Origin of the sequence: Streptomyces shaanxiensis (genome assembly GCF_039537145.1) — a bacterium.
GTDB classification, from domain to species: domain Bacteria; phylum Actinomycetota; class Actinomycetes; order Streptomycetales; family Streptomycetaceae; genus Streptomyces; species Streptomyces shaanxiensis.
The window spans coordinates 1-57,177 of sequence record NZ_BAAAZY010000015.1 but is presented as its reverse complement, the minus strand read 5'-3'; the positions used below and the strand labels follow the sequence as shown (position 1 = coordinate 57,177).

The following is a 57,177-nucleotide window of genomic DNA, read 5'->3' as shown; positions in this document are numbered from 1 at the left end:
CGCCGTACGCCGAGGGCCTGCCCGGCATCCACGGCTTCCTCGGCGAGAACTGGGCCGTCGACCTCGCGGGACCGCTCTGGTACATCCGCGCCTACCTCTGGTACGTCCTGCTCTCGCCGTTCCTGCTGAAGGCGCTGCGCGCGATGCCGCTGGTGACGCTCCTGGCGCCGCTCGCGCTGTCGGCGGCGTTCAACTTCGGCTACCTCACCCTCCCCGGCGAGCGCATCCCGTCCGCGCTCACCGACTTCAGCACCTTCGGCGCCTGCTGGATCCTCGGCATGGCGCACCAGGAGGGCATCCTGCGCCGCATCCCGCGCTACGTCGTCCCCTCCGTGGCCCCGATCTTCGCCGCGGTCGGCCTCTGGTACGCCCTGAACCACGACTTCGGCGAGGGCAACGACCTCGACAGCATGCCCATGGCCCAGGCCCTCTGGTCCTTCGGCACGGTCATGTTGCTGCTGCACCTCAGCCCCTCCTGGTCGGAGTGGCCGCGCCGCCTGCGCCGCTGGGACCGCGTGATCACCCTGCTCAACTCCCGTGCGGTGACGATCTACCTGTGGCACAACACCTGCATCCTCATCGCCGCGACGATGTGGGACCAGCTGTGGGGCATCGACGTGATGTGGATGCACTTCTCCTGGCTGCTGGAGAGCCCGTGGCCGGTACTGGCCTTCACCTGGGTGCTCATCGGCAGCTGCATCGTGTGGTTCGGGTGGGCGGAGGACCTGGCGGCGAAGAGGCGGCCGCAGGTGTGGCCGGACGGGTCGAAGAAGGGGGCCAAGAAGGGCGCGAAGAGGGGGACGAGGCAGCAGACGGGCCGTAGGGCACGGCGGTCCAGGGGCTGAACCACCAAGATCCTGTGAACCCCGCCGACCGAGGTTCCGCACTGTCAGACCCGCGTGTGACACTGACCGGGTTGCGCAAGTGAACGGGGTGGCCCGAGGGGCCGAGCGGCCCGGCGGTCGGTGGGGAGCGGACGGCGATGAGCAAGCGGCAAGTGCAGAAGATGCTGCGGTTGATGGCGAGCGGGGAGCCCGTCGAGCTCACCAGCCCCTTGGCCTCCGTGAAGAAGCTCGCCAGGCTGGCCTTCATCGCCCAGCAGTTCGGGTACGAGTACGTGGACGTACGGCAGAGCGCCGGGCGCAACAACGCGCTCGTCATGCTGATCGCGCCCGACCCCAGCCCCCAGGCCCGCGCCCGCGCCGGCCAGAACTGGGCGCAGTACCCGAACGCGAGCGACGGGGTGTCCGTACCGCCCCTCGTGCCCGACGCCTTCGAGCTCCTCAAGGCCCGTATCAACTTCGACCTCACCGGTAAGAGCGCCGAGAAGCGGATGGGCTACGCGGCCATCGGCCTCACCGTCGGCGCCGGGGTCCTCGGAGTGCGGCTCGGTGCGGACGCCGCCGCCTGGATCACCGCGTTCATCGTGTGGGTGATCTTCATGGCGATCATCGGCATCGGCTTCGCCGTCAACCGCAAGCGCAACGCCAAGTTCGCGGCCAGGCTGCAGGCCGCCGGGTTCGCGCCGATCACCGACGAGACCGGGCGGGTGCGCTATCTGCCGCCCGGCGGACAGCTGCCGGGGCACGGCAACCCGTTCGCGGCCGGGCCCTACGGCAACCAGGCCCCCGCCCCGGGCACGCCGGGCGGTTACGGGCAGCAGGCGCCCGGGCCGTACGGCCAGCCCGCGGCGCCGGGCGGGTACCCTGCTCAGCCTGCCGCGCCGGGTGCGTATCCCGCGCAGCCCGCCGCGCCCGGCCCGTACAGCAACCAGCCCGCCCCGGGTCCCTACGGCGCTCCCCAGCCCCAGGGCCCGTACGGCACACCGCAGCAGCCGCAGCCGCAGCCGCAGCCCCAGCCGCCGTACAGCCAGCCGCAAGCGCAGCCGCCGTACGGCCAGCCCCAGCCCTACCCCCAACAGCAGAGCCCCCAGCCGCCTCAGCCGCCCCACCCGCAGCAGAACCCCCACTGGCAACCCCCGCAGCGCTGACCGGGCGGCGTTTCCTTCGCCCCCTATACCCTCTATATCCACACCCCGGTGTGGCCGTGCCCCCCGTCCCCGTCCCGCCCCCATATCTCGCCCTTATATAGGGACGACCAACACAACCTCTCATCCGCCCTCCCCGCCGGGTGAGAGCAAAGTTCCTTTCCGGTCACCCGGTGCCACAGACCGGAAACGCGCCCTCCCTACCTTCGGGACCAGTCACTCAAAGCGCGACCGAGCCCCGAAGACCGTGGAGGCGTCATGACAGCCCCTAGCACAGCCCCCGCCGCAAGCAGGGGAGGCCGCTGGATCGACCACTGGGACCCCGAGAACGAGACGTTCTGGAACGAGACCGGTGAGAAGATCGCACGCCGGAACCTCTTCTTCTCCGTCCTCTCCGAGCACATCGGGTTCTCGATCTGGACCCTGTGGTCCGTGATGGTGCTCTTCATGGGGCCGGAGTACGGGCTCACCCCCGCCGACAAGTTCTTCATCGTCTCGATGGCCACGCTGGTCGGCGCCATAGTCCGGGTGCCCTACACCTTCGCCGTCGCCGTCTTCGGTGGCCGGATGTGGACGGTCGTCTCGGCGAGCCTGCTGCTCCTTCCGACGGTCGCCGCGTTCGCCGTGATGGAGCCGGGAACGTCGCTCACCACCTTCCTGCTGTGCGCGATGCTGGCCGGTGTCGGCGGCGGAAACTTCGCCTCCAGCATGACCAACATCAACGCCTTCTTCCCCCTGCGTAAGAAGGGGTGGGCGCTCGGTCTGAACGCCGGCGGCGGCAACATCGGCGTACCAGTGGTGCAGCTCGTCGGTCTCGCGGTCATCGGCGCCAGCGGGGGCCCGCGCCTGCTGCTCGGGATCTACATCCCGTTCATCGTGATCGCCGCCGTCCTCGCGTGGCTGAAGATGGACAGCATCTCGTCCGTGAAGAACGACACCGGCGCCGCCAAGGACGCCGTGAAGGACGCCCACACCTGGATCATGTCCTTCCTCTACATCGGTACCTTCGGCTCCTTCATCGGGTACAGCTTCGCCTTCGGCCTCGTCCTCCAGACGCAGTTCGGCCGTACGCCGCTGCAGGCCGCCTACGTCACCTTCATCGGCCCGCTGCTCGGCTCCCTGATCCGGCCCGTGGGCGGCTGGCTCGCCGACCGGTACGGCGGCGCGAAGATCACGCTGTACAACTTCATCGCCATGGCCGCCGCGACCTCGATCATCATCGTGGCCTCGATGCAGAAGTCGCTGCCTCTGTTCACCACCGCGTTCATCGCCCTGTTCGTGCTGACCGGCCTCGGCAACGGCTCGACGTACAAGATGATCCCCGGCATCTTCCAGGCGAAGGCCGCCGCCAAGGGACTCACCGGTGAGGAGGCCGCGTCCTACGGCCGCCGGCTCTCCGGTGCCTCCATGGGCCTCATCGGCGCGGTCGGCGCGCTCGGCGGACTCGGCATCAACCTCGCCTTCCGCCAGTCCTTCCTCTCCGTGGGCTCCGGGACCGGCGCCTTCGTCGCCTTCCTCGCCTTCTACGGCGTCTGTTTCGTGGTCACCTGGGCCGTATACCTTCGCCGCCCGGCCGCCTCCGAGACCCACGCCACATCGGCGACCGAGGCAAAGCCGCAGCTCAGCTACGCCGAGGTGTGACGTAACACTGCCGACATGAAGCCGAACCGAGCCTGTCACGCACCGTTGACAGGCTCGATCGGCATGCAGGTGCAACCACCCTGGGTGAAGTCAGGAACTCCCTCGGTGCGACCACCTGACGCAAGGCACCACAACTCGAGTGCGGGACGAGAGTTATGTACGACGAACAGCAGCAACCGGAACACGGCCCGCTCGCGGGTTTCACCGTGGGCGTCACCGCCGCACGCCGTGCCGACGAACTCGGGGCCTTGCTCCAGCGGCGCGGAGCCGCAGTCCTGCACGCACCTGCCCTGCGCATCGTGCCGCTCGCCGACGACAGCGAACTGCTCGCCGCCACCAAGGAGATCATCCAGCGGACCCCGGACATCGTGGTCGCCACGACCGCGATCGGCTTCCGGGGCTGGATCGAGGCCGCCGACGGGTGGGGACTGGGCGAGGACCTGCTGGCACGGCTGCGCGAGGTCGAGCTGCTCGCGCGCGGGCCGAAGGTCAAGGGCGCGGTACGGGCCGCCGGGCTGACCGAGGAGTGGTCGCCGTCCAGCGAGTCCATGGCCGAGGTGCTGGACCGGCTGCTGGAGGAGGGCGTCGACGGACGCCGTATCGCCCTCCAGCTGCACGGTGAGCCGCTGCCCGGGTTCGTGGAGGCGTTGCGGGCCGGGGGAGCGGAGGTGCTCGGTGTGCCGGTGTACCGGTGGCTGCCGCCGGAGGACATCGGACCGGTCGACCGTCTGCTGGACGCCACGGTCTCCCGTGGCCTGGACGCGCTCACCTTCACCAGCGCCCCGGCCGCGGCGTCCCTGCTGTCGCGGGCCGAGGAGCGCGGGCTGCTCCCCGAGGTGCTCGCCGCCCTCAACCACGACGTCCTTCCGGCCTGCGTCGGTCCGGTCACCGCGCTGCCGTTGCAGGCCCGCGGGATCGACACGGTGCAGCCCCAGAGGTACCGGCTCGGTCCGCTGGTCCAGCTGCTGTGCCAGGAGCTGCCCGCCCGGGCCCGGTCGCTGCCGATCGCCGGGCACCAGGTGGAGATCCGCGGCCATGCGGTGCTGGTCGACGGGGCGCTGCGGCCCGTACCGCCGGCGGGTATGTCCCTGCTGCGGGCTCTGTCCCGGCGGCCCGGGTGGGTGGTGGCCCGGTCCGATCTGCTGCGGGCGCTGCCGGGCGCCGGCCGCGATGAGCATGCGGTGGAGACGGCGATGGCTCGGCTGCGGACGGCTCTTGGGGCGCCGAAGCTGATCCAGACGGTGGTGAAGCGGGGGTATCGGCTGGCCTTGGATCCCGCCGCCGACGCGAAGTACGCGGACGTGTGAGCTGTTTTCGCCCCCGCCGCCCCTACCCGTCCCGTCCCCAGGGGCTCCGCCCCTTCGACCCCCCCCAGGGGGCTCTGCCCCCTGGACCCCCGTCGGCCCTGAACGGGCCTCGTCCTCAAACTCCCCCAGAGGGGGGACCCCCAGACGGGCTGGATTGCGCTGACCGGCGCCGAAAGCTGCCGTATCCCACCAGCGCCCGACCCAAGCACCCCAACGCCACCGTCGACAACCCGGCCCGCACCACGTTCCACGCCACCCACGGCCCCTCGAACTCCTCCCGCAGTGCGGCCGGATCACCACCCGCCTCCAGCCCGTCGTTCAGCGGGATGTTGAAGGCGACCGTGACGAGGAAGGCGAGGGCATACGCCGCCAGTGCCGCCCGCACCCACCACCGGTACGGCTCCCCGCGCAGCTGCCACGCCGACACCCCCGTCACCACCAGCGCCCCGAGGAAGCTCAGGAAGAACACCGGGTTCTGGATCACCTCGTTGATGTCGCGCATGACCTCGACGTAGACCCGGTCGTCACTGCGCGCCAGCCCCGGCATCACCGCGCACGCGAAGACGTAGAAGCTTCCGGCTATCAGGCCCATCGCGACCGTGGCCGCGCCCAGTACGGTTCCGGCGATCGTGTCGTTTCGAGTCATGTCCTTCAGTCAACGGGCCCGAATGCCCCCCGAACATGGCCGTCACGCGCAGCTCCATACGCGGTCGTCCAGCGCCAACCGCCGGTACGAGGGGTTCCGGCTCCGCGAGCGGGCAGGCACTGTTAGAGGGAACGGTTTCCCCAGCTCTCCTCACGGCATCTCACCGACCCCTTCTGACCGGGGTGACCCTAGGCGGTGACAGGCACATGGCACTGGGTACGGTCACGGACGCGTACGAGCTGCGGTTCGACGCCGGACGGATCTGTCTGGACCTCCTCGCGACCACGCACCCCGAGGAACGGTTCGACTCCGTCGAGGTGTTGTGCGCCTGGATCGCCGGGGCGGGGCTCGTCCCACCGGGCACGCCGCTCGCCCACGCCGACGCCTCCTGGCTCGTGGCCTTCCGCGAACTGCGCGGACGTATCGGGCAGTTGGTGCGAGGTGGTCCTCACCCCGAGCCTTGGCCGTCGTACGACATCGCGCTCGCGCAGGTGAACGACATCGCTCTCGCCGCGCCCCCGGCACCCCGCGCCGTACGGAGCGAAGACGGAACCCTCGTGCGGGAGTTGGATCATCCGCCCGAGTGCGCCGCCCTGCTCGGGGCCGTCGCCCGGGACGTGCTGGAGCTGCTCACCGATCCTGTCGCGCAGGCCGGGCTGAGGGAGTGCGAGGGCGACAACTGTCCGATCGTTTATGTCGATACGTCCCGGGGGCGCAGGAGGCGCTGGTGTTCCAGTGAGGTCTGCGGGAACCGCGAAAGGGTCGCCCGGCACCGCCGTCGCGCCGCTCTCACCCGAGCCTGACAGTCCGTTATGCGGCTTGTGCGAGTGGGCTGTCGAAGTGATTTCGATTACACCTTGTTTACCTACGCACCCGTAGGGAAGCGCGCGCTCGATCTTGCCGATGTGGTGGAAATGTAAAGATCGCACGGTGGGAATGTGCTGCCATGTCCAGCTCGTCACGTCACTCCACAGAAAACTGTCGCCTCGCTTTGAACGCTCAACGGGCCGCTTCCGTACGGGTGGTCGAGCGACCGACTGGGGGAACCCCCGGACATCGGAGGTGGGCGTGCGCAAGGATTCCGTCGTGGCCAATGAACGTGGATCGAGGGCCCGACATCGCATGTCCCAGCCCTCGGAACCTGATGAGGAGCTGATGCGTGCGCTGTACAGAGAGCACGCCGGACCCCTCCTTGCGTATGTCCTTCGACTGGTCGCCGGTGATCGGCAACGAGCAGAGGACGTCGTGCAGGAGACGCTCATCCGTGCCTGGAAGAACGCCGGACAGCTCAATCGAGCGACCGGATCGGTACGCCCCTGGCTGGTGACGGTCGCGAGGCGCATCGTCATCGACGGCCACCGCAGCCGGCAGGCCCGGCCGCAGGAGGTCGATCCGTCGCCGCTGGAGGTCATCCCCGCGGAGGACGAGATCGACAAGGCGCTGTGGCTGATGACGCTGTCGGACGCACTCGACGACCTGACTCCTGCCCACCGGGAGGTGCTGGTCGAGACGTACTTCAAGGGACGTACCGTCAATGAGGCGGCCGAGACGCTGGGCATACCCAGCGGCACCGTCCGCTCCAGGGTCTTCTATGCCCTGCGGTCGATGAAGCTGGCTCTGGAGGAGCGGGGGGTGACGGCGTGATGAGTGTTTACGGGGGAAACCAGGGATTCGGGATGGGCGGTTCGGGTATGTCTGGACCCATGCAGGGACATCCGGTTCCGAGCGAGCACGAGACCGTCGGCGCCTACGCCCTCGGGATCCTCGACGACGCTGAGGCAACCGCTTTCGAAGCACACCTCGCGACCTGCGAATGGTGCGCCCAGCAGCTGGACGAGCTCGCCGGGATGGAGCCGATGCTGGCCGCGCTCGCGGACCTGCCCGGTTCCGGCACGCCCGCCATCGGCGAGTCCCTGTCGGCGAAGCCCAGCCCGCGGCTGGTCAACAAGCTCGTCGACGAGGTCGCCGAGCGCCGCGCCCAGAAGCGCCGGCGCAGCTTCTACATGGTGGCCGCGGCGGCCGCGCTGATCGTCGGCGGCCCGTTCGTGGCCGTGGCGACGAACGGCAGCGACGGCGGCGACGGCGGGAACAGGGTCGTGACGGCGGCCAACCCCGCCAAGGACCTGTTCACCGACATCGAGAACAAGGTCTCCGGGAGCGACTCGACGACCGGCGTCAGCGCGACCGTCGCCCTGCAGGAGAAGCTCTGGGGCACCGAGACGGCCCTCGAACTCAAGGGCGTCAAGGGTCCGCTCAAGTGCTCCCTGATCTTCGTCAGCAAGGACGGCGAGCGTGAGACGGCCGCCTCCTGGTCCGTCCCGAAGTGGGGCTACGGCATCCCGGACGCCAAGACCGAGCAGGCCAGGAACCCGCTCTACGTCAGCGGCGGCGTGTCCATGGCCCCCGACGAGGTCGACCACATCGAGGTCATGACCTTCGACGGAAAGAAGCTGGCCCAGGTCGACGTGTAGTCGACGTAGCTTTTCGGGGCCCCCTTCGCGTACGGTTGACGGCTGCCCAGCACGTCAGAAGGGGGCCCGGTGGCCGCTCAGGCTCAACAGGAAACCGCGCTCGAAGACTCCCGGAGAGACCGAGAGATCGGCGTCGAACAGGAACACCTGGACCGGGTGTACCAGCGCCTCGAGGAGAAGATCCACGAGGCCGAGTTCCTGATGAACGACGCGGCCAAGCGCGGCCAGGTCGGTACGCCCGGCGCGCTCGCCGAGCGGGACGCGCAGGTCTTCCGGGCGGGCGTCCACCTCAACCGGCTCAACAACGAGTTCGAGGACTTCCTCTTCGGCCGTATCGACCTGCTGCTCGGCAAGGACGGCAAGAAGGGGCCCGACGGCGCCTACACCGCGGTCGAGCCCGCCGAGGGCGCCGTCCGCGACGACAACACCGCCGACATCGCCGAGACCCTGCACATCGGCCGTATCGGTGTGCTCGACCAGGACTACGCCCCGCTGGTCATCGACTGGCGGGCCCCGGCCGCGGCGCCCTTCTACCGCTCCACCCCGGTCGATCCGGGGCGGGTCGTACGGCGCCGGGTGATCCGTTCCAAGGGGCGCCGCGTGCTGGGTGTCGAGGACGACCTCATGCGCCCCGAGCTCAAGGCGTTCCTCGGTGGGAACGAGCTGCCCGTCATCGGCGACGGCGCCCTCATGGCCGCCCTCGGACAGGCCCGCAGCCACACCATGCGGGACATCGTGGCGTCCATCCAGGCCGAGCAGGACCTGGTCATCCGCGCCCCCGCCGCCTCGGTGACGTACGTCGAGGGCGGCCCCGGCACCGGCAAGACCGCCGTCGCCCTGCACCGCGCCGCCTACCTGCTCTACCAGGACCGGCGCCGGTACGCGGGCGGCATCCTGATCGTCTCGCCGACCCCGCTGCTGGTGGCGTACACCGAGGGCGTGCTCCCCTCCCTGGGCGAGGAGGGCCAGGTCGCCATCCGCGCGATCGGCTCGCTGGTCGACGGCGCCGAGGCCACGCTGTACGACTCCCCGGCCGTGGCCCGCGCCAAGGGTTCGTACCGCATGCTCAAGGTGCTGCGGAAGGCGGCGCGGGGCGCGCTGGAGCTGGGGCCGGGAGGCGCGGCCGCTCCCGGCCGGCCCGCCGCCGGTGCCGCGGGGGCGAACGGCACGGGGCAGCTCGCCTTCGGCGGCGACGACGCCGCCGACTCACCCGCGCAGCCCCCCGCCGGACCTCCCACCCGTCTGCGCGTGGTCGCCTTCGGGCGCCGGCTCGAGCTGGAGGCCGATGCGCTGGAACGTATCCGCCACAGCGCCCTCGGCGGCACCGCCCCCGTGAACCTGCTGCGCCCGCGCGCCCGCAAGCTGCTGCTCGACGCCCTGTGGGCGAAGTCCGGCGGCGCATCCCGGCACACCGACCCGGAGCTGGCCGCCGAGCTGCGCTCGTCCTTCGACGAGGACGTGATGACGGAGGACAGCTTCATCGCCTTCCTCGACGCCTGGTGGCCCGAGCTCACCCCGAAGGCCGTCCTGGAGGCGATGGCCGACGAGCGCCGGCTCGGCCGCTGGGCCCGCCGGATCCTCAACCCCGGCGAGATCCGCAAGGTGGCCCGCTCGCTGAAGCGGGACGGCCACTCCGTGCACGACATCGCCATGCTCGACGAGCTCCAGGCGATCCTCGGCACCCCGGCCCGCCCGAAGAAGAAGCGCGAGCTGGACCCGCTCGACCAGCTCAGCGGCCTGGAGGAGCTGATGCCGGTGCGCGAGGAGTCGCAGCGCGAGCGCGCCGAGCGGCTGGCGGCCGAGCGCACCGAGTACGCCCACGTCATCGTCGACGAGGCCCAGGACCTCACGCCGATGCAGTGGCGGATGGTGGGGCGCCGGGGCCGGCACGCCACGTGGACGGTCGTCGGCGACCCGGCCCAGTCGTCCTGGTCCGACGTGGACGAGGCGGCCGAGGCGCGCGACGAGGCCCTCGGCACCCGCCCGCGCCGCCGCTTCCAGCTCACCGTGAACTACCGCAACCCGGCCGAGATCGCCGAGCTCGCGGCGAAGGTGCTGGCGCTCGCCATGCCGGGCTCCACGTCGCCCTCGGCGGTGCGCTCCACGGGCGTCGAGCCGCGTTTTGTGACAACGAACATCGGACGCGGCACCGGCGTACGGGAATCACTCGCTCAGACGGTCCGGCACGAGGCCGCACGGCTGCTGGACCAGGTCGACGGAACGGTCGGCGTGGTCGTCGCCATGCAGCGGCGCGAGGAGGCGGCCAAGTGGCTGGCCGGGCTCGGCGACCGGGTCGTGGCGCTCGGCAGCCTGGAGGCGAAAGGCCTGGAGTACGACGCGACGATCGTCGTCTCCCCGGCGGAGATCGCGGACGAGTCGCCGGCCGGACTGCGCGTGCTGTACGTCGCGCTGACCCGGGCCACCCAGCAGCTGACGGTGGTGTCGGGGGAGCGGGACGAGCCGGACGCGACCGGGGTGCCGGACCTGCTCCGAGATTGATCCGGATGAACCACCGGTACGGGAATGGCCTTACGGGATCCGTTTGTTAGCCTGGGTGTGGCACCGGCTCGATCCAAGCCCCCGGGCCCAACCTTCGTCGCTACGAGCGACCACTTGCCGCGAGGCGAGCATGGCGGGTCGGTGTCATGAACGTAGAGAAGAGACCCACGTCACCATGTGACGTGGGTCTCTTTTCATGAGAAGGCGTGGCGAACAATACGTTCGCAATTCAAGCCCGGCTAACTCCTACTCAGCGGTAGGTGCGACGATCGGACGGCGTACCCAGCGTCACACGGTGAAAGCAGAGGAAGTCGGCCATGGCAACGGCGCCCAGCGTCTCCTACTCGATGACGGTCCGGCTGGAGGTGCCCGCGAGCGGAACCGCGGTCTCCCAGCTCACCGGAGCCGTCGAGTCCCACGGAGGCTCGGTGACCGGCCTCGACGTGACCGCGTCCGGCCACGAGAAGCTCCGCATCGACGTCACCATCGCCGCGACCTCCACGGCGCACGCCGACGAGATCGTCGAGCAGCTCCGTGGCATCGAGGGCGTCACACTCGGCAAGGTCTCGGACCGTACGTTCCTCATGCACCTCGGCGGCAAGATCGAGATGCAGTCCAAGCACCCCATCCGTAACCGTGACGACCTGTCCATGATCTACACGCCGGGTGTGGCCCGCGTCTGCATGGCCATCGCCGAGAACCCCGAGGACGCCCGCCGCCTCACCATCAAGCGCAACTCCGTTGCGGTCGTGACGGACGGCTCGGCGGTGCTGGGCCTCGGCAACATCGGCCCGAAGGCCGCGCTGCCCGTGATGGAGGGCAAGGCGGCCCTGTTCAAGCGGTTCGCCGGCATCGACGCCTGGCCGATCTGCCTCGACACCCAGGACACCGACGCGATCGTCGAGATCGTCAAGGCGATCGCCCCCGGGTTCGCCGGCATCAACCTCGAGGACATCTCCGCCCCCCGCTGCTTCGAGATCGAGGCACGGCTGCGCGAGGCCCTCGACATCCCCGTCTTCCACGACGACCAGCACGGCACGGCGATCGTCGTCCTGGCCGCCCTGACCAACGCACTTCGTGTCGCGGGCAAGGCGATCGAGAACATCCGCGTCGTCATGTCCGGCGCCGGCGCGGCCGGTACGGCCATTCTCAAGCTGCTCATCGCCGCGGGCGTGAAGAACGCCGTCGTCGCCGACATCCACGGTGTCGTGCACGCCGGCCGCGAGGACCTGGTGGACGCCGCGGCCGACTCGCCGCTGCGCTGGATCGCCGACAACACCAACCCCGAGGGCCTGACCGGCACGCTGAAGGAGGCCGTGCGCGGCGCGGACGTCTTCATCGGCGTCTCCGCCCCGAACGTGCTCGACGGTGACGACGTGGCCGCCATGGCCGACGACGCCATCGTGTTCGCGCTCGCGAACCCGGACCCCGAGGTCGACCCCGCAATCGCCCGTCAGACGGCCGCAGTTGTGGCCACGGGCCGCTCCGACTTCCCGAACCAGATCAACAACGTGCTGGTCTTCCCGGGTGTCTTCCGCGGTCTGCTGGACGCTCAGTCCCGCACGGTCAACACCGACATGATGCTCGCGGCCGCGAAGGCGCTCGCGGATGTGGTGACCGAGGACGAGCTGAACCCGAACTACATCATCCCGAGCGTGTTCAACGACAAGGTCGCGGGCGCGGTCGCCGGGGCGGTGCGGGAGGCTGCGAAGGCGGCGTCCGCGGTGACGTCGGCCGAGTAATCACCTGGGTTCGGCGCCTCACAGCCCCGAAAAGTGTGCGTGGGCTGTGAGGATCGCCACGGCAAGCCCTTGTAACGGCGCGTCGTGGAACCAAGGGCCTTGAAACGCCGTTTATCGTGACGGCCAAGCTCAGGCCCTCTCTTCGTGTGACTCCCACGGGTGTTCTCACGACTCCTCCGGGCGCCGGATTGGCTTTCCCGCCGCAGGTAGGGGCAGGATGCGTCTCTGGGCGCGAGGGTCTGACGACGGACCCGGGTCCGGGGACTGTCCCAGGGCCCTGGCAGCATCGACTTCGCTGTGCCCGATATGCGGCTCCGCCGCGTGGCACGCCTCAACGGCAAAAAGAACACGGGAGTAACAACATGAACCGCAGTGAGCTGGTGGCCGCGCTGGCCGACCGCGCCGAGGTGACCCGCAAGGACGCCGACGCCGTGCTGGCCGCTTTCGCCGAGGTCGTCGGCGACATCGTCTCCAAGGGCGACGAGAAGGTCACCATCCCCGGCTTCCTGACCTTCGAGCGCACCCACCGTGCCGCTCGCACCGCCCGCAACCCGCAGACCGGCGACCCGATCCAGATCCCGGCCGGCTACAGCGTGAAGGTCTCCGCGGGCAGCAAGCTCAAGGAAGCCGCCAAGGGCAAGTGACCTTGCCGTCTGTACACCACGGGACGGTGTGCGGCTTGTAGAACGCTGATGGGGCGGCGCCCGGTTCTCGGGTGCCGCCCCATCGTGGTTTTCGCTTTCCAGTGGCCTCAAAACGCCGGCCGGGCTGGATTTGGCCGGACTTAGCCGAGCGCCTTACCCGGCAACTCCACCTTCGCGCCCAGCTCCACGAGCTTCTCCATGCTGTGCCTTCCCGGGGGATAACCCCCGGACCCCCAGCCGCAGACCGGCGTGTTCCGCGTCCGTGTCAGGAGACCACCGTCAGCCGAGTGCCTTGCCCGGCAGTTCGACCTTGGCGCCCAGCTCCACGAGCTTCTCCATGAAGTTCTCGTAGCCGCGGTTGATCAGGTCGATGCCGTGCACTCGTGAAGTCCCCTGGGCCGCCAGGGCCGCGATGAGGTACGAGAAGCCGCCGCGGAGGTCGGGGATGACGAGGTCGGCGCCCTGGAGCTTGGTGGGGCCCGAGACGACCGCGGAGTGCAGGAAGTTGCGCTGGCCGAAGCGGCAGTCGGAGCCGCCGAGGCACTCGCGGTACAGCTGGATGTGGGCGCCCATCTGGTTCAGCGCGGAGGTGAAGCCGAGGCGGGACTCGTAGACCGTCTCGTGGATGATCGACAGGCCGGTCGCCTGCGTCAGGGCCACCACCAGCGGCTGCTGCCAGTCCGTCTGGAAGCCCGGGTGCACGTCCGTTTCGAGCGCGATGGACTTCAACTGGCCACCGGGGTGCCAGAAACGGATGCCCTCGTCGTCGATCTCGAAGGCACCGCCCACCTTCCGGTAGGTGTTGAGGAACGTCATCATCGAGCGCTGCTGCGCGCCGCGAACGTAGATGTTGCCCTCGGTCGCGAGCGCCGCGGACGCCCAGGAGGCGGCCTCCAGACGGTCCGGGAGGGCCTTGTGGTTGTAGCCGCCGAGCGAGTCCACACCGGTGATGCGGATCGTGCGGTCGGTGTCCACGCCGATGATGGCGCCCATCTTCTGCAGGACGCAGATGAGGTCCTCGATCTCCGGCTCCACGGCCGCGTTCGAGAGCTCGGTGACGCCCTCCGCGAGCACCGCCGTCAGCAGCACCTGCTCGGTCGCGCCCACGGACGGGTACGGCAGCCGGATCTTCGTGCCGCGCAGCCGCTGCGGAGCCTCCAGGTACTGCCCGTCCGCCCGCTTCTCGATGCGCGCCCCGAACTGCCGCAGCACCTCGAAGTGGAAGTCGATGGGCCGGCCGCCGATGTCGCAGCCGCCGAGGCCGGGGATGAAGGCGTGGCCGAGGCGGTGGAGCAGGGGGCCGCAGAACAGGATCGGGATGCGGCTCGAACCAGCGTGGGCATCGATGTCAGCGACGTTCGCGCTCTCCACGTGGGACGGGTCCATCACCAACTCGCCCGGTTCCTCACCCGGACGGACCGTGACCCCGTGCAGTTGCAGCAGGCCTCGTACGACACGCACGTCACGGATGTCCGGCACGTTGCGCAGTCGACTTGGCGCGCTGCCCAGCAGGGCGGCGACCATGGCCTTCGGTACGAGGTTCTTCGCACCGCGGACACGGATCTCGCCCTCCAGCGGGGTTCCGCCGTGGACAAGCAGGACATCGTCGTTGACGGTCATGTATCTCGCGTTCCGATGAGTTGGGCAGGGGCCAGAAGGGAAAGGGTAATCGCCGCCGACCCCCCTTCTGTAAGCCCGAGTACGGCTCAGGAACGTCATAGCTCTGTCACAACACGAACCGTTCGCCGTCGGGCACAAGCGGTCACCATCGCCGCCGTGCGCCCGATCCTGCTTCTTTCCGCCCTGAGCTGCATTCACTCCCGAACCCGCATTGCCTCCCCACGCGAAGGGAAGATGCGGGATCATGTCTGGCATGACCGAGGTGTCCTCGCTCACAGGGCGGCTGCTCGTGGCAACGCCCGCCCTGGCGGACCCGAACTTCGACCGCGCGGTGGTGCTCCTTCTCGACCACGACGAGGAGGGCTCCCTCGGTGTCGTCCTCAACCGTCCGACCCCCGTGGACGTGGGCGACATCCTGGAGGGCTGGGCGGACCTCGCCGGCGAACCCGGTGTCGTCTTCCAGGGCGGCCCGGTGTCCCTGGACTCGGCCCTCGGTGTCGCCGTCATCCCCGGTGACGCGAACGGCGAGAGCGCCCCGCTGGGCTGGCGCCGGGTGCACGGGGCGATCGGGCTCGTGGACCTGGAGGCCCCGCCGGAGCTGCTCGCCTCGGCCGTCGGGTCCTTGAGGATCTTCGCCGGGTACGCCGGCTGGGGACCCGGCCAGCTGGAGGACGAGCTGGTGGAGGGCGCCTGGTACGTCGTCGAGTCCGAGCCCGGCGACGTCTCCTCGCCGTCCCCGGAACGACTGTGGCGCGAGGTGCTGCGCCGCCAGCGCAACGAGCTCGCGATGGTGGCGACGTACCCGGACGACCCTTCGCTCAACTGAAACATGTGAGCTTCAGTACTCTTGGCGTTATGAGCACTCTCGAGCCCGAGCGCGGGACTGGTACGGGGACCCTCGTAGAGCCGACGCCACAGGTGTCCCACGGCGACGGCGACCACGAGCGCTTCGCCCACTACGTCCAGAAGGACAAGATCATGGCGAGCGCCCTCGACGGCACCCCCGTCGTGGCGCTCTGCGGCAAGGTCTGGGTGCCCGGCCGCGACCCGAAGAAGTACCCGGTGTGTCCCATGTGCAAGGAGATCTACGAGTCCATGGGAGCCGGCGGGGACGACAAGGGCAAGGGCGGCGACAAGAAGTAACCCTGCCTTCGGCCTGAGCTTTGCGAGGCCCCCGGGGCGCTGTTCGGCGCACCCCGGGGGCTTTTGCGTGTCACGAAGTGGTTGAGACCTCTTGTGGACATGTTCATGTAGTCCCTAGGCTCCGATGCGTTGTACAGGGTGAAATAGCCATTGCATATGCTGCAACGCAACGCTCGGAGGATCACTCCATGAAGCTTCCCTCGCGACTCGCCGCACTCCTGGCGGCGGCAGCGGTCGTCACCGCCTGCGCCCCCCAGACTTCCAGCAACTCCTCCTCCGACAAGGACGAGAAGACCGGCACGCTGCGGGTCTGGCTCTTCCAGGAAGTCGGCAACAAGCCGAAGGAGAAGGTCGTCGACTCCGTCGTCACCGCCTTCGAGAAGGAGCACGAGGGCACGAAGGTCGACGTCGAGTACATCCCGGTCGAGACCCGCGCCCAGCGCGTCAAGGCCGCCTTCAACGACCCGAAGTCCGCGCCCGACGTGATGGAGTACGGCAACACCGACACCGCCGGCTATGTGAAGGACGGCGGACTCCTCGACGTCACCGAGGAGTTCGGTGCCTGGAGCGAGACGAAGGACACCGACCCCACGGCCAGGCAGTCCGTCACCGTGGGCGGCAAGATCTACGGCGCTCCCTTCTACGTCGGGGTCCGCGCCCTGTACTACCGGACCGACGTCTTCGAGGAACTCGGCCTGGAAGTCCCGAGGACCATGGACGAGTTGGCGACGACGGCCCGAAAGATCCGCGCCGCCGAGCCCGAGCTGTACGGCCTCGTGGTGGGCGGCGCCTACACGTACGGCGCGATGCCCTTCGTCTGGGCCAACGGCGGGGAGATAGCCGAGGGCAAGGGCGGCAGCTACGCCTCGGCGATCGACAGCGCGGCGGCCCAGAAGGGCATCAAGGCGTACACGTCCCTGTTCAGCGACGACAACTGTCCCGCCGCCAAGTGCGCCGGCATGGGCGGCAACGACACGGTGACCGCGTTCGCGGCCGGCAAGGCGGGCATGGCGATCGGCGGCGACTTCAGCCACACCGCGGTGGAGGCCGGGAAGGTGAAGGGCAAGTACGCGGTCGTGCCGCTGCCGGGCGTGAAGGCGGGGTCCGTCGCGCCGGCGTTCGCCGGGGGCAACAACATCGGTGTGCTGAAGAGCACGTCGCATCGGACGCTGGCGGTCGAGCTGATGGAACAGCTCACCTCGAAGAAGACACAGGCTTCGATGTTCGAGGCGATGGGGTTCCTGCCCACCTTCTCCGACGTACGGCAGCAGGTCGCGGCCGAGGAACCGTACGTCAAGCCGTTCGCGCAGACGCTCTCCGCGGGCACCAGGTTCGTCCCCGCGTCGCCCGCGTGGGCGCAGATCGACTCCTCGCTCGTTCTGCCGACGATGTTCCAGGAGGTCATCAGCGGCAAGAAGGACGTGGCGGCGGCCTCGGCGGACGCGGCCAAGAAGATGAACGACGCGTTCGGCTCCGTGGGTTGAGCCTGTGAGTCCTCGTACGAAGCCCTCCTGGACCCCCTGGCTCTATCTCGCCCCAGCCCTCGTCGTCCTCGGCGGGCTGCTCGCCTACCCCATCTACCAGCTCGGGCTGATCTCGTTCTTCCAGTACACCCAGGCGCAGGTCAGCGGTGGGGAGCCGACGAGCTTCCAGGGGCTGGGGAACTACGCGGAGCTGTTCGGCGACGACCAGTTCTGGCAGGTGCTGGGGGCGACCGTCGTCTTCGCGGCGGCCTGCGTGGTGTCGACGCTCGCCGTCGGCTGTGCGCTCGCCGTGCTGCTCACGCGCGTGCGTGCCGTGCCGCGGCTGGTGCTGATGCTGGCCGCGCTGGGGGCGTGGGCGACGCCCGCCATCACCGGGTCGACGGTGTGGCTGTTCCTGTTCGACCCGGACTTCGGCCCGGTGAACCGGGTGCTGGGACTCGGTGACCACTCGTGGACGTACGGGCGGTTCAGCGCCTTCTTCCTCGTCCTGCTCGAAGTGGTGTGGTGCTCCTTCCCGTTCGTGATGGTGACGGTGTACGCCGGCATCCGCGCCGTACCGGCCGAGGTGCTGGAGGCCGCCGAACTGGACGGCGCCTCGCAGTGGCGGGTCTGGCGGTCGGTGCTGGCGCCGATGCTGCGGCCGATCCTGGTGGTCGTCACCATCCAGTCGGTGATCTGGGACTTCAAGGTCTTCACACAGATCTACGTCATGACGAACGGCGGCGGCATCGCGGGCCAGAACCTGGTGCTGAACGTGTACGCCTACCAGAAGGCGTTCGCGTCCTCGCAGTACAGCCTGGGCTCGGCGATCGGCGTGGTGATGCTGCTGATCCTGCTGGCAGTGACGCTCGGGTACCTGCGGCTGCTGCGCAGGCAGGGGGAGGAGCTGTGAGGTTCGTGAGGTCCGTGACTTCCCTGAGTTTCGTACGGCGTCCCTGGCGGCTGCTCGCGGAGGCGTCCGCGCTGCTGATCGCCGCGGTGGTCGCGTTTCCGCTGTACTGGATGGTGCTCAGCGCCTTCAAACCGGCCGGGGAGATCGAGTCGAGCGAGCCGCGGCCGTGGACGCTCGCGCCTTCCCTGGATTCCTTCCGGCGGGTCTTCGAGCAGAACGAATTCGGCCGTTACTTCCTCAACAGCCTTGTCGTCGCGTGCAGTGTCGTGATCGTCTCGGCGTTGATCGCGTTTCTCGCGGCGACCGCGGTGACCCGATTCCGGTTCCGCCTCCGGACCACCTTGCTGATCATGTTTCTGGTGGCCCAGATGGTCCCGGTGGAGGCCCTCACCATCCCCTTGTTCTTCCTCATGCGGGACTTCGGCCAACTGAACACGCTCGGCTCGCTGATCCTGCCGCACATCGCCTTCTCGCTGCCGTTCGCGATCTGGATGCTGCGGGGGTTTGTGAAGGCCGTTCCTCAGGCCCTGGAGGAGGCCGCGTACATCGACGGGGCGAGCCGGTCGCGATTCCTGTGGCAGATCCTTTTTCCGCTGGTCTTCCCGGGGCTCGTGGCCACGAGCGTGTTTTCCTTCATCTCGGCCTGGAACGACTTCCTGTTCGCCAAGTCCTTCATCATCAGCGACACCTCCCAGTCGACCCTCCCGATGGCCCTGCTCGTCTTCTACAAGCCGGACGAGCCGGACTGGGGCGGGGTGATGGCGGCCTCTACCGTGATGACCATTCCGGTACTGGTCTTCTTCGTACTCGTACAGCGGCGCCTGGTGTCCGGGCTCGGCGGCGCGGTCAAGGACTGAAGGGTCTGATCATTCATGGATCTCATTCCGGCACCTCGCCAGATGGAGCGGGCCACGGGCTTCTACGAACTCGGCGACGGCTTCGGGATCGAGGCCGGGCCGGGCACCGAGGACACCGCGCGCTGGCTGCGCACGACGCTCGGCGCGGCGACCGGGCTCGCGCTGCCGCCCAAGAAGGGGGATGAGTACGACGTCCTCCATCTGTCCGTCCGGCCAGGCCTCGACGCCGAGGAATACCGCCTCGCCATCGCCCCCCATGGCCTCCACATCCAGGGCGGCTCGCCCGCCGGTGTCTTCTGGGGCGCCCAGACGCTGCGCCAGCTCCTCGGCCCCGACGCCTTCCGGCGCGCACCCCTTTCCGACCGTACGTGGCGGCTGCCCCTGACGGAGATCCGGGACGCCCCCCGATTCCGCTGGCGCGGCCTCATGCTCGACGTGGCCCGGCACTTCATGCCCAAGGACGGAGTCCTGCGTTACCTCGACCTGCTGGCCGCCCACAAACTCAACGTCTTCCACTTCCATCTGACGGACGACCAGGGCTGGCGCATCGAGATCAAGAGGTACCCCCGGCTCACCGAGGTCGGCTCCTGGCGGGCGCGCACGAAATTCGGCCATCGGGCCTCGCCGCTCTGGGACGACAAGCCGCACGGTGGCTTCTACACCCAGGACGACATCCGCGAGATCGTCGCGTACGCCGCCGAGCGGCATATCACCGTCGTCCCCGAAATCGACGTACCGGGACACTCGCAGGCGGCCATCGCCGCGTATCCGGAACTCGGCAACTCCGACGTCATCACTGCATCCATTGAGGGGGGCGCCACCCTCTCCGTCTGGGACACCTGGGGGATCAATCCGAACGTACTCGCCCCCACCGACAACACCCTGCGCTTCTACGAGGGGGTCTTCGAGGAAGTCCTGGAGCTGTTCCCCTCGGAGTTCATTCACGTCGGGGGCGACGAATGCCTCAAGGACCAGTGGCGCCGGTCGCCCACCGCGCAGGCGCGCATCAGGGAACTCGGGCTGAAGGACGAGGACGAGCTCCAGGCGTGGTTCATCGGCCACTTCGACACCTGGCTCTCCGCGCGCGGGCGTCGGCTCATCGGCTGGGACGAGATCCTGGAGGGCGGCCTCGCGCAGGGGGCGACGGTGTCGTCCTGGCGCGGGTACGCCGGCGGCATCGCGGCGGCCCGCGCGGGCCACGACGTCGTCATGTGTCCCGAGCAGCAGGTGTACCTGGACCACCGTCAGGACGCGGGCGCCGACGAGCCGGTGCCGATCGGGTACGTGCGCACTCTGGAGGATGTCTATCGGTTCGAGCCCGTGCCCGCGGAGTTGACGCCGGACGAGGCCCGGCACGTGCTCGGTACGCAGGCCAACGTGTGGACCGAGGTGATGGAGGACCAGGCGCGCGTGGACTACCAGACGTTTCCGCGTCTCGCCGCCTTCGCCGAGGTGGCGTGGAGCCCGCTGCCCGCCCCGGCGGAACGGGACTTCGCCGAATTCGAGCGGCGGATGGCCGCCCATTACGGGCGACTTGACGCCCTCGGGGTGGCCTACCGGCCCCCGGCCGGACCGCGGCCGTGGCAGCGGCGCCCCGGTGTGCTCGGGCGACCGATCGACGGCCCGCCCCCGAACAGGTAATGGAAAAAACCGGCAAGGTGTCACCGAAGAGTGTCAATCGGCACGCACCGGTGATGCCGCACGAAAACGGACCATCTCCCCGATGAGGTGGGCGAATGCCTCCTAGCGGACCCCTGTCCTCGGGTCCTGCGAAGATGTGCCAGAGTTGCCACGTCCGCCCTGTCAGCACGTACCGTACGGCAACACAGGTGGGACCAGGTGGGGCAGCGGGAAGGGGCAGCCGGTTTGACCACGAGCGCACCGCAGGCGGCGCAGGCCGTCACGCTGCCCACGACGCTGGACGAAGCCGTGGCGGCGCTCACCGCCATGCCCGCCGCCGTGCCGGTGGCGGGCGGCACCGACCTCATGGCCGCCGTCAACTCCGGACAGCTCAGGCCCGCCGCGCTGGTCGGCCTCGGCCGGATCAGCGAGATCCGCGGCTGGCAGTACCAGGACGGTCACGCTCTGCTCGGCGCCGGCCTCACACACGCGCGTATGGGCCGCCCCGACTTCGCCGCCCTGATCCCGGCGCTCGCGGCCGCCGCGCGCGCCGCGGGCCCGCCGCAGATCCGCAACGCGGGCACCCTCGGCGGCAACATCGCCTCGGCGTCGCCGAACGGTGACGCGCTGCCGGTCCTCGCCGCCCTCGAAGCGACCCTGATCATCGCGGGCCCGGGCGGAGCCCGCCGGGAGATCCCGGTGTCGCACCTGCTGGCCGGCATGGAGATGCTGCGCGCCGGCGAACTCATCGGCTACGTGCGCGTGCCGCTGCTGCACGCCCCGCAGGTCTTCCTCAAGGCCACCGGCCGCACCGGCCCGGGGCGTTCGATGGCGTCCGTCGCGGTCGTGCTCGACCCCGCCCGGCGCGGAGTCAGGTGCGCCGTGGGCGCCATAGCGCCGATGCCGCTCAGGCCCCTGGAGGCCGAGCACTGGGTCGCCCAGCTGATCGACTGGGACAACAACCGCGCGATCGTCCCGGAGGCACTGCACGCCTTCGGGGAGTACGTCGCCGCGGCCTGCATCCCCGACCCGACCCCCGCCGAGGACGGGACCGTGACTCAGCATCCACCCGCCGTACTGCACCTGCGGCGCACCGTCGCCGCACTGGCCCGACGAGCACTGGGGAGGGCGCTGTCGTGACCGACGACCAGCACGGAGAGAGCGCACCCCAGGGCGCGGGCCGCTGGGACCCGCTGCCCCAGGGCGAGTACGACGACGGCGCCACCGCCTTCGTCAAGCTCCCCGAAGGGGGCATCGACGCCCTCCTGGCCTCCTCCGACAGCCCGCTCGCCGCGCCCGGCCACGGGTACGTGCCGCCGCAGATAACGTTCGCGCCGGGCTCGGCCCCGGGTGCCGACCCCGCGGCCACCGGTGGCTGGCCGGTCGCGGGCACGCCGGCTGAGAGTGCCCAGTGGCCCGACCCGAACGCCGCCCCGCAGGACACGGGCGGCGACCGGTTCACGTACAACCCCGGGGCCACCCAGCAGTGGAACTTCTCGGAGACCGCGGCAGGTCAGGCAGGCCAGGAGGCCGCCGCGGCGCCCGGTCACGACGTCACCGGACAGTGGTCGATTCCCGTCGCCGACGGTGACCTTCCGGACGAATCGGGCGAGTTCACCACGTCGTCGCTGGTCGAGCAGTGGGGCGGAACCCCTCCGGCCACGCTGCCGGGCGGCGCGCCCGCACCGTGGGCGACGCAGCCGACCGGCGAGCCGTGGGGGCAGCAGGCGCAGGCCGCTGCCGTGACCGGGGAAGCGGTGGGAACCGCGCCCGGACGGCCGACCGATGCCGGGCACGTTCCCGGAGAGCCCGGACAGCCGGGACGGCCCGGACCGCACACCGGTGACGAGCACGCCGGACACCACGGTGGCCGACCCGGCGAGCGGCTCGCCCCGAACTCGCACGAGCAGCCGCTCGCCTCGGCCGGGTTCGGCCCGGACGGGAACCAGCCCGCGGCGCCGGGTGCGGACGGGCACGCGCGCGTGGAGCCCGGTTCCGCCGAGGACTCCGCCGAAAGCGCTGCAGAGGCCGCACAGGCCGCTCCCGGGGCCGGTGAGGCCGTCACGGACGCCCAGAGCGCCACAGAGGCCGCTCAGGGCCCGGCAGAGGCTTCCGCGGAGAGCGCCCCCGCCGAGGGTGCTGACTCCGCCGCGGAGGCCACCGAGGAAGCCACGCAGGCCGCCTCCGACGACGTACCGGCGCCTCCCGGCGAGGAACACCCCCTCGCCTCCTACGTCCTGCGCGTCAACGGCGTCGACCGGCCCGTCTCGGACGCCTGGATCGGCGAGTCGCTGCTCTACGTGCTGCGCGAGCGGCTCGGGCTCGCGGGCGCCAAGGACGGCTGCTCGCAGGGCGAGTGCGGGGCCTGCAACGTGCAGGTCGACGGACGGCTCGTCGCGTCCTGCCTGGTGCCCGCCGTGACCGCCGCCGGCAGCGAGGTCCGCACCGTCGAGGGCCTGGCCGCCGACGGGCAGCCCTCCGACGTGCAGCGCGCGCTCGCGCGATGCGGCGCCGTGCAGTGCGGCTTCTGCGTGCCGGGCATGGCGATGACCGTGCACGACCTGCTGGAGGGCAACCCGGCGCCGAGCGAGCTGGAGACCCGCCAGGCGCTGTGCGGCAACCTGTGCCGCTGCTCCGGCTACCGGGGCGTGGTGGAGGCCGTCAAGGAGGTCGTCGCCGAACGCGAGGCACAGTCGGCGTCCGACGAGCCCGAACAGGACGGCGACGAGCCGCGTATCCCTCATCAGGCGGGCCCGGGAGCCGGCGGGGTCAACCCGTCGGCGTTCGAGCCACGCGGTGCCAGGGGACCGCATGACCAGGCGTACGGACAGGACGGAGGCCAGGCGTGAGCAACGAAGCCGCCACCGCGACCACAGCCGCGGAGGCAGCCCCCGCCCCCGATCAGATCCCGCACGGCCTCGGCGCCTCCCTGCCGGCCGCCGACGCGCGCGCCAAGACAGAGGGCACCTTCCCGTACGCGGCCGACCTGTGGGCCGAGGGCCTGCTGTGGGCGGCCGTGCTGCGCTCGCCGCACCCGCACGCACGCATCACGTCCATCGACACCTCCCACGCGCGCGAGATGCCCGGCGTACGGGCCGTCGTCACGCACGAGGACGTGCCGGGCAGCCCGCTGCTCGGCCGCGGCAAGGCCGACCGCCCCGTCTTCGCCTCCGAGGTCGTACGCCACCACGGCGAGCCCATCGCCGCGGTCGCCGCCGACCACCCCGACACCGCGCGCCTGGCCGCCGCGGCCGTCATCGTCGAGTACGAGGTACTCGACCCGGTGACCGACCCCGAGCAGGCCTTCGAGGCCGAGCCGCTGCACCCCGACGGCAACCTGATCCGCCACATCCCGCTGCGCCACGGCGACCCAGACGCGGCCGGCGACATCGTGGTCGAGGGCCTGTACCGCATCGGCCGCCAGGACCCGGCCCCCATCGGCGCCGAGGCAGGCCTCGCCGTACCGCGCCCCGACGGCGGCGTGGAGCTCTACCTGGCCTCGACCGACCCGCACACCGACCGCGACCGGGCCGCCGCCTGCTACGGCCTGGAACCCGAGCGCGTCAAGGTCGTCGTCACCGGCGTCCCCGGCGCCACCGCCGACCGCGAGGACCAGGGCTTCCAGCTCCCGCTCGGCCTGCTCGCGCTGAAGACCGGCTGCCCGGTGAAGCTGACGGCCACGCGCGAGGAGTCCTTCCTGGGCCACACGCACCGGCACCCCACCCTGCTCCGGTACCGCCACCACGCGGACGCCGAGGGCAAGCTGGTCAAGGTCGAGGCGCAGATCCTGCTGGACGCGGGCGCCTACGCCGACACGTCCTCCGACGCCCTGGCCGCCGCGGTCGCCTTCGCCTGCGGCCCGTACGTCGTCCCGAACGCCTTCATCGAGGGCTGGGCCGTACGCACCAACAACCCTCCCTCCGGGCACGTGCGCGGTGAGGGCGCCATGCAGGTGTGCGCCGCGTACGAGGCGCAGATGGACAAGCTGGCCAAGAAGCTCGGCGTGGACCCGGCGGAGCTGCGCCTGCGCAACGCCCTGGCCACCGGCGACGTACTCCCGACGGGGCAGACCGTGACCTGCCCGGCCCCCGTGGCGGAACTGCTCCAGGCCGTACGGGACTACCCGCTCCCCGCCCTCCCCAAGGACACGCCCGAGGACGAGTGGCTGCTGCCCGGCGGCCCCGAGGGTGCGGGCGAACCGGGTGCCGTGCGGCGCGGCGTGGGCTACGGCCTCGGCATGGTGCACATGCTCGGCGCCGAGGGCGCGGACGAGGTCTCCACGGCGACCGTGAAGGTCCACGACGGTGTCGCGACCGTGCTGTGCGCTGCGGTGGAGACCGGCCAGGGCTTCACCACGCTGGCCCGGCAGATCGTCCAGGAGACCCTCGGCATCGACGAGGTGCACGTGGCGCCCGTCGACACCGACCAGCCCCCGGCGGGCGCGGGCTGTCGCGGCCGTCACACCTGGGTGTCGGGCGGTGCGGTGGAGCGGGCGGCCAAGATGGTCCGTACGCAGCTGCTGCAGCCCCTGGCGCACAAATTCGGCATGTCCACCGAGCTGCTCCAGATCACCGACGGCAAGATCACCTCGTACGACGGCGTCCTGTCGACCACCGTCACCGAGGCGCTGGACGGCAAGGAACTGTGGGCGACGGCCCAGTGCCGCCCGCACCCGACCGAGCCGCTGAACGACACCGGCCAGGGCGACGCCTTCGTGGGCATGTCCTTCTGCGCGATCCGCGCGGTCGTCGATGTCGACATCGAACTGGGCTCGGTACGCGTGGTCGAGCTGGCGCTCGCGCAGGACGTCGGCCGGGTGCTGAACCCGGCCCAGCTGGAGGCGCGCATCGAGGCGGGCGTGACGCAGGGCGTGGGCATAGCGCTCACGGAGAACCTGCGCTCGGCACGCGGCCTGATCCGCCACCCCGACCTGACCGGCTATTCGCTGCCGACGGCCCTGGACGCCCCCGACATCCGGATCGTGAAGCTGGTCGAGGAGCGGGACGTGGTCGCGCCGTTCGGCGCGAAGGCGGTGAGCGCGGTGCCGGTGGTGACCTCGCCGGCGGCCATCGCGTCGGCCGTACGCGCCGCGACGGGCCGCCCGGTGAACCGCCTGCCGATCCGTCCGCAGGCGGCGGTGGTGACGGGGCAGTGAGCCTGCCCACGCTGCCCCGCCGACTGTTCTGATGGACGGGGTCGTCCTGGTCACTGGTGTGATGGCGGCCGGGAAGTCGACGGTCGCCCAGGCGCTGGCGGAGAGGCTGACGAGGGCCGCGCATGTGCGTGGGGACGTGTTCCGGCGGATGATCGTCTCGGGGCGCGTGGAGTACGAACCCGGAGCCTCGGACGGCGACGGCGACGACGAGGGCGAGGCTCAACTCCGGCTGCGGTACCGATTGTCGGCCGCGGCGGCGGACGCGTACGCGGAGGCCGGGTTCACGGCGATCGTGCAGGACGTGGTGCTGGGTGCGGACCTGGCGGCGTACGTACAGCTCGTGCGCACGCGTCCGCTGTACGTGGTCGTCCTGGCGCCGAGCGCCGCGGCCGTGGCGGCGCGGGAGGCCGGGCGGGCCAAGACGGGCTACGGAGCCTGGACGGTCGAGCGGTTGGACGGGGAGCTGCGGGCGCGGACGCCGCGGATCGGGCTGTGGGTGGACTCCTCGGAGCTGACCGTGGGGGAGACGGTGGAGGCGATTCTCGCCGGGCGGGAACGCGCGAGGGTGGGTTGAGCGTCTTACTGATGTGAAGCGCTGTCAGTGGTCGTGCTGATTCGGTGTGTTGTCGGTGGTCGTGCCGATCCGGGGGCGTTGTCAGTGGTGGCGCGTAGTGTTCTGGGCAGTGGGGACGGCAGCCGGGTCCGGCGGACCGGACGGTCGGCCGTGTCCTGCCCGGGGCGGTGAGCAAGCGCATGCGGGGGAGCCATGAGCACGACGATCACGACTCGCGCCGGTGATACGGCGATCATCCTGACGGAGACCGAACTGGATCCGTACGTCACGCACGCGTCGACGCGGCGATGGCTGACGGGACCCGGACTGCCGTGCGACAGCGGTGTGTTGAGCTTCGCCGAGCTGTGCCGCGAGGGCCTGCGGACGGTGGCGGACTCGACGGGCGGCCCGGTCGACCGGCTGGCCGCGGAGCTGCGGGACCAGCTGGTGATAGGCGGACTGCTGGGCCCCGGCGCCCTGGAGACGGAGTCGGTCCTGCTGGACGGCGCGACGGGTGAGATCTCGACGACGCACTTCCTGTACGACCGCCCCGACCTGATGGACCGCCGCCCCCTGGCCCCGTCCCTGCGCACGCTGGTCCGCTTCGCGGAGGCCACGGACGAACTGGCTGGCCTGCGCGGCCAGTTCGCCTCCTATGTCGGCCGGTACGGCCCGAAGGCGGTCGCGGAGGCCTCCCGGCACCTGTTGACGGTGTTCGAGGAGGGCGCGGACGGCGAGCCGGCTCCGTTCTGGAAGATGGCGGCCCTGATCCGCCCGCTCGCGCTCGTGGCGGGCCGGGCCGGAGAGTCGGGGCTGGCCCTGGACCTGCCGCGGCGCCTCCTGGATCAGGAGTTCGGCGCACGCAAGATGGTGCGCTTCGAGGAGGTCGACTTCCCCACCACGCTCACGCACGAGCCGACCCGCCGCTTCCTGCGCGAGGTCGGGCTGCCGGAGGACGGCTACCTGTTCTCCCTCGACCTCGACACGGACGTCCCGCTGCCGACGCTGGCCGAGTACTACGCCGACGTCGACCCCTCGGCCGAACTTCCCTACCGGGCCGACCACTTGATACGCCTCGGCCACCTCGTGGAGGACAACAGCCTGGTGGTCGACGGCGCGACGGGGGCGGTCCTGAACTGGAGCGAGCCCGAGGCGCGGCTGTTCCCCCTGAACACCGACGTCTCTACTCTCGCCTTCACGCTCTGGCTGCTCCACCGCGAGCAGGCGATCGACGAGGAGTCCGGCCACGAGCTGACGACCGACACCTACGACCAACTGGCCATGACGATGCTCCAGGTCCTGTCGACGGTCGACCCGACCGGCGTCGCCGCGGCGGGTCGGGACGGCCGGCACTACTGGACGGAGGCGTTCCGGGACGTGGCGAGTGGGGTGCTGGAGTCGGTGGGCGGCGTGCGGTGAGCCGACCCGGGGATGGCGGATGGGCGACGGGGGATGGCGACCGTAGGGACGACATCACCGTCCGCCCGGCCGAACCCGGCGAGTTGGCGGCCGTCGCCGGACTCCGCTGGCAGTGGATCCTCGAGAACGACGGGGCCGCACCGGCAGCCGTCGATCGCGAGGAGTTCGTACGCCACTTCGTCGCCTGGGCTGGGCAGAACGCCTCGTCGCACCGCTGCATGGTCCTGGTCCGCGATGCGGAGACCACCGGGGTCACAGAGATCCTCGGCATGGCCTGGCTGGCGGTCGTCCACCGCGTCCCGACGCCGCATGCGCTGCACCGGGCGTCCGGTGACCTGCAGTGCGTGTACGTCGTCCCTGAGGCGCGCGACGCGGGGCTGGGCGGCCGGCTGATCACCGAGACGCTGGCCGGGGCGAAGGACCTCGGGCTGGAGCGGGTCACCGTCCACTCCTCACCCCGGGCGATCCCGGCGTACATCCGCCAGGGCTTCACTGAGTCGCCGCGTCTCCTCCAGGCCCACGTGGCGCGGACGACGCCGTACCCCTGAGACCGGCCGGCCCTCTACTTCTGGCCGCCGGCCTCAGGGACAGGAGTGGTCAGGAGGACTTGGCGGTCGCGCGGCGGCGGCGTACGGCCATGACCAGGACACCGCCGAGGGCCGCCGTGGCGGCTGCGGCGCCGGCGAGGAGCGGGGTGCCGTCGGAGCCGGTGCTGGCGAGGTTGCCGTCGACGGAGCCGGTGCCGCCGGTCGTGGTGCCCGTGGAGGTGGAGCCGGTGCTGCCCGAGCCGCCGGCGCTGCCGGTGCCGCCGGTGGACTGGCCGTCGGGGTCGTTGCCGTTCCCGCCGCTGGAGGAGCCACCGTCCGTCGAGCCGCCGCCGGTGCTGGAGCCGCCGGAGGTGGAGGGGCCGGGCTCGTAGTCGGTGGGGATTTCGATGCGGATCTGGGCCTTGTCGTTGGCGGGGTTCTTGTCGAACTTCGGGTGGATGTCGTAGACGGAGGTCGCCTTCACCTCGCCGGTGGTGGTCTTGGCGTCGTCCTTGATCTCCAGCATGAAGGTGAAGGAGAGGGTCTCACCGGCATCGATGGTGGCGTCGGCGGGCCAGCAGACGTACTTGGCCTTGCGCGGCGTCCCACCGGGCCCGGACGGCCCGTCGATCCCGAACGGTGCGCACTCCTTGGGCACCTCGGCGGCGACCGTGCCCTTCGGGATCTGCACCATGAGCGCGGTCAGGTCGTCGCTCTCCTGGTTCTGGATCCAGCCGGGGCCGTCGTTGCGGAGCTTCACCGTGACGGACTGCTTGTCGCCCGCGAGCGCCTCGGTGTCGTCACCGACGGCGACGAGGTCGGCCGAGCTGTCCGCGGTCAGGGTCAGCCGCCGGTGACTGTCGTCGAATCCCTCGCCCGGGGCCTCGCCGGTGGGGCCGGTGCCGTACTGGACGGCCTCCATCAGCGCGTTCGGCAGCGCCTTGAACCGGACGGGCGTCTCGACGGAGGCGCCGGGTTCGATGACGGTGTCGAGCTCGCAGAGCGCCTGCCTGACCTGGTCCTCGATGGTCGAGTAGGTGCAGCCCTGCACGTTCTCGGGGAAGTCGAGCCCTCGGGTCAGCCGGACCCGGAAGGTGATGCCGTTCGCGGCCGCGGTGCCCTTGTTGGTGACGACGACGGACTCGTCGTACACCTCACCGGGCTTGGGAGACGTGGGCGGCAGATTCGAGATCACCAGGGAGGGCTGTCCCTCCTCGGCCTGCGCCGCGGGCGCGGCGGCCACGGGAACGGCCGCGGCGATCGCGGCAGCGGCCACGAAGGCGGCCGAGGTACGGAGGTGCGGGCGCATGTGCTGACGCACTGTGGGTCTCCTCGTCCAAACAGGAAGCACGGCGACCGGAGCTTTGCCGTCCAGTCATGTTCTGGACATCTGGAGGGGGCTGAGGGTTGTGCTGCCGTTTGAGGAGAAGGGAGGGAGAAGGGAGGGAGAAGGGGGAGAGGAAGAAGAGGGGGATGCGCGGGACGAGGCGATCCCCTCGCGGCTTGGACCGCTCGGGGCCTGCATCCCTCGGGCACACGGCCGACCACCCGCCAGTGGTCGGCCGTAGCGCTGTTCTGGAGGCCGTGGCGGGAATCGAACCCACGTAACTCGCTTTGCAGGTTTGTCCGGGCTGGTCAGGGCACGATTCGGGTGCGTCCACTGGCGTTCATTCTCGTACGGACGGCCGGATTGCCGGGGCAGGCGAACGGTCCTGGACGGCCTCGTACGGCGATGAATGAGACGGGAACTGAGACGGTAGGAGCCAGCCCCTTGACCAGACCTGCGGCCGCGCGAGGATTGGCGCATGTCACGCGACAGGTTCCACAAGGACGACGAACGCCCCGCTACCAGGGCCCTGCGACCGTCGTCTTCCCCGACGGCCGTGAAGTCGCCGTGCACACCTCCCTCGTGTTCCGCCTGGACCCAGCCACCGTTCCCGACTTCAGTTACGACCGGCACAGTACGTGGGCGGGCAGCGTCACCCTGGCTGGGGACGACGATGTTGATCTCTTCGACGCAGCTCCCGGCATTCTGCGCCTTCCCGATGGGTGAGAGGGCGAGTTCATGGCCACCAGCGGTACACGGGAAAGCGGCTGCTCAGGACTCGGCCCCGCTCCTTTCGGCTGAAGCAGGTAGCCGCCACGCGTGCATCTTCACGCAACTCGTTCTCGCGAGGCTGACCCCAACACGCTTTCCGACTGTCCGCATGCTTTTGCGGGGCGTCCGTGAGGGTTCACACGGCACCGTCCCTACACACCCACGCCCCGAGGAGCCTTGGAGAAGCCCGACCCGCGCGTCGGGCCTCCACCATGCCCGCCCGGCAGCCAACAACCAGAACTCCCACCTCATGGCGATCACGCCAGCTCAGCCATCGGAAGCGAAACGGCGAGGCTAGTTCCTAGCTGCTTGCCGTGCCTCCCGCTTGTGCTTCGGGCAGCGTCCCCGTTCGTTAGCTCGGGACACCGGGGGATGGGGCAGGGCGTACGGGGCACCTCCTGACCGTCGTCCCACTCCTCACAGACTTGTCGGGCGTACGCTCGGCGCACATGTTCCGAGGATTGCGCCCCCTCTCACCTCTGCGCGCGGAACTTGACCACTCACTCTCTTGCGCTGTCATACCTAATGGATGGCATATTCGGAACAAAATCGCGCAGGGCGAGGGGGGAGAGTCGTGACGCCGGAGCCAGACAATGATTCCAAGCTCAACAAGTTCCAGATATGGGTCGGCATAGCTGCGGCAGCTTTGGCGATCCTAGGGTTCTTCGGAATCACCAAGTTCACCGACGTATGGGACTTTCTTTTTCCGGGCCCGGCGAGAACTCCGAAGGAGACCGATACCGGCGGCCCTTCCGGCCCCCAAAGCGATCCCCCAGGCGGTCCTCCCGCAACTGAATCCTCAAGTAGTCAGCCCATTTCCCTCAAGGCTAAGTACGTACAGGAGGCCGATCGTGTTTGCGAGAAGTGGTATAAGGAGTCGGGGAAGCTCGACAACTCCACCCCGAACCTAAAATTCTTCAACGATCTGATCAGCATCACAACAAGCCTGGCAAACGAATGGGCGGCTCTAACGCCACCACCGGGCGATGAGGATGAAATCAACGAATTAATTGAGAAGCCAAATAGGGATGTGGAGGCATTCAGGGCTGCCAGGGATCGATGGCTGGAAGGAGACCCTGAATGGTCAGATGAGCTAGACAAGCGAGAAGCAGAAGAGAGTTCAAGTCAAAGGCGGGCCAGTGCCCGTAAGTACGGATTCCGCGTGTGCTGGTGATCAAGACCAACCCTGTTCCCACATCATGCGGCTGCTTGAATGCGCGGACCAGGCTTAGCTCCCTCCTGGTTGCCAATGATGAAGGCAGAGCCGTGTCTAGGGTCTTCCGGTTTGGTTTCAAGTCTGGAAACCCAAATGTGGACGGAAGACTGCTGTTGGGTACGCCAGCGGACACGGGGCGGCTCCCTCCGGGGCGCTGCCCATTCGTTTGCTTGGTCAAGGAAGTTGAGGCCGTGACCGGATTCGAACCGGCGTAGGCCGCTTTGCAGGTTTGTCCGGAGCCGCTCACCAGGTGCACCGGACCTTTCGCGCCGCGCTCAACGAGGCTGTGCGGCGGGGGCATCTCGGCAAGAACCCGGTGCTGTTGGCCAAGGCGCCGAAGACGGGGGATTACGAGGTAGAGCCCTACACCGTCCAAGAGGTACAGCGGCTGTTGAAGGCTGCTGACCAGCACCGCAACTCCGCACGGTGGGCCGTCGCCCTCGCGCTCGGTCTGCGTCAAGGTGAGGTGCTGGGCTTGCAGTGGGTGGACGTGGACCTTGACGGTGGATTCCTCGTAGTCCGCCGTAGCCGTCACCGGCCGCAATACGCCCACGGATGCTCCGAGCCCTGCGGACGCAAGGCCGCCGGGTATTGCCCGCAGAAGCGACGGACTAACCCGGAGTTGACCGTCACCAAGTCGCGGGCCGGCCGCCGTGCGGTCGGTCTCCCTGAACAGCTCGTTGACCTACTCCGTGCGCACCTGAAGGCGCAGGAAGCGGAGAGGGAGGCGGCCGGGAAACGCTGGGAGGAGAATGGCCTGGTCTTCCCGGATGAGCACGGCCGAAGCCCCTCCCACCGCCGGGACTGGGCAGAGTGGAAGGCCCTGCTGGCAGAGGCGACCGTCCGTGACGGGCGCCTGCACGACGCGCGCCACACGGCCGCCACGGTCCTGCTCATCCTCGGCGTACCCGAGCGGGCCGTCATGAGCCTCATGGGATGGTCCACCACGGCCATGGCCGCGCGGTATCAGCACATGGTCGACAGCGTCCGCAGCAACGTCGCAAGGCAGGTTGACGGGCTCATTTGGGAGTCGGGCACTGAGGGGCCGGACGATGATGATGATGGGCTTGCGGGAGGCCTTGTGCGGATGGGCTGAGCTAAGACGCTGTTGTCGTTCCGATCTTGAGGGGTGTGTGTCGAACAGGAGTCTCGATCGGGTGATCGGCTTCGGCTGTGGGCATGAGAACAGGGCCTCTTGGTAGCTCGGGGTTGCGAAGCCGACCGAGACCCAGGAGACCCGACGAGCCCTACCGCCTACCACCGCAGACCGCGGAGCTTGTGGCCTACCTCGAACTGCGCGAAGGGCGAACCGCTCGTCGCTCCGCGATCATCAGATCCCTGTGGCCTGACAAGGCGGAGCGCCTCGGGCGGCGCAGGCTGAGCCGACTGCTGTGGCGGGTGAACGAGGCCGCACGCACCCCGGGAGTTGGTGATCGCGGAGGGCGAGACCGTACGCATCTCGGAAGTGCTCGCGAGCGACTGGCAGCAGGCACACGATGCTCTCGCCCACCCGGACTGGCCGCACACGCCATCCCTCACCAACGATCTCGAACTGCTGCAGCTCCCTCTGTTGGTCGACGTGCATTCGCCATGGATTGAGGAACATCAAAGGACGTGGGATCAGCGCAGGTTCTATGCCCTGCGTGAAGCGGGCGAGATCCTGCTGTCCGGCGAGCGACTGCGGGAAGCCGTCGAGATCGCGGAGCTCCTGGTCACGTGGGAACCGCTTGACGAGCCCAGCCATCTTCTTCTGATACGTGCCCACCTGAAGCTGGGCGCCCCGGGAAGATCCACGGAGTTGTACCAAGATTCCGGCGCCGCCTGCGGAAGGAGCTCGGAGTCGAGCCCGCGTTCGAGCTCGCGCATGTGACATCTCTGGCCGGATGATCATGGCTTGGCCGGCATGGGCCTGGACGCCTACGTAATAGGCGGACCAGCTGTCATGGATCCGGTCAAGGTCAACTCTGCGCCACCCGCATTCTTCTATCGGCCCGCGGCGCCAGCGCCACCCGGCTGACGAAGTGGCTGGCCAACCGAAAGGTCCGCAATCTCGCTGCTCAGGCGCTGAACCGGTGGGGCGCGAGCAAGCCGAACGCGCTGTCCTTCGAGCGCGTCGCCGAGGTCACTCCGTTCTGCAATGACGAGATCCTCTACGTTGGCGACCGCGTCGACAACGACCTTCGCCCGGCCGTCGCCCCGGGCATGCACGCCGCGCTGGTCCACCGTGGCCCTTGGGCGACGATCCAGTGGCGAAGCGAGGAAGCCGAGAAGCTCCCCACCTTCCGAGTGGAGAGCCCTGTGTGTACCGGGTTTTGTGCTGAAAGCCTCAGGTTTCACTCAACTGCGCTTACGTCGAACAGAGTTGCCACCTAGGGTCGGTGATCGACGGCCTGTTCGGTCGTTTTCACCGAGGAAATCAGGGGGAATCACGTGCGCCTCGCGCCCAGGATCATCACAGCCGGCTGCGCCGCCGTCGTACTCACCGGCATAGGCATCGCACCCGCGTCGGCGGACACACGCGAGGGGGTCGGTCCCCTGGTGTGTCCGCCGGACCGGGGATACGACTTCTCCGGCAGCCACAACTACTACAGGGACATGGAACCCCGATCCGGAGGTGATAGCGGTACGACAATCAGCATCACCTTCCACAAGGGAAAGACGACGACGTCCACCGTGGGCGGATCAATCTCGGGCGAAGCGAAGGTGGTCTTCGCCAAGGCGGAGGCGCAGTTCGACTACCATTTCGCGTGGCAGTGGACGAACAGCTCGACCTACACGTGGTCGTGGAAGGTGCCGGACACGATGAGGCATGGTTACCTTCACGCGGGTGTGAAGGTCAAGTACACGAAGTGGAACTACAACGAGACGCGGCCCGACTGCACCACCAGGGTGATACGCAGCGGAGAAGCGCGGCTGGTCTACGAGGGTCGCGAAACCTGGCACGGAACGAACTGATGCGCAGAACACGTCTGGCCGTACTGCCGGTCATCGTCGTCCTGGCCGCCGGGTGCAGCGAGAACGCCGCACCCCGCCCGGCCCCCACCTCCACCGAGTCGGCCGTCCCACGGGTGTCCGATCCGGACCACCCCGACGGCGGTGAAAAGAAACCTGGCCGCCTCGGACCCGGTACGGTCAAACTGCCTGTATCTGCCGACCGGATTGCCGAACTCGGCGTGCGCTACACCTGCCTCGGACCCGCAGGGGGTCTCGTGGTCCGTAACGGGACGGCGCTGAATGCCGACGTCGGCGACTGCCACGACGACGCCACGTACGGCGCCAGCATCAAGGCGAAGGATCTGAACGGCCGAAAGTTCGGCAGTGAGATCACCGTCACGGTCGACAAGCGGACGAGGTGGCGTATGTCCGTGGACATCACCGACAAGGACGGTGTGAGACAGACCGTCCACAGCTGACGCCATGGCGAAGCCCCCGTGAGCATCCACCCAACGCGGGGCAGGCCGGAGCCTCCAACAAACCCGGGGTGGCTCTGTATCTGTCAACCGGCTTGATACAGCCTGCGGTTGCGCTGTTCATCGGTGAGTATGACGCGCCAGACGTGGTCGGCTAGAGGTTGTCCCGTATGGGGCGTGAGTTATCGGGTGAGGGCCAGGTTGTGTAGCCGGGCGATGCCGAGCATGGCCTGGTGAACGCCGTTGCCCTTGAGGCGGCAGTCGCGCAGGATCTTCCAGTTCTTCAGCCTGGACAGGGCGTGTTCCACGCGGGCTCGTGCCCGGCGATGGACCGTGTTCTCCGCCTCCTGCTGCGGGCTGAGGTGCGTCTGGCCACGTCGTCTGCGGTGCGGGATGAGAAGGCCGGTGCCCTGGTAGCCGCCGTCGGCGATGGTCGGTGTGCCGCGGCAGGCCCGGTCGACGCCGGACTCGGTGAATGCCCGGCAGTCGTTGCGGCTGCCGGGCAGCGGGAGGCCGATCGCCACGACCAGGCGGCTGTTGGCGTCGATGACGACCTGCAGGTTGGTCGAGTAGCGGTAGTTCTTGCTGGAGGCGGCCACGCTGCGGTCACGGGTGGGCACGAGGGTGCCGTCGACGATATAGACGATGTCCTTGCGGGGCCTGCGGGCCGGCGAGATGGCCAGCAAGGGCGCCAGGTGATCGAGGATGCGGTCGGCCGCAGACTTCGAGACCCCGAACAACGGCGCCACCTGCCGCAATGTCAGGTTCGTGCGCCAGTACGTCGCCACCAGCAACACCCGGTTCTCCAGTGGCAGGCGCCAGGGACGGCCGCGCTGAATGTCACCACCGCGACGCCGCACCAGCGCCACCAGCCTGGTGAACTGCGACTCGGTCAGCCCGGAGAACGGCTCGATCCACTTCGGATCATCCGCTGAGATCACCCCACCCATGCCCAGCCAACGCACCAACCGCCACACCGGTTACGGGACAACCTCTAGGCGACGCTTGAGACAACGCTTGGCTTCCTTAAGAAGCGTGAGGCGCCCTCAGCAGGGCATCTCACGCTTCTCGCTCGAGTGCCGATGGGTTGCAGGGAAGAACGGCATCCTGCAGCTATGGATGCGGAGATAGTGGCGCTCGTGACTGCTGGAGTGGGGCTTGTGGGGGCGCTGGGCGGCGCCGTCATCGGAGGGGCTGCGGCTATGCGTGGAGCGCGCATCGGGGCAGAGACGACGGCAAGGGCTACAGAGAAGCAGGTACGGGAACAGGCCCTCAACGAGCATGAACACTGGCTGCGTGAGCAGCGGCTACAGGCTTACAGAGCCTTGCTCGTCGCATTCGACGAGTTCGCCGTCGCCACCACGCAGATGTCCCGCATGCTCAATTGGCCCAGCACCGATGCCGACCCGATCCCAGTTGATATTGGAGCGCCAGCAAACGCGGTCACCAGCGCTAACGTGCTTATCCAGATGCTTGGTCCAGAGGGAGTCCGGGCACCGGCCGCAGAGCTATGGGAGCGCGTATACGAAGCGTTCCATTGCCTATCGCGGTGGCGGCGGGCGTTCATTCGTGAGGATGACGATTCAGCCGAGCAGGCTCGGGCCGAGTGGGAGCGCGTGAGGAAGATGGGGGCCGTGCATATCGCCTTCGTGCAGGCAGCGACCGAAGCTGTGGCCAACCCGGAGGTCGTACTAGGCGGCGTTCCTCCTGCTTCAGAAGCCTAACTGAGACGGAAACTGAGACGGACGACCAAAGGGCGGCACCCCTTCCAGGGTGCCGCCCTTTCGTTTTGCCTGGTCAGGCAATGGAGGCCGTGGCGGGAATCGAACCCACGTAACTCGCTTTGCAGGCGAGCCCCTGAACCACTCGGGCACACGGCCATCGCTGACTTCGGGTGTTCGGCCTTGGTCAGTGGTTCGACCGTACGGGCGGGTCCGGGGGTGGCTCAAGGGAATCGTGGGCCCTGCAACGGGACTGCCATACCGCGTTCATGAAACTCCGGTCGTACGACCAAGGTCCCAGGTCGGAGCCGTCTCCCGACAGGGGTCAAAGTGGGTTGTGGCCCTTACGCTGGCGGGCATGAGTGTCCTTGAGCCGCGTGACACCGGTGTTGCGAAGAGTTCCGATGTCCCCTCGGTCCCCGAGTCCGAGGAGACCGTGCTGGGCCGGTCCTATCGGGCCCTCAGCATCGGGATCGTCTCCGTCGTGCTGCTCATCGCCTTCGAGGCGACCGCCGTCGGGACGGCCATGCCGGTCGCCGCGCGGGAGCTGGACGGGGTGTCGTTGTACGCCTTCGCGTTCTCGGGGTACTTCACCACCAGCCTGTTCGGGATGGTGCTTGGGCTGGTGATCTCCTCCGCCGGCGTGCTCCTGCTCCATCTCTCCGCCCCTGAGGAGGCCGGCACCAACTCCGCCGCCCTCCAGATCTCCGACGCCCTGTCCAACGTCGTCCTGCTGGCCGCCGGCGGCGCCGCGTTCGCGGCCCTGGGCGGCGGCGCGGTGAGCCATGCGGCGACGGAGGCGGCCGGTTCGCATCCGGCGGCGTTCGCGGTGGTGTTCCTGCCGATGGCGGGGGTGGCGTTGGTGGGGGCTTGGGTGACCACGCGATTGCGGGCCACCTAGCGGCGCCTGGTACCATAATGGCCCCACTTTTGGTACCGTTGTGGTATGGCTATGAACCTTCGTCTTCGTGACGATCAGCAGGAGGCGCTCAAGCTGCGTGCCGAGGAGGAGGGGCGCAGTATGCACGCCATAGTGCTTCAGGCGATCGACCGGTATCTGGAGCAGGAGGCGGACCGGGCCACGGTGCGTCGCCTCGGAGCGAAGTACGCGGCGGCGCATGCCGACCTGCTGCGGCGGCTGGGGGAGTAAGTGAAGTACCTCACGGTCCAGGAGGTCCTGGACCTGGCCGAGCTGGCCTGCGGGGGGCAGGAGGTCGCCGTGCGCGACCTGGGTCTGCTCAGCTCGGCCGTGCATCGCCCCCGGTCTCAGATGTTCGGCGTCGAGGCGTACACGGACCTGTTCGAGAAGGCCGCCGCCCTGCTGCAGTCGCTCGCCGTCAACCCCCCCTTGGTGGACGGCAATAAGCGTATGGCGTGGATGTCCACGGTCGTGTTCCTCGACTTCAACGGCACTGAGATGCTCGGCGTTGACCAGGACGAGTCGTACAAGCTCGTCATCGAAGTGGCGTCGGGTGGCTTGGACGATGTGGGATTGATCGCCCGGAGACTGAGGGCTCTGCACGAGTCCATGTGACGTCGATCCCACCCGCGGTCGACCCGGCCCAGTCCGCACGTTGACACAACCGGGCCGCCGGTAGGGTGGCCCGGTTGTCATACGTAGCCGAGTCGCCAACACCCCGTTCGCCGAGCCGCCCAACCCCCTTTACGGAGACCGTGACTACCACCGCCGCCTCCTCCCACCACCTTTCCCCCGCCTTCCCCGGCCGCGCCCCCTGGGGCACCGCCAGCAAGCTGCGTGCCTGGCAGCAGGGGGCGATGGAGAAGTACATCCAGGAGCAGCCGCGTGACTTCCTCGCGGTCGCCACGCCCGGTGCCGGGAAGACGACCTTCGCGCTCACCCTCGCCTCCTGGCTGCTGCACCACCATGTCGTGCAGCAGGTCACCGTGGTCGCGCCGACCGAGCACCTGAAGAAGCAGTGGGCGGAGGCGGCCGCGCGGATAGGCATCAAGCTGGACCCCGAGTACAGCGCAGGTCCGCTCGGCAAGGACTACCAGGGCGTCGCCGTGACGTACGCCGGTGTCGGTGTCCGGCCGATGCTGCACCGCAACCGCGTCGAGCAGCGCAAGACCCTGGTCATCCTCGACGAGATCCATCACGCCGGTGACTCCAAGTCCTGGGGCGAGGCCTGCCTGGAGGCGTTCGAGCCGGCCACCCGGCGGCTCGCCCTCACCGGTACGCCGTTCCGGTCCGACACCAACCCCATCCCCTTCGTCACGTACGAGGAGGGGAACGACGGGATCCGGCGGTCCGCCGCCGACTACACCTACGGCTACGGCAACGCGCTGGCCGACCATGTCGTGCGGCCCGTCATCTTCCTTTCCTACAGCGGCAACATGCGCTGGCGGACCAAGGCGGGGGACGAGATCGCCGCCCGCCTCGGCGAGCCGATGACCAAGGACGCGATCAGCCAGGCGTGGCGTACGGCGCTGGATCCGCGCGGCGAGTGGATGCCGAGCGTGCTGCGCGCCGCCGACCAGCGGCTGACCGAGGTCAGGAAGGCCATCCCGGACGCGGGCGCTCTGGTCATCGCCTCGGACCAGGACTCCGCCCGCGCCTACGCGAAGCTGATCCGCGAGATCACGGGGTCCAAGGCGACCCTCGTGCTCTCCGACGACACGGGCGCGTCCAAGCGGATCGACGACTTCAGCGGCAGCAACGACCGCTGGATGGTCGCGGTCCGGATGGTGTCGGAAGGCGTCGACGTCCCGAGGCTCGCGGTCGGGGTGTACGCCACCACCATCTCCACCCCCCTCTTCTTCGCCCAGGCCGTCGGCCGTTTCGTACGGTCCCGGCGGCGCGGCGAGACCGCGTCCGTCTTCCTGCCGACCGTCCCCGATCTCCTCACCTTCGCCAACGAGATGGAGGTCGAGCGCGACCACGCCCTCGACAAGCCGAAGAAGGAGGGCGAGGAGGACCCGTACGCCGAGTCCGAGAAGGAGATGGAGGAGGCGAACAAGGAGCAGGACGAGGACACCGGCGAGCAGGAGCAGTTCTCCTTCGAGGCGCTGGAGTCCGAGGCCGTCTTCGACCGGGTGCTCTACGACGGTGCCGAGTTCGGCATGCAGGCCCACCCGGGGAGCGAGGAGGAGCAGGACTACCTCGGCATCCCGGGACTCCTCGAACCCGACCAGGTGCAGATGCTGCTGCAGAAGCGGCAGGCGCGGCAGATAGCGCACAGCCGCAAGAAGCCGGACTCCGAGGCCGACCTGCTGGAGCTGCCGGCCGAGCGGCGCCCCGTCGTCTCCCACAAGGAGATGATGGAGCTGCGGAAGCAGCTGAACACCATGGTCAGCGCGTACGTCCACCAGAGCGGCAAGCCGCACGGGGTCATCCACACCGAGCTGCGCCGGGTGTGCGGGGGGCCGCCGAGCGCCGAGGCCACGGCGGGGCAGTTGCGGCAGCGCATCGCCAAGGTGCAGGAGTGGGCCACCCGGATGAGGTGACGCCCGGTGCGGTGCCCGGCGCAGTGCCCGGCGTGGTGACGGCGCCGCGCGCCGTACGTACCAGGGCAAACGGGAGTGGTCCGTACCCGTCACTGCCCGGATTCTGGACGGAGTCTTCCGCTCAGCGAACCGGCTTCGCTAATGTCCCGCTACGCACACGCCCCGTGGCAGCGCCGCCGCGGAGCGCAGCCGTGAAGCGACGCGGTCCGGTACAGGCCGGGCCGCCGGCCGATCGGCGGCCTCTGAAGCGCGTCACTGACGGGACTCTGTGACGCATCCGCCGCGAGGGGGCCCGCCGACCTCACCACTTAAGGAGTGGGCGTCGTGACCGCGGAGACCTCTCAGACGCTCGACCGAGGACTGCGCGTCCTCAAACTGCTGGCCGACACGGACCACGGGCTGACCGTCACCGAGCTATCCAACAAGCTGGGCGTGAACCGGACCGTCGTGTACCGGCTGCTTGCCACGCTCGAACAGCACGCACTCGTACGGCGCGACCTGGGCGGCCGCGCCCGGGTGGGGCTCGGGGTGCTGCGACTGGGACGGCAGGTGCATCCGCTGGTCCGCGAGGCCGCGTTGCCGGCGCTGCGTTCGCTGGCCGAGGACATCGGGGCGACGGCACATCTGACGCTGGTGGACGGAGCGGAGGCGCTGGCCGTCGCCGTCGTCGAGCCGACGTGGACGGACTATCACGTGGCCTACCGGGCCGGCTTCCGGCACCCGCTGGACCGCGGGGCCGCGGGGCGGGCGATACTCGCCGCCCGGCGGCAGCCGGCGGAGGAGCCCGGGTACACCCTGACCCACGGTGAGCTGGAGGCGGGCGCGAGTGGTGCGGCCGCGCCGCTGCTGGGCGTGACGGGCGTCGAAGGCAGCGTGGGTGTGGTGATGCTGGCGGACGCGGTGCCGGAACGGGTGGGGCCTCGGGTGGTCGATGCGGCTCGGGAGGTCGCCGAAGCGTTGCGCTGAGGTCCGCGGAGCGGTGTACGGGGTGCGGCCGTCCGTCGGACACGCGCCCTGTACGGGGCCGTCGTCGGCTCCGACACTCGACTCATGACCTCACTCAGCATCCGCACCGTCCACGATGTCGCCGGGTTCGCCGCCGTCGCCGACTTCTTCTGCGACGTGTGGGGGTCGCCCCGAAGCGCTCCGCCGTTACTGCCCGAGACGCTGAACAGCCTCGCCCACGCGGGCGGCGCGGTGCATGCGGCGTACGACGGGGAGAGGCTGGCCGGGGCGTCCGTCGCGGTGTTCGGGCCGCCCGTGTCGAGAGGGACGTACTCCCTGCTCACCGCCGCCGACCGAGGGCTCGGGTTCCAGGTCAAGCAGGCCCAGCGGGCGTGGGCCCTGGAGCACGGCGCCCGGACCATGCGCTGGACCTTCGACCCGCTGGTCGGCCGTAACGCCCGCTTCAACCTGGTCAAGCTGGGCGCCGAGGGGACCGACTACCTCGTCGACTTCTACGGCCCCATGACCGACGGCGTGAACGACGGCGACGAGAGCGACCGGCTGGCGGTGACCTGGGACCTCACGGCGCCGTCACCGTCGTACGGACAAACGGATCCGGCGGGCGAACGAGCGGATCGGGCGGGCGGGCGAACGGGCCAGGTGGGCGAACGAGCGGGCCAGGTGGGCGACCGCCGTGCCGCCCCCGCCACCCACACCGCCCCCGACGGCGATGCGCTCGCCTGCCGTGACCTCGACGACCGGTACATATGGTGTCGCGTTCCGGACGACATCGTCGCGCTGCGGGCCGCCGATCCCGCGCTCGCGCTGCGCTGGCGGCGGGCCGTGCGGGAGGTGTTCACCAAGGCCTTCGCCGACGGGTTCACGGCGACGGGGATGTCCCGGGACGGCTGGTACACGCTCACCCGCCGGGAGGCTTCCGCGTGAAACTCGAACGCGTCGAGATCGTCCACGTCGCGATCCCCCTCGTCAGCCCCTTCCGTACCTCCTTCGGCACGATGACGACGAAGGACACCTTCCTGCTGCACGTCGTCACGGACGCGGCCGAGGGCTGGTCGGAGTTCGCGGGCGACCCCGAGCCGCTGTACTGCTCGGAGTTCGTGGCCGGCGCGGAGATCGTGCTGCGTGACTTCCTGCTGCCGCGCGTCGCCGCCCTCCCCGTGCTCGGCACGGCCCACCTCGCCCCGGTGCTGGACGGGATCAAGGGGCACGAGCTGGCGAAGGCGGCGCTGGAGACGGCCGTCCTCGACGCGGAGCTGCGGTCGTACGGGATGCCGCTGGCCACGTATCTCGGGGCGGTGCGGGAGCGGGTGCCGGCCGGGGTGTCGGTCGGGATCAAGGAGAGTGTCGGTGAGCTGCTGGACGCCGTCGAGGGGTATCTCGCCGACGGCTACGTCCGGATCAAGCTGAAGATCGAGCCCGGCTGGGATCTGGAGCCGGTGCGGGCCGTGCGCGAGCGCTTCGGGGACGGGCTGCCGCTCCAGGTCGACGCCAACACGGCGTACACGCTCGCGGACGCCGAGCATCTGCGGCGGCTGGACGCGTTCGGGCTGCTGCTGATCGAGGAGCCGCTCGCGGAGAACAACCTGTACGCCCACGCCCGCCTCCAGCAGCGGCTCGCGACCCCCGTCTGCCTCGACGAGTCCCTGCACAACGCCCGTGACACCGCGTCCGCGATCGCGATGGACGCCTGCCGGGTGGTGAACGTGAAGCCCGCGCGGGTCGGCGGATACCTGGAGGCCCGGCGGGTGCATGACATCGCGCACGCGCACGGGGTGCCGGTGTGGTGCGGCGGCATGCTGGAGACCGGCATCGGACGCGCGCCGAACCTGGCGCTCGCCGCCCTGCCCGGCTGCACGCTCCCCGGGGACACGTCGGCGTCCAGCCGCTACTTCGCCGAGGACATCACCGAGCCGTTCGTGCTGGTCGACGGGCATCTGCCGGTGCCGCGGTCGCCGGGCATCGGGGTGGAGCCGTTGCCGGACGCGCTGCGGCGCTTCACCAAGGGGCGCAGAGATCTGTACACGGCCGTCTGACGAGACCCGCATGTGACCTGAATGGGGCAACCTTGGCAGCTCCGACCTGCGCCTGGCCGGAACTCGCCGTCACGTTAGATTGATCCCGTGTTCTCTCGTCTCACGCGCCCCCGGGCCGTCGCCGTCTGCGCCCTGCCGGTCGTGGCCCTGCTCGCCACGGCGGCCTTCGCGCCGCTGCCGTTCTCGCTGACGCAGCCCGGGCTGACGGCCGACGTACTCGGTGAGAACAAGGGCGACCCGGTGATCACCATCTCCGGTGCGCCGACCCGGGACACGAGCGGTCAGCTGCGGATGACGACCATCGAGGCCACGTCCCCCGACACGGACGTGACGCTCGGCGACGTGGTCGACGCCTGGTTCCGTACGGACAAGGCGGTCATGCCGCGCGACTCGGTCTATCCGAGCGGCCGCAGCACCCAGGAGATCGAGAAGTACAACACCGAGCAGATGAAGGAGTCCCAGGACGCCGCGACCGAGGCCGCGCTGAACTACCTGGACCTCACCGACAAGAACATCAAGGTCACGCTGAAGCTCGCGGACGTGGGCGGCCCCAGCGCCGGCCTGCTGTTCTCCCTGGGGATCGTCGACAAGCTGAACGGCGACGCCGACGGCGGCGACCTCACCGGCGGCCGCACCATCGCCGGTACGGGCACGATCGACGCCGCCGGAAAGGTCGGCGCGGTCGGCGGTGTGTCCCTGAAGACGCAGGCGGCCAAGCGGGACGGGGCGACGGTCTTCCTGGTGCCCAAGGCGGAGTGCTCCGACGCGGAGGCGGAACTGCCGAAGGGGCTGCGGCTGATCCCGGTGACCACGCTCAAGGGCGCGGTGAGCGCCCTGGAGGCGCTGGAGTCGGGGAAGGGCTCGATTCCGAGCTGCTAGGAGACAAGGGCCGGCTGCCGCCCCGCCGGAGTGGCGAGGCGCAGGCCGACTTCCACGAGGGTCCAGCCGAGGCGGGTCCGGATCTCGTACGGCTTTCTGGCCCGGGCGGCCAGGCGGTGGGCGTCGGCTTGGGCGCGGAGGTCGGCGGCGCGGGCGTGGTGCAGGGCGAGGCTGGTCTCGGGATGCTGCATCGGGCGGCTGCCTTTCAGTCCGTGCTGAGGGGGAAGGCGCGGGTCTGCACGCGGACGGTGCTCACGTCGGGGGCGTCCTCGATGCCGGGCAGATCGCGGTAGCTGTCGACCAACTCGTGCATCTTGTGGGTCAGTTCGCTCGCGAGCTGCGGGGTCAGGCGGAGCGTCATGCTGCTCATGTCCGTGCTGCCGTTCCACGCCTCCGACCACTCCGCACGGGTGCCGAGATAGGTCGACAGCTCCCGGGCCTGCGTGGTGGCGACCTCGTGCAGATACAGGTCGGCGGCTCCGCGTACCTCGGGGCTGGGGTCGTGCAGGAGGGCGTCGTCGAACCGCAGCCCCTGCACGGCCGCCTTCCACCACCGCTCCCGCCCCTTGCCCCGCTCGGCGTCGTCCTCGACGAAGCCGTGTGTCGCGAGCTGGCGTAGGTGATAGCTGGTGGCTCCGCTGGACTCGCCCAGTTTCTCGGCGAGTTGGGACGCGGTGGCCGGTCCGCCGAAGCGCAGGGCGTCGAGCAGCCGCATGCGCAGGGGGTGGGCGAGCCCGCGCAGGGAACGGGCGTCGAGGTCGTGAACCTTGGGCTGGTCGGACTCCGTCATGCATGCAAAGGTATCCTTGCAAAGAACCCTTTGCAAGCACTCCTTTGCATCAACTCCTTTGTAAGCGGCCCTACTTCACGAATCCCTCCGCCTTCATCCAGTCCAGCGCCACCTGATGCGGATCCTCACCGTCCACATCCACCTTCGCGTTCAGGTCCTGCGCCACCGTGTTGTTCAGCTTCCTGGTGATCGGGTCGAGCACCTCGGGGATGGCCGGCCACTTCTTCAGGGTCTTGGTGTTGATCATCGGCGCGACGTTGTAGTTGGGGAAGAAGTGCTTGTTGTCGTCCATGACCACGAGGTTCATGGACTTGATGCGGCCGTCCGTCGTGAAGACCTCGCCGTAGGTGCAACTCCCCTTCGCAGCCTGGGTGTAGATGATCCCGGTGTCCATCTGGGTGATGTTCTTCGTCGGCACGTTCATCCCGTACGCCTTCTGCATGCCCGGCAGCCCGTCCGCCCGGTTGGCGAACTCGACCTCCACGCACAGCGTCACCGCGGCGGGGTCGGACTTGGACAGCGCGGCGACCTGGGAGAGGTCGTTCGTGCGGTACTTCTTGTGGTTCTCCTGGTTCATCGCCAGGGCGTAGGTGTTGTCCAGCGCGGACGGCGGCAGCCAGGTCACCCCGTTCTTCGCGTCGGCGTCGCGCACCGCCTCCCACTGCTCGTGCGGGTCGGTGATGGGCTCGCTGCGGCCCAGGTACGTGATCCAGGCCGTGCCCGTGTACTCGTACCCGGCGTCCGCGTCGCCCTTGCGCACCGCCTCGCGGCTGCCGATCGAGCCCTGGATGCCGGTGCGGTCGAGCACCTCCGCGCCGGCCGCCTCGAAGGCGATGCCCATGATCGCGCCGAGGATGAGCTGCTCGGTGAACGACTTCGACGTCACCGTCAGCTCGGCACCCTCCAGCGGCTCCCCCTGCCCGATCGTGCCGGGCCGCACGTCGTCGACCATGGGGGAGCCACTGGTCAGACCACACCCCGGGGCGACCACCAGCAGCCCGGCCACCAGCAGGGCCGTGCGCCGCCTCGTCGCCGCCCCGCCCACCAGCCGTCTCACGTCTCCAACCCCCGAGGCCGCAGGAGCACTTCCGCCAGTGATGCCAGCCAGTCCACCAGGAGGGCGAGGGCGACTGTGAGGATCGAGCCCAGGACCAGTACCGGCATGCGCTGATTGGTGATGCCGGCTGTGATCAGGACGCCCAGGCCGCCGCCTCCGCCGAAGACCGCCAGGGTCGCCGTACCGACATTGAGGACCAGGGCCGTGCGTACGCCCGCCAGGATCAGGGGGACCGCCAGCGGCAGTTCCACCCGTGTCAGCACGCCCGTGGGGGACATGCCGATGCCGCGTGCCGCCTCCAGCAGGGTCGGGTCGTTCGCCTTGAGGCCGGCGATCGTGTTGGACAGCACGGGCAGGACGGCGTAGGCGATCATGCCGATCAGGGCGGCCCGGCGGCCGATGCCCAGCCAGATCACCAGCAGGGCGAGGAGGCCGATCGCGGGGGTCGCCTGGCCCATGTTGGCGATCGCCATGGCCACCGGGGTCGCTTTCCGGAACGTTCGCCGCGTCAGCAGGATGCCCAGCGGGATCGCGATGATCAGCACGAAGAACGTGGAGATCACCGTGAGTTGGACGTGCTCCCACAGGGCCTGCGAGACCTGGCCGTTCGACAGCGCGTTCTCGGAGACCGGGTCGAGGTCGGCCTGCTGGAACCACAGCCAGGTCGCGAGCAGCATGGCGACGAGGAAAGCGGGCACGAAGGTCAGCTTCTGCCAGCTCACCCTCCGTGCGGGCGCCCTCGGCGGGGCGGGGGCTGCCTGTGCGGTCTCCGCGCCCGATTCCTCGTCCGTCTCCTCGTCCGTCTCCCCGTCCGTCGCCTTCAGGTCGGGGGCCTCGGGAGCGCTCACGCCTTCTTCCCCCCTCCGTCGCCCTCCTGCTCGGCATGTGTCCGGTCGGCCCGGGCCGTCTCCAGTTCGTGCTGCGCCTCCAGCGCCTCCAGCCGGTCGGCCTCCAGCAGCTCGTGCACGGAGTTCATGAGCGTCTCCATGTCGACGACGCCCGTGTACTCCCCGCGCCGCCCGGTCACGGCCACCCGGCCCGTGCTGTCCGTCAGCACCGCCTCCAGCGCGTCCCGCAGGGTCGCGTCCCGGGTCACCGTGTCGTGCACGAGCGTGCCCGCCCGCGCCAGCGAACCCTTGGCCCGCATCATGTCGCCGTGTCTGAGCCACTTGTACGGCCGCCCGCGCCGGTCGAGCAGCAGCACCTCGTTCGTCCCGCTCGCCCGCAGCCGGTTGAAGATCTCCTGGAGCGGGTCGTCGACGCCCGCCGTCGGATAGTCGGTGATCTCCACATCCCGTACGCGGGTCAGGTTCAGCCGCTTCAGCGCCGCGCCCGCGCCCACGAACCCGGACACGAAGTCGTCCGCCGGGTTGGTGAGGATCGCCTCCGGGGTGTCGAACTGAGCGATGTGCGACCGTTCGCGCAGCACGGCGATACGGTCACCGAGCTTGATCGCCTCGTCGAAGTCGTGCGTGACGAAGACGATCGTCTTGTGCAGTTCGTGCTGGAGTCGGATCAGCTCGTCCTGGAGGTGGTCGCGGGTGATCGGGTCGACCGCGCCGAACGGCTCGTCCATGAGGAGGACCGGGGGGTCGGCGGCCAACGCCCTGGCCACGCCCACCCGTTGCTGCTGGCCGCCGGAGAGCTGACGCGGATAGCGGCCGTGGAACTCGCCCGGATCGAGGCCGACCAGGTCGAGCAGCTCCTCGACCCGTGAGCTGATCCGCGGCTTCGGCCAGCCGATCATCCTCGGTACGAGTGCGATGTTCTGCGCGACCGTCATGTGCGGGAAGAGCCCGGCGGACTGGATCGCGTAGCCGACCTTGCGGCGCAGCTTCACCGGGTCGATGTCGGTGACGTCCTCGCCGCCGATGCGGATGCGGCCACCGGTCGGTTCGATCAGCCGGTTGATCATCTTGAGCGTGGTCGACTTCCCGCAGCCGGAGGGGCCGACGAAGATGACCACCTCGCCCGCCTTGATCTCCATGCTCACGTTGTCCACGGCCGGCTGCGGACTGCCGGGATACCGCTTGGTCAGGCTCTCCAGCTCGATGGAGGCACCGTGATGGCCACTGCCGTCGCCCCCCTGGTGGCCGGTCTCGGACACGGATCCCCCGGTCCCGGACACGGATCCCCTGGTCTCAGACACGGATCCCCCTGGGAATGGTCAGCCGTCCGATCAGGACGTACGCGGCGTCGAACAGCAGCGCCAGGACGATGATCCCGAGCGTGCCCGCGAGGACCTGGTTGAGCGCGTTCGCGCTGCCCAGCGAGGCGAGGCCGCGGAAGATCACGTTGCCCAGGCCGGGGCCGGAGGCGTACGCCGCGATCGCCGCGATGCCCATCAGCATCTGCGTCGAGACCCGGATCCCGGTCAGGATCGGCGGCCAGGCCAGCGGCAGCTCCACCCTGAGCAGCCGGGTGAGCCGGGACATCCCGATTCCCCGGGCCGCGTCCACGAGTGACGGATCGACCCCGCGCAGGCCGACGATCGAGTTGCGCACGATCGGCAGCAGCCCGTACAGCGTCAGCGCGATCACCGTGGGCGGTACGCCCAGCCCCACGATCGGGATGAGCAGACCGATCATGGCGAGCGACGGAATGGTCAGAATGGTCGAGGTGGACAGGGTGGCGAGGTTGCCGGCCCATCCGCTCTGGTAGGTGACGACACCGATCAGCACCCCGAGCAGGGTCGCCACGACCATGCACTGGAAGACGGCGCTGGCGTGTTGGTAGGCGTCGGTCAGCAGCTGCTGGTGGCGGTTGCCCAGGTACTCCCAGAAGGTCACGCGGACTCACCCCACCAGGTAGCGGCTAACTGCTCTCCCGGTCCTCCGCCGCCTGCTCCACCAACGGGATGATCCGCAGCGGGACGGGGTTCTCCATCACGATCGCCGTGGAGGCCCGGACGATCCCATCGAAACCGACAACCAGGTCGATCACACGCTGGAGATCGGCGTTGGAGCGCGCCACGAGACGGCACATCATGTCCCCGGTGCCGGTGGTCGTGTGCAGCTCCAGCACCTCGGGCACGGTCGCCAAGTGGGCCCGTACGTCGGCCCCTTGCCCCTGCCGGATCTGCAGCGTGGCGAAGGCGGTGACCGGATAGCCGAGCGCGGCCGGATCCACCTGCGGGCCGAATCCGCGGATGACTCCGTTCGACTGAAGCCGGTCGAGCCGCGCCTGCACCGTCCCGCGGGCCACCCCCAGCCGCCGGGACATCTCCAGCACCCCGATCCGCGGTTCCCGCGCCAGCAGCACGATGATCCGCCCGTCCAGATGATCGATCGCCACAGCAGCCTGCTCCTTCTCCTGAGTCGCAGTGGTCATCCTGTACAGAGAGCCCGCAGAAACGAGCATTGCACCGGTCATATTGCCCAGTGAATGAGCGAACTATTGCGCACCTTGCCATGCGGGAGTGAGGCTGCGCCTATGACGCAGACCACACACCACACTCCCGACACCGCCCGGCAGGCCGACCCCTTCCCGGTCAAGGGAATGGACGCGGTCGTCTTCGCCGTGGGCAACGCCAAGCAGGCGGCGCACTACTACTCGACCGCCTTCGGCATGCGGCTGGTCGCCTACTCCGGACCGGAGAACGGCAGCCGCGAGACCGCGAGCTACGTGCTGGAGAACGGCTCGGCCCGGTTCGTCCTCACCTCCGTCATCAAGCCCGCCACGACCTGGGGCCACTTCCTCGCCCAGCACGTGGCCGAGCACGGTGACGGGGTCGTCGACCTCGCCATCGAGGTCCCGGACGCGCGCGCCGCGTACGCCTACGCCCTCGAACACGGCGCCCGCTCGGTGACCGAGCCCTACGAGCTGAAGGACGAGCACGGCACCGTCGTCCTGGCCGCGATCGCGACGTACGGGGAGACCCGCCACACGCTCGTCGAGCGCACCGGCTACGAGGGCCCGTACCTGCCGGGCTTCGTCTCCGCCGCGCCGATGGTCGAGCCGCCCGCCCAGCGCACCTTCCAGGCCATCGACCACTGCGTCGGCAACGTCGAGCTCGGCCGCATGAACGAATGGGTCGGCTTCTACAACAAGGTCATGGGCTTCACGAACATGAAGGAGTTCGTGGGCGACGACATCGCGACCGAGTACAGCGCGCTGATGTCGAAGGTCGTGGCCGACGGCACGCTCAAGGTCAAGTTCCCGATCAACGAGCCCGCCATCGCCAAGAAGAAGTCCCAGATCGACGAGTACCTGGAGTTCTACGGCGGCGCGGGCGTCCAGCACATCGCGCTGAACACCAACGACATCGTGCAGACGGTCCGCACGATGCGCGCGGGCGGCGTCCAGTTCCTCGACACCCCGGACTCGTACTACGACACCCTCGGCGAGTGGGTCGGCGACACCCGGTTGCCCGTCGAGACCCTGCGCGAGCTGAAGATCCTCGCCGACCGCGACGAGGACGGCTATCTGCTGCAGATCTTCACCAAGCCGGTCCAGGATCGTCCGACCGTCTTCTTCGAGATCATCGAGCGGCACGGCTCGATGGGCTTCGGCAAGGGCAACTTCAAGGCGCTGTTCGAGGCGATCGAGCGGGAGCAGGCCAAGCGCGGCAACCTCTGAGGCGTCGCGGGACGCCTGTGCGGCCCGCGAATCCTGCGCGTCCTGCGAATCCTGTGAGTTTGTAGAAAGCGCAACCATTTCTGGCCATCAGGCCTCTCCAGTCGTGCGGGCGCCACGGGGGCGCCCGCACGACCCGGGAGAGCAGAGTGGCCGACCGCTTCGACCTGTCCACACCGTCCGAGCGCTGGCTGTGGCAGAAGGACACGCTCAAGGAGCCCACGCTCCTGCAGTCGTTCGCCTTCGACGAGGTCAACCAGCACCTGTACGTCCTTCAGCTCCGCCGCGGCGGCGGCCCGGCCGGCGACCTGTTCCTGAACAGGCTCGACTACCGGGGCAAGCGGCTCGGCCACATGGAGCTGCGCGGCTTCGGGCACGGCGTCGGCATCGGCGTGCAGCACGCCTCCGACGGCACCGTGTGGATCTGGACCGAGGCCGACGCCAAGGGCGGATACGGCCGTGGCGTCACCCGCTTCCGCTTCTCCGACGGCGCCGTCCGCACCCGCGAGGACGTCAAGGTCCGCCACCCGATCCCGGGCTCCACCCACAACCAGCCGTCGGTCTGCACGGCCTCGCGCCGCATCGCCCTGCGCCACCGCATCGACGGCGAGCCCCGCTACCGCGTCTGGGACCTGGACGCCTTCGTCGCCCGCGACTACGCCGACCCCGTCGCCGACTTCCCGCAGACCGGCCTGCACCCCGACCCCGAGGTCCCCTTCCAGGGGTTCGCCCTGCACGGCGACCGCCTCTACCAGCTGGCCGGCACCGCGTACGACACCAAGAAGAACCCGGCCGCCCGGCGCGGCAACGCCTACCTCTCCTGCCTCGACGTGCGCACCGGCGAACTGCTCGACCGGCAGCGCACCGAGGCCGGCCACTCCCTCGACCACCGCGAACCGGAGGGCCTCGCCGTCCGCCACGGCTCCGGGGCCCGGCTGTGCCTGGGGCTCGGGTCCGGGCCGGAGGGGGCACGCAGGTTCTCGATCTACTTCAAGCCGGGCGAGGCCTGAGGAGGCGGCCGTACGCTGATCCCATGGCCAGGATCAACGACGTCGGCGGCGTCGAGGGCTTCGGTCCCGTCGACACCGCCGACGACTCCGAGCCCTTCCACGCCGACTGGGAAGCGCGCGTCTTCGGGCTCATGAACGCCCTGCGCGCGCAGGGGATCTTCAACCTGAACGAGTTCCGGGACGCGATCGAGTCGATGCCGCCGGGGGAGTACCTGGCGGCGTCGTACTACGAGCGCTGGTTCGTGGCGATCCGCACCCTCCTCGAACGCAAGGGCGTGATCGAGCCGGGTGAGCTGGATGACTGACCGTTTCGCACCGGGGGCGCGCGTGGTGACGTACCTCCACGACCCGCCGCACCACACCCGGCTGCCCCGGTACGCGCGCGGAAAGCGGGGCGTCGTGGTCGAGCCGGAAGGGCGGGCGGAACTGGCCGACGTCAGTGCGCGGGGGCGTGGGGACGCGCCGGTGGAGCAGGTGTACGCGGTGCGGTTCGAGGCGCGTGATCTGTGGGGCGAGGGCGACCACCAGGTCGTACTGGACCTGTGGGAGAGCTATCTGGAGGAGTACGAAGAGGGTGCGGCCGATGAGCGGTGACCACTCCGACGCGACGATCGCCCGCCGGGTGCGGCGCCTGGAGACCCTGCTGGAGGAGAAGGGCCTGCTCACGGGCGGGGAGCTGGACGAGGCGATCGACTCGTTCCTCGCGGGCGCCTCGCCGGCGAACGGGGCGCGGGTCGTCGCACGGGCGTGGACCGACGCGGCGTTCAGGTCCCGTCTGCTGGCGGACGGGACGGCGGCCGTCCGGGAACTGGGCAGCATGGAGGGCTCGTACCAGCGTCTGCGGGTCGTCGAGAACACGGCCACGACCCACAACGTCATCGTCTGCACCCTCTGCTCCTGCTACCCGCTGCGCCTCCTCGGCCCGTCCCCCAGCTGGTACAAGTCCGAGGCCTACCGCTCCCGCGTGGTCCGCGAACCCCGCGCGGTCCTCGCGGAGTTCGGCCTGGAGCTCCCTCCCGACACGCGGATCACGGTGTGGGACTCCAGCGCCGAGACCCGCTACATGGTGCTGCCACGCAGGCCGGACGGCACGGAGGGGATGAGCGAGGAGGAACTGGCGGGGCTGGTCACGCGCAACGCCCTCATCGGTACGGCGGTGCTGTAGAGGCCGCTTCGGAGGTCACCGCCGTTCGGTCTTCCTGTCCGTCTTCGGCACGGGCTCCGACGCCGACGGCTCCCCCAACGCCTCCAACGCGGCCTCGGCCAACGGCACCCGCGTCGGCGAGAAACGCGGGTTGATCCGCAGCGCCTCCTGCAGATGCCGTCGCGCGGCCCACCCCATCCCCAGCTCCCGCTCGATCATGCCCCGGTGGTACACGTACAGCGCGCTGCGCACCGTGCCCCCACGCTCCTTGTCGGTCGCCACCCGGGCGAACTTCAGGGCCTCCTTGTTCTCCCCGGCCCGGTGCAGCGCCCAGCCCAGCGCGTCGGCCACCGCGATGCCCGGCTGGCGGCGCCACTCGGCCCGCAGTCGCCGCACCGCCGACTCCGGGTCGCCGTGGTCGGCCTCGAACAGGCCCAGGACCAGCTCCTCGTCGACCCCGCCGGCCGCGGCCCGCGCCGTGCGCTCGCGCAGCAGGTCGTACTGCACCCGCGCCGCCTGTCCCAGCCCCAGCAACTCGTACAACTCGCCCAGTTCCAGGGCGTATTCGGGAAGCGGCTGCTTGGCGAGCGCCACCCGGTAGGCGTTCAGCGCCTCCGTCGTGCGGCCCAGCGCCGCCAGCGTCCGCCCCTGCCCGGCGAGCGCGGCCCGCTGGTCGGGGTCGAGGCGTACCGCCTCCTTGAAGTACCGCAGGGCCACGTCCATGTCGCCGCGCTCGAAGGCGAGTTGCCCGGCGCGTTCGAGATACGCCGCCCGCTCGGCGGGGGCCTGGGCGGCCGCCGCCGCGTCGGAGAGCGCGGCCGCCGCGTCCTCCCGCCGGCCCCGGTCCCGGTAGACGGCCGCCGCCCGCGCCTGCACGGCAGGCCCCGAGCCCAGTTTCAGCATCTGCTCCAGCGTCCGCTTGGTCGCCTTGTAGTCGCCCATCCCCGTGTACGCGTCGAGCAGCTGCGGATACGTCGTCCACCGCTTCCGGTCCGCCTTCAGCGCCGCCTCGCCCCAGTTCCGCGCCGCCCGGAAGTCCCGCCGCGCGTTCGCCAGCGCCGCCATGCCGTTCAACGCCGCGGCGTTCCACTCCCGCACCCTCAGCGACGTACGCAGCGCCTTCTCGGCCTTCGGGTAGTTCGCCGGTTCCGCGGTCCGCCGCCCCTGCTCCACATACGCCGCCCCCAGCACCGCCCACGCCTTCGCGTCCTTGGGATGCGCCCGCAGGTGGGCCTCGCGCTCGTCGATCAGCACCGCCAGATCGGGCAGTGCGGCCGGCACGCCCGTCGTGACGGCGGTGAGCGCCTGTGCCCCCGGTGCCGGCGCGGCCGTCCGGGTCCCGCCCGAACCCCACGGCAACAGTGTCAGCACCCCGCCGAGCACGGCACACCCCGCCACCGAGGCGATCAGCACCCGTCGTCGGATGCGCGGGCGGCTCTGCGGCACGCCCTGTTCGTTCCGCACGGCGTCGTTCTCCATGGCGCTCACTGTGCGTGAAAGATGGCGTCAATACGACGACCACACCCGCCTTACGTCGGCTGCCGTACGCGGGGTTCACACCGATGGCCCCGGGTGTCACGCTGTGATCATGAGCCGTATCGAAACCGCACCCGACCAGGCCCAGGGTGACCTCACCGAGCGGCTGCTCGCGGGTCTGCCCGCCGAGGCCGTCCTGACCGACCCCGACGTCACCGCCGCCTACGCCAACGACATGGCCAGCTTCTGCCCGGCCGGCGCTCCGGCGGTGGTCGTGCTCCCGCGCACGGTCGAAGAGGTCCAGCACGTCATGCGCACCGCCACCGAACTGCGCGTCCCGGTCGTCCCGCAGGGCGCCCGCACGGGCCTGTCGGGCGGCGCCAACGCCTCCGACGGCTGCATCGTGCTGTCCCTGACCAAGATGGACCGCATCCTGGAGATCAACCCGGTCGACCGTATCGCGGTCGTCGAACCCGGCGTGATCAACGCGACCCTCTCCCGCGCGGTGAACGAGCTGGGCCTGTACTACCCGCCGGACCCGTCCAGCTGGGAGATGTGCACCATCGGCGGCAACATCGGCACCGCCTCCGGGGGCCTGTGCTGTGTGAAGTACGGGGTGACGGCGGAGTACGTCCTCGGACTGGACGTCGTCCTCGCCGACGGACGCCTGATGACCACGGGCCGCCGTACGGCCAAGGGCGTCGCGGGATACGACATGACCCGCCTCTTCGTCGGCTCCGAGGGCTCGCTCGGCATCGTCGTACGGGCCGTCCTGGCGCTGAAGCCGCAGCCGCCGCAGCAGCTGGTGCTCGCCGCCGAGTTCGCGTCCGCGGCGGCCGCCTGCGACGCGGTGTGCCGGATCATGGCCGGCGGGCACGTCCCGTCACTGCTCGAACTCATGGACCGTACGACGGTGAAAGCCGTCAACGACCTGGCGCACATGGGGCTGCCGGAGACCACGGAGGCCCTCCTCCTGGCCGCCTTCGACACCCCGGACCCCGCCCCCGACCTCGCCGCGGTCGGCGCGCTCTGCGAGGCGGCCGGCGCCACCCAGGTGGTCCCGGCGGACGACGCGGCCGAGTCCGAACTCCTCCTCCAGGCACGGCGGTTGTCCCTCACCGCACTCGAAGCGGTGCGCGGCGTGACGATGATCGACGACGTGTGCGTGCCCCGCTCGAGGCTCGGCGACCTGATCGAGGGCGTCGAGCGGATCGCCGACAAGCACCAGCTCACCATCGGGGTCGTCGCGCACGCGGGTGACGGCAACACCCACCCGACCGTGTGCTTCGACGCGGCCGACCCCGACGAGTCCCGGCGCGCCCGCGAGTCCTTCGACGAGATCATGGCCCTCGGACTGGAACTCGGCGGCACGATCACCGGCGAGCACGGCGTGGGCGTCCTGAAGAAGGAGTGGCTGGCGCGCGAGATCGGCCCGGTCGGGATCGAGATGCAGCGGGCGATCAAGCAGGCCTTCGACCCGCTGGGCATCCTGAACCCGGGAAAGCTGTTCTGACGCGTCCCCGCGGTACGTCTCACTGGGCGAGCAACTGGTCGAGCGCGTCGTCGATCCCCAGCTGCTCGCCCTCGGACCCCGGGGGCACCACCCGCAGGGTCCGCTCCAGCCAGGCCGACACCTGGGCCGCCGGCGCCTCCAGCAGCGCGTCCCCGTCCGGCGAACTCAGCGCCATCAGCACGACGCTGCGGCCCTCGACCTTCGTCGGCCACACCCGCACGTCCCCGTGCCCGCACGGCCGGAACACGCCCTCGACGAGCAGCTCACGGGAGAAGGTCCAGTGCACGGGATGCTCGGAGTTGATGTGGAAGGTGACGTGGACGGCGTACGGATCGTCGCTGTGGTAGCTCAGCCGGGCCGGCACGGCGACGCTCCGCTCCGGCGACAGGATCAGCTTGAGCTCCAGCTCGCGCTCGATGACGGTGTGGTGCATGGCGTGGATGTCCTCTCCCGTGACGTGTGCGGGGCCTTTGGGCGGGCCCGTACGAGTGGAGAGGGATGAGGGGGACGGATCATTACGCGGGTTCGCGGAGATTTTTTTCCGGGCCTGTCCCGTCGGGGTTCCGATCGTTGTGAAGTACGTGTACGAGGTTGCCGGAAAGGGGTGGGTCCTGCGGGACCGGCGGTGCTTGTTGCGTGCGTCTGGCTGTGTTTTCCCGGGGGGTAACCCCCGGACCCCCAGCCGGGGGACGGGCGTGGTTGCCCCAACAGAGGCCGCTGGGTCTCAGCCCCGATCGAGTGCTGCCGGTGTTCCGCGCCGGGGTTCCGATCCTTGTGAAGTACGTGTACGAGGTTGCCCGGAAAGGGGTGGGTCCTGCGGGACCGGCGGTGCTTGTTGCGTGCGTCTGATAGATGTGGAGGCCCCCAATAGACCCTCGAGCAGATACCGGACGACGGACATGAGCGCCCCAACCCCGGCCCCCGGTGACGACAGGCCCCGCGATGGGTATTACCCGGACCCGTCCATTCCTGGATATGTCCGGTACTGGAACGGTGCCTCCTGGGTGCCGGGCACCAGCCGTCCGGCACCGACGGACGGCGAAACGCTCGCCCCGCCGCCGGGCGCGCAGCCTGTCCAGCCCGCGGCCGCCGCGGCCGCCCCCGTCGAGGAGACCGGCCCGCACTTCTTCGACGAGGAGTCGGCCCAGGAGCCCGCACCCGACGGTGGCCGGCACGGCAGCCGCCCCGAGCCGGCGTCCGCCTGGGGCGCCGACCCCTCGCGCCAGTCCGGTTTCGCCGGTGACCAGGAACACCGCGTCTCCTGGGGCGCACAGCCGGGCACCGACCCGCGCGCGGCCCAGCCGGACGGCTCGGCGACGAGCCCCTCTGCCGAGCCGGAAGCGGACTCCGCAGGCCTCGCCTCCGGCGACACGTTCATGATCCGCCGGCCGGTCGCGGGAGCCGGGGGAGCAGCGTCCGCCGGCGCTTCCGGGCAGGCCACCCCCAGCATCCCGAACCCCGCGGGCCCCGCGCCCGTCGACGGCACCATGGCCATCCGCGCGCTGTCCCCGCGCACGCCGCAGCAGGGCGGGGCGGCCGGGGCGCAGGCCGGGAGCACGGGCGCGTCCGCCGGCCCGGGCGCCGCACGTCCGGACGCGGGCCGCCCCTCCGCGGCCG

General features: G+C 69.8%; 54 protein-coding genes, 1 tRNA gene and 3 pseudogenes (1 of these 58 only partly in view). 44 read left to right on the top strand and 14 right to left on the bottom strand.

All coding sequences use genetic code 11. The features are described from left to right. From ABD932_RS29660 to ABD932_RS29645, 4 genes are all read left to right on the top strand, one after another. A protein-coding gene (locus ABD932_RS29660; protein ID WP_345017201.1) for an acyltransferase family protein crosses the window boundary here: on the top strand, window positions 1-845 show its 3' portion. It extends 475 nt beyond the left edge of the window; 845 of the gene's 1,320 nt are visible here — the last part of the coding sequence; the start codon falls outside the window, past its left edge; it ends in the stop codon at window positions 843-845. 137 nt (window positions 846-982) lie between these two features. Then, window positions 983-1,990, top strand: coding sequence for a hypothetical protein (locus ABD932_RS29655; protein ID WP_345017198.1), 1,008 nt, complete (start codon window positions 983-985; stop codon window positions 1,988-1,990). Between the two features lie 255 nt (window positions 1,991-2,245). Beyond that, window positions 2,246-3,628: a nitrate/nitrite transporter gene (locus ABD932_RS29650; RefSeq protein WP_345017196.1), complete on the top strand. Its 1,383-nt coding sequence runs from the start codon at window positions 2,246-2,248 to the stop codon at window positions 3,626-3,628. Between the two features lie 155 nt (window positions 3,629-3,783). Next, a complete protein-coding gene (locus tag ABD932_RS29645) occupies window positions 3,784-4,935 on the top strand; it encodes a uroporphyrinogen-III synthase (protein ID WP_345017194.1) in 1,152 nt (383 codons plus the stop codon). A gap of 115 nt (window positions 4,936-5,050) precedes the next feature. Here ABD932_RS29645 and ABD932_RS29640 read toward each other — a convergent pair whose 3' ends face one another. Further along, window positions 5,051-5,581 (bottom strand): anthrone oxygenase family protein, encoded by a 531-nt coding sequence (locus tag ABD932_RS29640; RefSeq protein WP_345017192.1) that lies wholly within the window; start codon window positions 5,579-5,581, stop codon window positions 5,051-5,053. A 206-nt stretch (window positions 5,582-5,787) separates the two neighbouring features. Here ABD932_RS29640 and ABD932_RS29635 point away from each other — a divergent pair, with 206 nt between their 5' ends. The 6 genes from ABD932_RS29635 to ABD932_RS29610 all read left to right on the top strand — a co-directional run bounded on the left by ABD932_RS29635 (window position 5,788) and on the right by ABD932_RS29610 (window position 12,937). After that, on the top strand, window positions 5,788-6,384 hold the full coding sequence (locus ABD932_RS29635) for a CGNR zinc finger domain-containing protein (RefSeq protein ID WP_345017190.1): 597 nt from the start codon (window positions 5,788-5,790) through the stop codon (window positions 6,382-6,384). 319 nt (window positions 6,385-6,703) lie between these two features. After that, complete coding sequence (locus ABD932_RS29630; protein WP_010039908.1) at window positions 6,704-7,225, top strand: sigma-70 family RNA polymerase sigma factor; 522 nt, start codon at window positions 6,704-6,706, stop codon at window positions 7,223-7,225. Then, window positions 7,225-8,052, top strand: coding sequence for an anti-sigma factor family protein (locus tag ABD932_RS29625; protein WP_425587533.1), 828 nt, complete (start codon window positions 7,225-7,227; stop codon window positions 8,050-8,052). The genes ABD932_RS29630 and ABD932_RS29625 overlap by 1 nt, the downstream gene beginning before the upstream one ends. 69 nt (window positions 8,053-8,121) lie before the next feature. Continuing rightward, window positions 8,122-10,551, top strand: coding sequence for a HelD family protein (locus tag ABD932_RS29620; protein ID WP_345017186.1), 2,430 nt, complete (start codon window positions 8,122-8,124; stop codon window positions 10,549-10,551). Window positions 10,552-10,868: 317 nt separating this feature from the next. Continuing rightward, entirely contained in the window at window positions 10,869-12,293 is a 1,425-nt protein-coding gene (locus ABD932_RS29615) for an NAD-dependent malic enzyme (protein WP_345017184.1), read from the top strand. Between the two features lie 362 nt (window positions 12,294-12,655). Next, complete coding sequence (locus ABD932_RS29610; RefSeq protein ID WP_004000874.1) at window positions 12,656-12,937, top strand: HU family DNA-binding protein; 282 nt, start codon at window positions 12,656-12,658, stop codon at window positions 12,935-12,937. Window positions 12,938-13,216: 279 nt separating this feature from the next. On the opposite strand, the gene murA is transcribed toward ABD932_RS29610, so the two are convergent. After that, window positions 13,217-14,557 (bottom strand): UDP-N-acetylglucosamine 1-carboxyvinyltransferase, encoded by a 1,341-nt coding sequence (murA, locus tag ABD932_RS29605; protein WP_126392601.1) that lies wholly within the window; start codon window positions 14,555-14,557, stop codon window positions 13,217-13,219. Window positions 14,558-14,810: 253 nt separating this feature from the next. On the opposite strand from murA, the gene ABD932_RS29600 reads away from it, so the two are divergent. The 12 genes from ABD932_RS29600 to ABD932_RS29545 all read left to right on the top strand — a co-directional run bounded on the left by ABD932_RS29600 (window position 14,811) and on the right by ABD932_RS29545 (window position 28,228). Continuing rightward, window positions 14,811-15,383, top strand: a complete 573-nt coding sequence (locus ABD932_RS29600; protein WP_030054423.1) for a YqgE/AlgH family protein — start codon at window positions 14,811-14,813, stop codon at window positions 15,381-15,383. Between the two features lie 29 nt (window positions 15,384-15,412). After that, window positions 15,413-15,700 carry a DUF3039 domain-containing protein gene (locus ABD932_RS29595; RefSeq protein ID WP_031478284.1) on the top strand — a complete coding sequence of 96 codons (288 nt, stop codon included), beginning with the start codon at window positions 15,413-15,415 and terminating at the stop codon, window positions 15,698-15,700. Between the two features lie 188 nt (window positions 15,701-15,888). Then, entirely contained in the window at window positions 15,889-17,184 is a 1,296-nt protein-coding gene (locus ABD932_RS29590; RefSeq protein ID WP_345017177.1) for an extracellular solute-binding protein, read from the top strand. Window positions 17,185-17,188: 4 nt separating this feature from the next. Continuing rightward, window positions 17,189-18,076: a carbohydrate ABC transporter permease gene (locus ABD932_RS29585; RefSeq protein ID WP_345017175.1), complete on the top strand. Its 888-nt coding sequence runs from the start codon at window positions 17,189-17,191 to the stop codon at window positions 18,074-18,076. 23 nt (window positions 18,077-18,099) lie between these two features. Further along, complete coding sequence (locus ABD932_RS29580; RefSeq protein ID WP_425587534.1) at window positions 18,100-18,933, top strand: carbohydrate ABC transporter permease; 834 nt, start codon at window positions 18,100-18,102, stop codon at window positions 18,931-18,933. A gap of 15 nt (window positions 18,934-18,948) precedes the next feature. Next, window positions 18,949-20,574 carry a beta-N-acetylhexosaminidase gene (locus ABD932_RS29575; RefSeq protein WP_345017171.1) on the top strand — a complete coding sequence of 542 codons (1,626 nt, stop codon included), beginning with the start codon at window positions 18,949-18,951 and terminating at the stop codon, window positions 20,572-20,574. A gap of 225 nt (window positions 20,575-20,799) precedes the next feature. Beyond that, entirely contained in the window at window positions 20,800-21,693 is an 894-nt protein-coding gene (locus ABD932_RS29570; protein WP_126392596.1) for an FAD binding domain-containing protein, read from the top strand. Continuing rightward, on the top strand, window positions 21,690-23,402 hold the full coding sequence (locus ABD932_RS29565; protein WP_345017168.1) for a 2Fe-2S iron-sulfur cluster-binding protein: 1,713 nt from the start codon (window positions 21,690-21,692) through the stop codon (window positions 23,400-23,402). The genes ABD932_RS29570 and ABD932_RS29565 overlap by 4 nt, the downstream gene beginning before the upstream one ends. Further along, a complete protein-coding gene (locus tag ABD932_RS29560) occupies window positions 23,399-25,708 on the top strand; it encodes a xanthine dehydrogenase family protein molybdopterin-binding subunit (protein WP_345017166.1) in 2,310 nt (769 codons plus the stop codon). The genes ABD932_RS29565 and ABD932_RS29560 overlap by 4 nt, the downstream gene beginning before the upstream one ends. 31 nt (window positions 25,709-25,739) lie before the next feature. Continuing rightward, window positions 25,740-26,282: an AAA family ATPase gene (locus ABD932_RS29555; protein ID WP_345017164.1), complete on the top strand. Its 543-nt coding sequence runs from the start codon at window positions 25,740-25,742 to the stop codon at window positions 26,280-26,282. 192 nt (window positions 26,283-26,474) lie between these two features. Continuing rightward, window positions 26,475-27,680, top strand: coding sequence for an SUKH-4 family immunity protein (locus ABD932_RS29550; protein ID WP_345017162.1), 1,206 nt, complete (start codon window positions 26,475-26,477; stop codon window positions 27,678-27,680). Continuing rightward, a complete protein-coding gene (locus ABD932_RS29545) occupies window positions 27,677-28,228 on the top strand; it encodes a GNAT family N-acetyltransferase (protein WP_345017160.1) in 552 nt (183 codons plus the stop codon). The genes ABD932_RS29550 and ABD932_RS29545 overlap by 4 nt, the downstream gene beginning before the upstream one ends. A gap of 49 nt (window positions 28,229-28,277) precedes the next feature. Here ABD932_RS29545 and ABD932_RS29540 read toward each other — a convergent pair whose 3' ends face one another. Continuing rightward, window positions 28,278-29,528 (bottom strand): LPXTG cell wall anchor domain-containing protein, encoded by a 1,251-nt coding sequence (locus ABD932_RS29540; RefSeq protein ID WP_345017158.1) that lies wholly within the window; start codon window positions 29,526-29,528, stop codon window positions 28,278-28,280. 1,351 nt (window positions 29,529-30,879) lie between these two features. On the opposite strand from ABD932_RS29540, the gene ABD932_RS29535 reads away from it, so the two are divergent. From ABD932_RS29535 to ABD932_RS29510, 6 genes and pseudogenes are all read left to right on the top strand, one after another. After that, window positions 30,880-31,479, top strand: coding sequence for a hypothetical protein (locus ABD932_RS29535; protein ID WP_345017156.1), 600 nt, complete (start codon window positions 30,880-30,882; stop codon window positions 31,477-31,479). A 283-nt stretch (window positions 31,480-31,762) separates the two neighbouring features. After that, window positions 31,763-32,617: pseudogene (locus ABD932_RS29530) on the top strand (tyrosine-type recombinase/integrase); the annotation flags it as partial. Between the two features lie 333 nt (window positions 32,618-32,950). Continuing rightward, window positions 32,951-33,391 (top strand): bacterial transcriptional activator domain-containing protein, encoded by a 441-nt coding sequence (locus ABD932_RS29525; protein WP_345017154.1) that lies wholly within the window; start codon window positions 32,951-32,953, stop codon window positions 33,389-33,391. A gap of 203 nt (window positions 33,392-33,594) precedes the next feature. Next, window positions 33,595-33,894 (top strand): annotated as a pseudogene (locus ABD932_RS29520) (HAD family hydrolase); the annotation flags it as partial. A gap of 57 nt (window positions 33,895-33,951) precedes the next feature. Then, the gene (locus tag ABD932_RS29515; RefSeq protein WP_345017152.1) at window positions 33,952-34,476 is read left to right on the top strand and encodes a hypothetical protein; all 525 of its coding nucleotides are present in this window, start codon (window positions 33,952-33,954) and stop codon (window positions 34,474-34,476) included. Beyond that, window positions 34,476-34,934, top strand: coding sequence for a hypothetical protein (locus ABD932_RS29510; protein WP_217206513.1), 459 nt, complete (start codon window positions 34,476-34,478; stop codon window positions 34,932-34,934). Before ABD932_RS29515 ends, ABD932_RS29510 begins: the two co-directional genes overlap by 1 nt. Before the next feature lie 179 nt (window positions 34,935-35,113). Here the strand turns inward: ABD932_RS29510 and ABD932_RS29505 are convergent, their stop codons facing one another. Next, a complete protein-coding gene (locus ABD932_RS29505; protein WP_345017149.1) occupies window positions 35,114-35,881 on the bottom strand; it encodes a transposase in 768 nt (255 codons plus the stop codon). Window positions 35,882-36,046: 165 nt separating this feature from the next. Here ABD932_RS29505 and ABD932_RS29500 point away from each other — a divergent pair, with 165 nt between their 5' ends. Then, window positions 36,047-36,655, top strand: a complete 609-nt coding sequence (locus ABD932_RS29500; RefSeq protein ID WP_345017147.1) for a hypothetical protein — start codon at window positions 36,047-36,049, stop codon at window positions 36,653-36,655. A gap of 81 nt (window positions 36,656-36,736) precedes the next feature. On the opposite strand, the gene ABD932_RS29495 is transcribed toward ABD932_RS29500, so the two are convergent. Further along, window positions 36,737-36,811, bottom strand: a tRNA-Cys gene (locus tag ABD932_RS29495). A gap of 439 nt (window positions 36,812-37,250) precedes the next feature. On the opposite strand from ABD932_RS29495, the pseudogene ABD932_RS44055 reads away from it, so the two are divergent. The 8 genes and pseudogenes from ABD932_RS44055 to ABD932_RS29455 all read left to right on the top strand — a co-directional run. Then, window positions 37,251-37,553: pseudogene (locus ABD932_RS44055) on the top strand (MFS transporter); the annotation flags it as partial. A 51-nt stretch (window positions 37,554-37,604) separates the two neighbouring features. Further along, a complete protein-coding gene (locus ABD932_RS29485) occupies window positions 37,605-37,802 on the top strand; it encodes an Arc family DNA-binding protein (RefSeq protein WP_031478308.1) in 198 nt (65 codons plus the stop codon). After that, complete coding sequence (locus ABD932_RS29480; RefSeq protein ID WP_345017143.1) at window positions 37,803-38,186, top strand: type II toxin-antitoxin system death-on-curing family toxin; 384 nt, start codon at window positions 37,803-37,805, stop codon at window positions 38,184-38,186. Window positions 38,187-38,326: 140 nt separating this feature from the next. Next, window positions 38,327-40,117: a DEAD/DEAH box helicase gene (locus ABD932_RS29475; protein ID WP_345017141.1), complete on the top strand. Its 1,791-nt coding sequence runs from the start codon at window positions 38,327-38,329 to the stop codon at window positions 40,115-40,117. A gap of 324 nt (window positions 40,118-40,441) precedes the next feature. Then, window positions 40,442-41,083, top strand: coding sequence for an IclR family transcriptional regulator (locus ABD932_RS29470; protein ID WP_126392586.1), 642 nt, complete (start codon window positions 40,442-40,444; stop codon window positions 41,081-41,083). Window positions 41,084-41,167: 84 nt separating this feature from the next. After that, window positions 41,168-42,007, top strand: coding sequence for a chorismate synthase (locus ABD932_RS29465; RefSeq protein ID WP_345017136.1), 840 nt, complete (start codon window positions 41,168-41,170; stop codon window positions 42,005-42,007). Beyond that, a complete protein-coding gene (menC, locus tag ABD932_RS29460) occupies window positions 42,004-43,116 on the top strand; it encodes an o-succinylbenzoate synthase (protein WP_345017135.1) in 1,113 nt (370 codons plus the stop codon). The genes ABD932_RS29465 and menC overlap by 4 nt, the downstream gene beginning before the upstream one ends. Before the next feature lie 87 nt (window positions 43,117-43,203). Then, entirely contained in the window at window positions 43,204-43,995 is a 792-nt protein-coding gene (locus ABD932_RS29455; RefSeq protein WP_345017134.1) for a YlbL family protein, read from the top strand. Here the strand turns inward: ABD932_RS29455 and ABD932_RS29450 are convergent. From ABD932_RS29450 to ABD932_RS29420, 7 genes are all read right to left on the bottom strand, one after another. Then, window positions 43,992-44,186, bottom strand: coding sequence for a hypothetical protein (locus ABD932_RS29450; protein ID WP_345017132.1), 195 nt, complete (start codon window positions 44,184-44,186; stop codon window positions 43,992-43,994). The two genes, ABD932_RS29455 and ABD932_RS29450, sit on opposite strands and share 4 nt — an antisense overlap. Window positions 44,187-44,200: 14 nt before the next feature. Beyond that, entirely contained in the window at window positions 44,201-44,785 is a 585-nt protein-coding gene (locus ABD932_RS29445; RefSeq protein WP_345017129.1) for an ArsR/SmtB family transcription factor, read from the bottom strand. Between the two features lie 70 nt (window positions 44,786-44,855). Then, complete coding sequence (locus ABD932_RS29440) at window positions 44,856-45,737, bottom strand: glycine betaine ABC transporter substrate-binding protein (protein WP_345017284.1); 882 nt, start codon at window positions 45,735-45,737, stop codon at window positions 44,856-44,858. A 101-nt stretch (window positions 45,738-45,838) separates the two neighbouring features. Continuing rightward, window positions 45,839-46,690, bottom strand: a complete 852-nt coding sequence (locus tag ABD932_RS29435; RefSeq protein WP_345017127.1) for an ABC transporter permease — start codon at window positions 46,688-46,690, stop codon at window positions 45,839-45,841. After that, window positions 46,687-47,949: a betaine/proline/choline family ABC transporter ATP-binding protein gene (locus ABD932_RS29430; RefSeq protein WP_345017282.1), complete on the bottom strand. Its 1,263-nt coding sequence runs from the start codon at window positions 47,947-47,949 to the stop codon at window positions 46,687-46,689. Before ABD932_RS29430 ends, ABD932_RS29435 begins: the two co-directional genes overlap by 4 nt. Before the next feature lie 34 nt (window positions 47,950-47,983). Then, window positions 47,984-48,631 (bottom strand): ABC transporter permease, encoded by a 648-nt coding sequence (locus ABD932_RS29425; protein WP_345017125.1) that lies wholly within the window; start codon window positions 48,629-48,631, stop codon window positions 47,984-47,986. Between the two features lie 25 nt (window positions 48,632-48,656). Next, the gene (locus ABD932_RS29420) at window positions 48,657-49,136 is read right to left on the bottom strand and encodes an Lrp/AsnC family transcriptional regulator (protein ID WP_345017280.1); all 480 of its coding nucleotides are present in this window, start codon (window positions 49,134-49,136) and stop codon (window positions 48,657-48,659) included. A gap of 138 nt (window positions 49,137-49,274) precedes the next feature. Between ABD932_RS29420 and hppD the strand changes: the two genes are divergently transcribed. The 5 genes from hppD (at window position 49,275) to nthA (ending at window position 52,592) form a co-directional block, all read left to right on the top strand. Beyond that, the gene (hppD, locus tag ABD932_RS29415; protein ID WP_345017123.1) at window positions 49,275-50,420 is read left to right on the top strand and encodes a 4-hydroxyphenylpyruvate dioxygenase; all 1,146 of its coding nucleotides are present in this window, start codon (window positions 49,275-49,277) and stop codon (window positions 50,418-50,420) included. Window positions 50,421-50,566: 146 nt separating this feature from the next. Further along, on the top strand, window positions 50,567-51,427 hold the full coding sequence (locus tag ABD932_RS29410) for a phage baseplate protein (protein ID WP_345017121.1): 861 nt from the start codon (window positions 50,567-50,569) through the stop codon (window positions 51,425-51,427). A 23-nt stretch (window positions 51,428-51,450) separates the two neighbouring features. Then, entirely contained in the window at window positions 51,451-51,732 is a 282-nt protein-coding gene (locus ABD932_RS29405) for a hypothetical protein (protein WP_345017119.1), read from the top strand. Continuing rightward, window positions 51,725-52,021, top strand: a complete 297-nt coding sequence (locus ABD932_RS29400) for an SH3-like domain-containing protein (RefSeq protein WP_345017117.1) — start codon at window positions 51,725-51,727, stop codon at window positions 52,019-52,021. Before ABD932_RS29405 ends, ABD932_RS29400 begins: the two co-directional genes overlap by 8 nt. Further along, entirely contained in the window at window positions 52,011-52,592 is a 582-nt protein-coding gene (nthA, locus tag ABD932_RS29395; protein WP_345017115.1) for a nitrile hydratase subunit alpha, read from the top strand. Before ABD932_RS29400 ends, nthA begins: the two co-directional genes overlap by 11 nt. 15 nt (window positions 52,593-52,607) lie before the next feature. Here nthA and ABD932_RS29390 read toward each other — a convergent pair whose 3' ends face one another. Then, a complete protein-coding gene (locus ABD932_RS29390) occupies window positions 52,608-54,050 on the bottom strand; it encodes a tetratricopeptide repeat protein (protein ID WP_345017112.1) in 1,443 nt (480 codons plus the stop codon). Window positions 54,051-54,153: 103 nt separating this feature from the next. Between ABD932_RS29390 and ABD932_RS29385 the strand changes: the two genes are divergently transcribed. Beyond that, a complete protein-coding gene (locus ABD932_RS29385; RefSeq protein ID WP_345017110.1) occupies window positions 54,154-55,560 on the top strand; it encodes an FAD-binding oxidoreductase in 1,407 nt (468 codons plus the stop codon). Between the two features lie 19 nt (window positions 55,561-55,579). On the opposite strand, the gene ABD932_RS29380 is transcribed toward ABD932_RS29385, so the two are convergent. Next, entirely contained in the window at window positions 55,580-55,993 is a 414-nt protein-coding gene (locus ABD932_RS29380; RefSeq protein WP_345017108.1) for an SsgA family sporulation/cell division regulator, read from the bottom strand. 466 nt (window positions 55,994-56,459) lie between these two features. Between ABD932_RS29380 and ABD932_RS29375 the strand changes: the two genes are divergently transcribed. After that, window positions 56,460-57,177, top strand: a 718-nt coding sequence (locus ABD932_RS29375; protein ID WP_345017106.1) for a DUF2510 domain-containing protein, incomplete at its 3' end; no start/stop codon positions are given.

What these genes read in the sequence shown, in the direction of transcription:
- ABD932_RS29390 (WP_345017112.1), bottom strand. Translation starts at nt 54,050, where the DNA reads ATGGAGAACGACGCCGTGCGGAACGAACAGGGCGTGCCGCAGAGCCGC.
- ABD932_RS29440 (WP_345017284.1), bottom strand. Translation starts at nt 45,737, where the DNA reads ATGGTCGACGACGTGCGGCCCGGCACGATCGGGCAGGGGGAGCCGCTG.
- ABD932_RS29465 (WP_345017136.1), top strand. Translation starts at nt 41,168, where the DNA reads ATGACCTCACTCAGCATCCGCACCGTCCACGATGTCGCCGGGTTCGCC.
- ABD932_RS29630 (WP_010039908.1), top strand. Translation starts at nt 6,704, where the DNA reads ATGTCCCAGCCCTCGGAACCTGATGAGGAGCTGATGCGTGCGCTGTAC.
- ABD932_RS29575 (WP_345017171.1), top strand. Translation starts at nt 18,949, where the DNA reads ATGGATCTCATTCCGGCACCTCGCCAGATGGAGCGGGCCACGGGCTTC.
- ABD932_RS29650 (WP_345017196.1), top strand. Translation starts at nt 2,246, where the DNA reads ATGACAGCCCCTAGCACAGCCCCCGCCGCAAGCAGGGGAGGCCGCTGG.
- ABD932_RS29485 (WP_031478308.1), top strand. Translation starts at nt 37,605, where the DNA reads ATGAACCTTCGTCTTCGTGACGATCAGCAGGAGGCGCTCAAGCTGCGT.
- ABD932_RS29635 (WP_345017190.1), top strand. Translation starts at nt 5,788, where the DNA reads ATGGCACTGGGTACGGTCACGGACGCGTACGAGCTGCGGTTCGACGCC.
- nthA (WP_345017115.1), top strand. Translation starts at nt 52,011, where the DNA reads ATGAGCGGTGACCACTCCGACGCGACGATCGCCCGCCGGGTGCGGCGC.
- ABD932_RS29555 (WP_345017164.1), top strand. Translation starts at nt 25,740, where the DNA reads ATGGACGGGGTCGTCCTGGTCACTGGTGTGATGGCGGCCGGGAAGTCG.
- ABD932_RS29595 (WP_031478284.1), top strand. Translation starts at nt 15,413, where the DNA reads ATGAGCACTCTCGAGCCCGAGCGCGGGACTGGTACGGGGACCCTCGTA.
- ABD932_RS29550 (WP_345017162.1), top strand. Translation starts at nt 26,475, where the DNA reads ATGAGCACGACGATCACGACTCGCGCCGGTGATACGGCGATCATCCTG.
- ABD932_RS29445 (WP_345017129.1), bottom strand. Translation starts at nt 44,785, where the DNA reads ATGACGGAGTCCGACCAGCCCAAGGTTCACGACCTCGACGCCCGTTCC.
- ABD932_RS29645 (WP_345017194.1), top strand. Translation starts at nt 3,784, where the DNA reads ATGTACGACGAACAGCAGCAACCGGAACACGGCCCGCTCGCGGGTTTC.
- ABD932_RS29500 (WP_345017147.1), top strand. Translation starts at nt 36,047, where the DNA reads ATGGATGCGGAGATAGTGGCGCTCGTGACTGCTGGAGTGGGGCTTGTG.
- ABD932_RS29615 (WP_345017184.1), top strand. Translation starts at nt 10,869, where the DNA reads ATGGCAACGGCGCCCAGCGTCTCCTACTCGATGACGGTCCGGCTGGAG.
- hppD (WP_345017123.1), top strand. Translation starts at nt 49,275, where the DNA reads ATGACGCAGACCACACACCACACTCCCGACACCGCCCGGCAGGCCGAC.
- ABD932_RS29505 (WP_345017149.1), bottom strand. Translation starts at nt 35,881, where the DNA reads ATGGGTGGGGTGATCTCAGCGGATGATCCGAAGTGGATCGAGCCGTTC.
- ABD932_RS29590 (WP_345017177.1), top strand. Translation starts at nt 15,889, where the DNA reads ATGAAGCTTCCCTCGCGACTCGCCGCACTCCTGGCGGCGGCAGCGGTC.
- ABD932_RS29510 (WP_217206513.1), top strand. Translation starts at nt 34,476, where the DNA reads ATGCGCAGAACACGTCTGGCCGTACTGCCGGTCATCGTCGTCCTGGCC.
- ABD932_RS29405 (WP_345017119.1), top strand. Translation starts at nt 51,451, where the DNA reads ATGGCCAGGATCAACGACGTCGGCGGCGTCGAGGGCTTCGGTCCCGTC.
- ABD932_RS29450 (WP_345017132.1), bottom strand. Translation starts at nt 44,186, where the DNA reads ATGCAGCATCCCGAGACCAGCCTCGCCCTGCACCACGCCCGCGCCGCC.
- ABD932_RS29655 (WP_345017198.1), top strand. Translation starts at nt 983, where the DNA reads ATGAGCAAGCGGCAAGTGCAGAAGATGCTGCGGTTGATGGCGAGCGGG.
- ABD932_RS29600 (WP_030054423.1), top strand. Translation starts at nt 14,811, where the DNA reads ATGACCGAGGTGTCCTCGCTCACAGGGCGGCTGCTCGTGGCAACGCCC.
- ABD932_RS29610 (WP_004000874.1), top strand. Translation starts at nt 12,656, where the DNA reads ATGAACCGCAGTGAGCTGGTGGCCGCGCTGGCCGACCGCGCCGAGGTG.
- ABD932_RS29640 (WP_345017192.1), bottom strand. Translation starts at nt 5,581, where the DNA reads ATGACTCGAAACGACACGATCGCCGGAACCGTACTGGGCGCGGCCACG.
- murA (WP_126392601.1), bottom strand. Translation starts at nt 14,557, where the DNA reads ATGACCGTCAACGACGATGTCCTGCTTGTCCACGGCGGAACCCCGCTG.
- ABD932_RS29400 (WP_345017117.1), top strand. Translation starts at nt 51,725, where the DNA reads ATGACTGACCGTTTCGCACCGGGGGCGCGCGTGGTGACGTACCTCCAC.
- ABD932_RS29625 (WP_425587533.1), top strand. Translation starts at nt 7,225, where the DNA reads ATGAGTGTTTACGGGGGAAACCAGGGATTCGGGATGGGCGGTTCGGGT.
- ABD932_RS29380 (WP_345017108.1), bottom strand. Translation starts at nt 55,993, where the DNA reads ATGCACCACACCGTCATCGAGCGCGAGCTGGAGCTCAAGCTGATCCTG.